56 protein-coding genes and 1 pseudogene (1 of these 57 cut by a window edge) are annotated in these 56,685 nt (G+C 59.9%); 37 read left to right on the forward strand and 20 right to left on the reverse strand.

Going from position 1 to position 56,685, the window contains the following annotated elements; translation table 11 throughout:
- The 9 genes and pseudogenes from virB5 to D0Y60_RS20090 all read left to right on the forward strand — a co-directional run.
- Positions 1-447, forward strand: partial view of a P-type DNA transfer protein VirB5 gene (gene virB5 / locus D0Y60_RS20050; protein ID WP_117371733.1) — the 3' portion only. 252 nt of this gene lie to the left of the window's left edge; only the last 447 of its 699 coding nucleotides appear in the window; the start codon falls outside the window, past its left edge; its stop codon occupies positions 445-447.
- Entirely contained in the window at positions 444-677 is a 234-nt protein-coding gene (locus tag D0Y60_RS20055) for an EexN family lipoprotein (RefSeq protein ID WP_117371734.1), read from the forward strand. The genes virB5 and D0Y60_RS20055 overlap by 4 nt, the downstream gene beginning before the upstream one ends.
- A gap of 6 nt (positions 678-683) precedes the next feature.
- Entirely contained in the window at positions 684-1,619 is a 936-nt protein-coding gene (locus D0Y60_RS20060) for a type IV secretion system protein (protein ID WP_117371735.1), read from the forward strand.
- A 34-nt stretch (positions 1,620-1,653) separates the two neighbouring features.
- On the forward strand, positions 1,654-1,920 hold the full coding sequence (locus D0Y60_RS25120) for a hypothetical protein (RefSeq protein WP_117371736.1): 267 nt from the start codon (positions 1,654-1,656) through the stop codon (positions 1,918-1,920).
- Between the two features lie 4 nt (positions 1,921-1,924).
- Positions 1,925-2,596, forward strand: coding sequence for a virB8 family protein (locus tag D0Y60_RS20070; RefSeq protein ID WP_117371737.1), 672 nt, complete (start codon positions 1,925-1,927; stop codon positions 2,594-2,596).
- Positions 2,596-3,447 carry a P-type conjugative transfer protein VirB9 gene (gene virB9, locus D0Y60_RS20075; RefSeq protein ID WP_117371778.1) on the forward strand — a complete coding sequence of 284 codons (852 nt, stop codon included), beginning with the start codon at positions 2,596-2,598 and terminating at the stop codon, positions 3,445-3,447. The genes D0Y60_RS20070 and virB9 overlap by 1 nt, the downstream gene beginning before the upstream one ends.
- Before the next feature lie 13 nt (positions 3,448-3,460).
- Positions 3,461-4,633 (forward strand): type IV secretion system protein VirB10, encoded by a 1,173-nt coding sequence (gene virB10, locus D0Y60_RS20080; protein WP_117371738.1) that lies wholly within the window; start codon positions 3,461-3,463, stop codon positions 4,631-4,633.
- Between the two features lie 7 nt (positions 4,634-4,640).
- Entirely contained in the window at positions 4,641-5,633 is a 993-nt protein-coding gene (virB11, locus tag D0Y60_RS20085; protein WP_117371739.1) for a P-type DNA transfer ATPase VirB11, read from the forward strand.
- Positions 5,634-5,847: 214 nt separating this feature from the next.
- A pseudogene (locus tag D0Y60_RS20090) lies at positions 5,848-7,221 on the forward strand (ISNCY family transposase).
- Positions 7,222-7,909: 688 nt separating this feature from the next.
- On the opposite strand, the gene D0Y60_RS20095 reads toward D0Y60_RS20090, so the two are convergent.
- Positions 7,910-8,749, reverse strand: a complete 840-nt coding sequence (locus tag D0Y60_RS20095; RefSeq protein ID WP_117371740.1) for a transporter substrate-binding domain-containing protein — start codon at positions 8,747-8,749, stop codon at positions 7,910-7,912.
- Between the two features lie 32 nt (positions 8,750-8,781).
- Positions 8,782-10,260 (reverse strand): alanine racemase, encoded by a 1,479-nt coding sequence (locus tag D0Y60_RS20100; protein WP_245409248.1) that lies wholly within the window; start codon positions 10,258-10,260, stop codon positions 8,782-8,784.
- A 439-nt stretch (positions 10,261-10,699) separates the two neighbouring features.
- Between D0Y60_RS20100 and D0Y60_RS20110 the strand changes: the two genes are divergently transcribed.
- From D0Y60_RS20110 to D0Y60_RS20120, 3 genes are all read left to right on the forward strand, one after another.
- Complete coding sequence (locus tag D0Y60_RS20110; RefSeq protein WP_117371741.1) at positions 10,700-10,996, forward strand: hypothetical protein; 297 nt, start codon at positions 10,700-10,702, stop codon at positions 10,994-10,996.
- 179 nt (positions 10,997-11,175) lie between these two features.
- A complete protein-coding gene (locus D0Y60_RS20115; protein ID WP_117371779.1) occupies positions 11,176-11,415 on the forward strand; it encodes a type II toxin-antitoxin system VapB family antitoxin in 240 nt (79 codons plus the stop codon).
- Complete coding sequence (locus D0Y60_RS20120) at positions 11,415-11,858, forward strand: type II toxin-antitoxin system VapC family toxin (RefSeq protein ID WP_117371742.1); 444 nt, start codon at positions 11,415-11,417, stop codon at positions 11,856-11,858. Before D0Y60_RS20115 ends, D0Y60_RS20120 begins: the two co-directional genes overlap by 1 nt.
- 47 nt (positions 11,859-11,905) lie before the next feature.
- On the opposite strand, the gene D0Y60_RS20125 is transcribed toward D0Y60_RS20120, so the two are convergent.
- The 3 genes from D0Y60_RS20125 to D0Y60_RS20135 are packed head-to-tail and all read right to left on the reverse strand — an operon-like array spanning position 11,906 to position 17,356.
- Positions 11,906-15,169 (reverse strand): error-prone DNA polymerase, encoded by a 3,264-nt coding sequence (locus D0Y60_RS20125; protein ID WP_117371743.1) that lies wholly within the window; start codon positions 15,167-15,169, stop codon positions 11,906-11,908.
- On the reverse strand, positions 15,166-16,680 hold the full coding sequence (locus D0Y60_RS20130) for a DNA polymerase Y family protein (RefSeq protein ID WP_199564238.1): 1,515 nt from the start codon (positions 16,678-16,680) through the stop codon (positions 15,166-15,168). The genes D0Y60_RS20125 and D0Y60_RS20130 overlap by 4 nt, the downstream gene beginning before the upstream one ends.
- Positions 16,598-17,356 (reverse strand): ImuA family protein, encoded by a 759-nt coding sequence (locus D0Y60_RS20135; protein WP_117371745.1) that lies wholly within the window; start codon positions 17,354-17,356, stop codon positions 16,598-16,600. The genes D0Y60_RS20130 and D0Y60_RS20135 overlap by 83 nt, the downstream gene beginning before the upstream one ends.
- A 207-nt stretch (positions 17,357-17,563) precedes the next feature.
- On the opposite strand from D0Y60_RS20135, the gene D0Y60_RS20140 reads away from it, so the two are divergent.
- The 8 genes from D0Y60_RS20140 (at position 17,564) to D0Y60_RS20175 (ending at position 28,883) form a co-directional block, all read left to right on the forward strand.
- Entirely contained in the window at positions 17,564-19,633 is a 2,070-nt protein-coding gene (locus D0Y60_RS20140) for an ATP-dependent helicase (protein ID WP_117371746.1), read from the forward strand.
- A gap of 25 nt (positions 19,634-19,658) precedes the next feature.
- Positions 19,659-20,723 carry a DNA polymerase IV gene (gene dinB, locus D0Y60_RS20145; protein WP_117371747.1) on the forward strand — a complete coding sequence of 355 codons (1,065 nt, stop codon included), beginning with the start codon at positions 19,659-19,661 and terminating at the stop codon, positions 20,721-20,723.
- A 94-nt stretch (positions 20,724-20,817) separates the two neighbouring features.
- A complete protein-coding gene (locus D0Y60_RS20150) occupies positions 20,818-21,408 on the forward strand; it encodes an SOS response-associated peptidase (protein WP_117371748.1) in 591 nt (196 codons plus the stop codon).
- Positions 21,409-21,588: 180 nt separating this feature from the next.
- Positions 21,589-22,377, forward strand: coding sequence for an exodeoxyribonuclease III (gene xth, locus D0Y60_RS20155; RefSeq protein ID WP_117371749.1), 789 nt, complete (start codon positions 21,589-21,591; stop codon positions 22,375-22,377).
- 499 nt (positions 22,378-22,876) lie between these two features.
- Positions 22,877-25,045 carry an EAL domain-containing protein gene (locus tag D0Y60_RS20160; RefSeq protein ID WP_117371750.1) on the forward strand — a complete coding sequence of 723 codons (2,169 nt, stop codon included), beginning with the start codon at positions 22,877-22,879 and terminating at the stop codon, positions 25,043-25,045.
- Between the two features lie 411 nt (positions 25,046-25,456).
- The gene (gene otsA / locus D0Y60_RS20165) at positions 25,457-26,860 is read left to right on the forward strand and encodes an alpha,alpha-trehalose-phosphate synthase (UDP-forming) (RefSeq protein WP_117371780.1); all 1,404 of its coding nucleotides are present in this window, start codon (positions 25,457-25,459) and stop codon (positions 26,858-26,860) included.
- Positions 26,861-26,967: 107 nt separating this feature from the next.
- Positions 26,968-28,449, forward strand: coding sequence for a phospholipase D-like domain-containing protein (locus D0Y60_RS20170; RefSeq protein ID WP_117371751.1), 1,482 nt, complete (start codon positions 26,968-26,970; stop codon positions 28,447-28,449).
- 176 nt (positions 28,450-28,625) lie between these two features.
- Positions 28,626-28,883 carry a hypothetical protein gene (locus D0Y60_RS20175; protein ID WP_147324545.1) on the forward strand — a complete coding sequence of 86 codons (258 nt, stop codon included), beginning with the start codon at positions 28,626-28,628 and terminating at the stop codon, positions 28,881-28,883.
- Positions 28,884-28,947: 64 nt separating this feature from the next.
- Here the strand turns inward: D0Y60_RS20175 and D0Y60_RS25125 are convergent, their stop codons facing one another.
- Positions 28,948-29,109 (reverse strand): GFA family protein, encoded by a 162-nt coding sequence (locus tag D0Y60_RS25125; RefSeq protein ID WP_245409252.1) that lies wholly within the window; start codon positions 29,107-29,109, stop codon positions 28,948-28,950.
- 324 nt (positions 29,110-29,433) lie between these two features.
- Complete coding sequence (locus D0Y60_RS20185) at positions 29,434-29,733, reverse strand: DUF982 domain-containing protein (protein ID WP_348627865.1); 300 nt, start codon at positions 29,731-29,733, stop codon at positions 29,434-29,436.
- A 639-nt stretch (positions 29,734-30,372) separates the two neighbouring features.
- Between D0Y60_RS20185 and treZ the strand changes: the two genes are divergently transcribed.
- Entirely contained in the window at positions 30,373-32,265 is a 1,893-nt protein-coding gene (gene treZ, locus D0Y60_RS20190; RefSeq protein WP_281048166.1) for a malto-oligosyltrehalose trehalohydrolase, read from the forward strand.
- 222 nt (positions 32,266-32,487) lie between these two features.
- Here the strand turns inward: treZ and D0Y60_RS20195 are convergent, their stop codons facing one another.
- The 3 genes from D0Y60_RS20195 to D0Y60_RS20205 form a co-directional block, all read right to left on the reverse strand.
- A complete protein-coding gene (locus tag D0Y60_RS20195) occupies positions 32,488-33,153 on the reverse strand; it encodes a BA14K family protein (protein ID WP_117371782.1) in 666 nt (221 codons plus the stop codon).
- Between the two features lie 199 nt (positions 33,154-33,352).
- The gene (locus D0Y60_RS20200; protein WP_117371753.1) at positions 33,353-34,234 is read right to left on the reverse strand and encodes a hypothetical protein; all 882 of its coding nucleotides are present in this window, start codon (positions 34,232-34,234) and stop codon (positions 33,353-33,355) included.
- Positions 34,235-34,263: 29 nt separating this feature from the next.
- The gene (locus tag D0Y60_RS20205) at positions 34,264-34,446 is read right to left on the reverse strand and encodes a hypothetical protein (RefSeq protein WP_117371754.1); all 183 of its coding nucleotides are present in this window, start codon (positions 34,444-34,446) and stop codon (positions 34,264-34,266) included.
- A 204-nt stretch (positions 34,447-34,650) separates the two neighbouring features.
- Here D0Y60_RS20205 and D0Y60_RS20210 point away from each other — a divergent pair, with 204 nt between their 5' ends.
- The 3 genes from D0Y60_RS20210 to ligD (D0Y60_RS20220) are packed head-to-tail and all read left to right on the forward strand — an operon-like array spanning position 34,651 to position 37,488.
- A complete protein-coding gene (locus D0Y60_RS20210; protein WP_117371755.1) occupies positions 34,651-35,553 on the forward strand; it encodes a Ku protein in 903 nt (300 codons plus the stop codon).
- Between the two features lie 11 nt (positions 35,554-35,564).
- Complete coding sequence (locus tag D0Y60_RS20215; protein WP_117371756.1) at positions 35,565-36,374, forward strand: Ku protein; 810 nt, start codon at positions 35,565-35,567, stop codon at positions 36,372-36,374.
- 55 nt (positions 36,375-36,429) lie between these two features.
- On the forward strand, positions 36,430-37,488 hold the full coding sequence (gene ligD / locus D0Y60_RS20220; protein ID WP_117371757.1) for a non-homologous end-joining DNA ligase: 1,059 nt from the start codon (positions 36,430-36,432) through the stop codon (positions 37,486-37,488).
- Here ligD (D0Y60_RS20220) and D0Y60_RS20225 read toward each other — a convergent pair whose 3' ends face one another.
- Genes D0Y60_RS20225 through D0Y60_RS20235 form a run of 3 tightly spaced genes read right to left on the reverse strand, consistent with a single transcriptional unit; the run spans position 37,489 to position 40,929 of the window.
- Positions 37,489-37,872, reverse strand: coding sequence for a DUF4112 domain-containing protein (locus D0Y60_RS20225; RefSeq protein WP_117371758.1), 384 nt, complete (start codon positions 37,870-37,872; stop codon positions 37,489-37,491).
- A gap of 37 nt (positions 37,873-37,909) precedes the next feature.
- Positions 37,910-40,549 carry a DNA ligase D gene (ligD, locus tag D0Y60_RS20230; protein ID WP_117371759.1) on the reverse strand — a complete coding sequence of 880 codons (2,640 nt, stop codon included), beginning with the start codon at positions 40,547-40,549 and terminating at the stop codon, positions 37,910-37,912.
- 8 nt (positions 40,550-40,557) lie between these two features.
- The gene (locus D0Y60_RS20235) at positions 40,558-40,929 is read right to left on the reverse strand and encodes a hypothetical protein (protein WP_117371760.1); all 372 of its coding nucleotides are present in this window, start codon (positions 40,927-40,929) and stop codon (positions 40,558-40,560) included.
- Positions 40,930-41,086: 157 nt separating this feature from the next.
- On the opposite strand from D0Y60_RS20235, the gene D0Y60_RS20240 reads away from it, so the two are divergent.
- The gene (locus D0Y60_RS20240) at positions 41,087-41,290 is read left to right on the forward strand and encodes a cold-shock protein (protein ID WP_117371761.1); all 204 of its coding nucleotides are present in this window, start codon (positions 41,087-41,089) and stop codon (positions 41,288-41,290) included.
- Between the two features lie 122 nt (positions 41,291-41,412).
- On the opposite strand, the gene D0Y60_RS20245 is transcribed toward D0Y60_RS20240, so the two are convergent.
- Positions 41,413-41,691, reverse strand: coding sequence for an HU family DNA-binding protein (locus D0Y60_RS20245; protein ID WP_117371762.1), 279 nt, complete (start codon positions 41,689-41,691; stop codon positions 41,413-41,415).
- Positions 41,692-41,965: 274 nt separating this feature from the next.
- Between D0Y60_RS20245 and D0Y60_RS20250 the strand changes: the two genes are divergently transcribed.
- Positions 41,966-42,271 carry a hypothetical protein gene (locus D0Y60_RS20250; protein ID WP_117371763.1) on the forward strand — a complete coding sequence of 102 codons (306 nt, stop codon included), beginning with the start codon at positions 41,966-41,968 and terminating at the stop codon, positions 42,269-42,271.
- Positions 42,272-42,370: 99 nt separating this feature from the next.
- Here the strand turns inward: D0Y60_RS20250 and D0Y60_RS20255 are convergent, their stop codons facing one another.
- From D0Y60_RS20255 to D0Y60_RS20270, 4 genes are all read right to left on the reverse strand, one after another.
- On the reverse strand, positions 42,371-42,619 hold the full coding sequence (locus D0Y60_RS20255; protein WP_147324546.1) for a hypothetical protein: 249 nt from the start codon (positions 42,617-42,619) through the stop codon (positions 42,371-42,373).
- Between the two features lie 412 nt (positions 42,620-43,031).
- Positions 43,032-43,262 carry a hypothetical protein gene (locus tag D0Y60_RS24795; protein WP_158565530.1) on the reverse strand — a complete coding sequence of 77 codons (231 nt, stop codon included), beginning with the start codon at positions 43,260-43,262 and terminating at the stop codon, positions 43,032-43,034.
- A 409-nt stretch (positions 43,263-43,671) separates the two neighbouring features.
- Positions 43,672-44,265 carry a general stress protein gene (locus D0Y60_RS20265; protein ID WP_117371783.1) on the reverse strand — a complete coding sequence of 198 codons (594 nt, stop codon included), beginning with the start codon at positions 44,263-44,265 and terminating at the stop codon, positions 43,672-43,674.
- A 20-nt stretch (positions 44,266-44,285) separates the two neighbouring features.
- Positions 44,286-44,603 carry a PepSY domain-containing protein gene (locus D0Y60_RS20270; RefSeq protein WP_117371784.1) on the reverse strand — a complete coding sequence of 106 codons (318 nt, stop codon included), beginning with the start codon at positions 44,601-44,603 and terminating at the stop codon, positions 44,286-44,288.
- Between the two features lie 334 nt (positions 44,604-44,937).
- Here D0Y60_RS20270 and D0Y60_RS25250 point away from each other — a divergent pair, with 334 nt between their 5' ends.
- From D0Y60_RS25250 to D0Y60_RS20320, 11 genes are all read left to right on the forward strand, one after another.
- Positions 44,938-45,333, forward strand: a complete 396-nt coding sequence (locus tag D0Y60_RS25250; RefSeq protein WP_281048164.1) for a pyridoxamine 5'-phosphate oxidase family protein — start codon at positions 44,938-44,940, stop codon at positions 45,331-45,333.
- Complete coding sequence (locus tag D0Y60_RS25255; RefSeq protein ID WP_281048167.1) at positions 45,248-45,448, forward strand: pyridoxamine 5'-phosphate oxidase family protein; 201 nt, start codon at positions 45,248-45,250, stop codon at positions 45,446-45,448. The genes D0Y60_RS25250 and D0Y60_RS25255 overlap by 86 nt, the downstream gene beginning before the upstream one ends.
- A 634-nt stretch (positions 45,449-46,082) precedes the next feature.
- Positions 46,083-47,741: a cytochrome-c oxidase, cbb3-type subunit I gene (gene ccoN / locus D0Y60_RS20280; RefSeq protein WP_117371765.1), complete on the forward strand. Its 1,659-nt coding sequence runs from the start codon at positions 46,083-46,085 to the stop codon at positions 47,739-47,741.
- A 3-nt stretch (positions 47,742-47,744) separates the two neighbouring features.
- A complete protein-coding gene (ccoO, locus tag D0Y60_RS20285) occupies positions 47,745-48,497 on the forward strand; it encodes a cytochrome-c oxidase, cbb3-type subunit II (RefSeq protein WP_117371766.1) in 753 nt (250 codons plus the stop codon).
- A gap of 9 nt (positions 48,498-48,506) precedes the next feature.
- The gene (locus tag D0Y60_RS20290) at positions 48,507-48,677 is read left to right on the forward strand and encodes a CcoQ/FixQ family Cbb3-type cytochrome c oxidase assembly chaperone (RefSeq protein ID WP_117371767.1); all 171 of its coding nucleotides are present in this window, start codon (positions 48,507-48,509) and stop codon (positions 48,675-48,677) included.
- On the forward strand, positions 48,668-49,549 hold the full coding sequence (gene ccoP, locus D0Y60_RS20295) for a cytochrome-c oxidase, cbb3-type subunit III (protein WP_117371768.1): 882 nt from the start codon (positions 48,668-48,670) through the stop codon (positions 49,547-49,549). Before D0Y60_RS20290 ends, ccoP begins: the two co-directional genes overlap by 10 nt.
- Entirely contained in the window at positions 49,550-49,747 is a 198-nt protein-coding gene (locus D0Y60_RS20300; protein ID WP_117371769.1) for a hypothetical protein, read from the forward strand.
- Positions 49,748-49,762: 15 nt separating this feature from the next.
- Positions 49,763-50,569: a DUF2189 domain-containing protein gene (locus D0Y60_RS20305; RefSeq protein WP_117371770.1), complete on the forward strand. Its 807-nt coding sequence runs from the start codon at positions 49,763-49,765 to the stop codon at positions 50,567-50,569.
- A 5-nt stretch (positions 50,570-50,574) separates the two neighbouring features.
- Entirely contained in the window at positions 50,575-52,815 is a 2,241-nt protein-coding gene (locus D0Y60_RS20310; RefSeq protein ID WP_117371771.1) for a heavy metal translocating P-type ATPase, read from the forward strand.
- 35 nt (positions 52,816-52,850) lie between these two features.
- Positions 52,851-52,973 (forward strand): cbb3-type cytochrome oxidase assembly protein CcoS, encoded by a 123-nt coding sequence (gene ccoS, locus D0Y60_RS20315; protein WP_348627866.1) that lies wholly within the window; start codon positions 52,851-52,853, stop codon positions 52,971-52,973.
- Positions 52,942-53,271 (forward strand): hypothetical protein, encoded by a 330-nt coding sequence (locus D0Y60_RS20320; RefSeq protein ID WP_245409250.1) that lies wholly within the window; start codon positions 52,942-52,944, stop codon positions 53,269-53,271. Before ccoS ends, D0Y60_RS20320 begins: the two co-directional genes overlap by 32 nt.
- A gap of 253 nt (positions 53,272-53,524) precedes the next feature.
- On the opposite strand, the gene D0Y60_RS20325 is transcribed toward D0Y60_RS20320, so the two are convergent.
- On the reverse strand, positions 53,525-53,692 hold the full coding sequence (locus D0Y60_RS20325) for a hypothetical protein (RefSeq protein ID WP_245409251.1): 168 nt from the start codon (positions 53,690-53,692) through the stop codon (positions 53,525-53,527).
- Positions 53,693-53,963: 271 nt separating this feature from the next.
- Complete coding sequence (locus D0Y60_RS20330) at positions 53,964-55,721, reverse strand: cache domain-containing protein (RefSeq protein ID WP_117371774.1); 1,758 nt, start codon at positions 55,719-55,721, stop codon at positions 53,964-53,966.
- Positions 55,722-56,685 lie beyond the last annotated feature (964 nt).

Raw genomic sequence — 56,685 nt, forward strand, 5'->3', positions numbered from 1 at the left:
CGCAAAGCGCTTCCATCGGATTTCGCGGCCATCGAAGGGCTCCTGAAGGGCGACGGAACCGGCGTGTTCAAGGATTCCGCCTCGAAGTTCCTGGAGGGCAATTCCACCTATCGCACCGATGCCGACGATTTCTACGCCAAGGAACTCGCGCGCGTGCAGAACAAGAACGCCGGTCAGATAAGCCTCGGGCAGCAGATTTACGACGCTGCCACCAAGCGCATTGACGGGATCGACCAGCTTCGTGAGAAGATTTCGACGGCAAGCGATGCCAAGGAAATCGCCGACCTCCAGGCGCGGTTGCAAGCGGAACAGGCGTTTCTCCAGACCGATGTGCTGCGGATGGAAGGTCTGCGCATGGTTCAGCAGGCGCAGAACCAGGTCGACGAACAGCGCAAGGCCGAGGACTGGCGCCAGCGCATGGATGCGATGAAGGCGGCGCTGCAATGAGGCGATCTCTGCTCGTTTTGGCGCTTCTTCTCCTCGCGGCCTGCTCCGAGAAAACAGACCAGACCTATACCGTCGACCAGCTGACCGCCGACGAGGGATTGCTGTCTCGTATCATGGCCGAGTGCCGGAACAACCCGGGCGAGCTGCGAGAGACGGCCAACTGCCAGAACGCGGAAGCAGCCGACGGCAAGCTCCGCCTCCAGAACATGCGCAAGGCGCTGGGGAAGTAGGGCGCTATGTATAATGTGTTCGAGTTCATCGACGGCCAATTCAAACGACCGCTCGAAATGTTCGTCGCCGATGGGACTTCGAACATCGCCGAATGGGTCACAGGTCCGCTGACGGCAGCCGTGACGCTTTATGTGGTGTTGTATGGCTACCTTGTGCTGCGCGGCTCCGTGCAGGATCCGGTTCTGGAATTTGCTTTTCGGGCGATGAAACTGGCGATCATCGTCATGCTGGTGAAAAACGCCGGCGAGTATCAAACCTACGTCACCAACGTCTTTTTCGATATCCTTCCGCGCGAGATTGCCCAGGCACTGAACACCGGCACGACGCCCAGCGCCAGCACGTTCGACAGTCTGCTCGACAAGGGCCAGGCTTCCGCGACCGACATCTGGTCTCGCGCCTCCTGGCCGGTCGATATCGTCACCGGTATCGGCGGCATGATGGTGATCGGCGTCAGCTTTCTGGTCGCCGGCATCGGCTATGTCGTCTCGCTCTACGCCCGGCTGGCACTCGCGATCGTACTGGCCATCGGCCCGATCTTCATAGCGCTCGCCATGTTCCAATCGACGCGTCGCTTCACCGAGGCATGGATCGGGCAGCTCGCCAACTTCGTCATCCTCCAGGTTCTCGTCGTCGCCGTCGGCGCGCTACTGATCTCGTGCCTCGATTCCACCTTTACGGCGATCGATGCCTATACCGACGTTCTCATGCGCCCGATCGCGCTCTGCGCCATCGGCATCGCTGCTCTCTATGTCTTCTACCAACTGCCGGCGATCGCTTCAGCCCTTGCGTCCGGCGGAGCATCGCTAGCCTACGGCTACACCACGGCGCGGGATGCGCATGAGGGGATGCTCGCGAGGGGTACCCGATACACAGGCCAGATGATCGGTCGCGGCGCACGCTTCGCAGGCAGTGCGTTCGGCTCGAAAAGCGCCGGTGCATGAGCGCATCTCAATAACAAGAAAAGGCCATTCCCATATGATCAAGCCCATCGTTTCTCTCGTCATGCTTGTCGCACTCGGAGGGTGCGCTTCGCTGACCTATCCGCTTCCCAAATGCGACGGCTATTCGCGCCGGCCATTGAATCGGGCGATGTGGGAATGGGAAGGCGACAGCACTTTGAAGCGCCCGCATTCGGATCGGCGGTCCTCCACCTCGGCCACACCTTTTGCCGAGCAGGGCAGGGAACCGGCTGCTTTCGCGCATCTCGATATCGACGGCTCGCATCGCCGTTGCGCGGGGTGAGGACATGGTCTCGACAGACAATCTCAAGGGCTATTTCGAAAAAGCGCGGCGTTTCGATCAAGATCGGATGATGCAGATCGAGCGCTCGAACCGGATCGCCTGGTCGATCGCGGTCGTCGCCAGCGTTATCGCCGGCGTATCCGTCTTCGCAGTCGCAGGCCTGATCCCGCTGAAGACCGTCGAGCCTTTCGTCGTGCGTGTCGACAATTCCACGGGCATCGTCGATGTCGTCTCGGCGCTGACCTCCTCAGCCGGCACCTACGATGAGGCCGTCACCAAGTATTTTGCGGCCAAATATGTCCGCGCTCGAGAAGGGTATGTCTGGAGCGAGGCGCAGGAAAACTTCCGCACGATTGCTTTGCTTTCGACGCAGGCCGAGCAGGCGCGGTTCTCGGCGATTTATCGCGGAAGCAATCCGGAATCGCCGCAGAACACCTACGGCCGCGCCGCGACCGCAAGGATCAACATCGCCTCGATCTCGCTGATCAATCAGAATGTAGTCTCGGTTCGTTACATGCGCACGATCACGCGCGGCGATGAGGTTCGCACGAGCCACTGGGTTGCGACCCTCACCTACTCCTATGCCAACGCCCCGATGTCGTCGACGGACCGGCTGGTCAACCCCCTCGGCTTTGCCGTCAGCGAGTACCGCGCCGATCCGGAGGCAATCAATTGATAAGAAAGATCATCCTCGCTACGGCCCTACTTGCCGGAGCCGCCTCGACGGCTACCGCGCTCGAAATTCCGCGCGGCGCGTCACAGGATAGTCGCGTCCGGTTCGTGAACTACCAGCCCTTCAACATTACCAGGATCGTCGGCACCTTGCGCTCCTCTGTGCAGGTCGAATTCGCGGCCGACGAGGAGATCGCGCATGTCGCGCTCGGCAACAGCGTCGCGTGGGAGGTGGCCCCGGCCGGTAACATCCTGTTCCTGAAGCCGCGCGAGAACCAGCCGGTGACGAACATCTCCGTGGTGACGACCCGGCGGGACGGCTCGACGCGCAGCTACCAGATGGAGCTCACCGTTCGCGACGGCTCCGTCGACGTCGGGCAGAACACCTATTTCTATGTGAAATTCCGCTATCCCGGTGATGAAGCGGAACTTCGCCGCCAGCAGGTCGCCGCTCGCGCGTTGGCCAACCAGGCGAAGGAAGCTGACAATGTGCTCGCGCTTCACGAAGCCTATGGCCCGCGCAACTGGCGCTACTCAGCACAGGGACCGCAGGCGCTGGAGCCTCAGAGCGTCTACGACAACGGCAAGGTTACGACGTTCGCCTTTGTCGGGAATCAGGAAATGCCCGCCATCTACATGGAGAATTCCGACGGCTCCGAGAGCTTGGTTCCAAAATCCGTCGATGGCAACCTGGTGATGGTTCACGCTATCAGCCGCAAGTTCATCCTGCGCCGCGGCAAGGACGTGCTGTGCGTCTTCAACGAGGCCTACGACCGTGTTGGCATAAATCCGGACACCAACACGACCTCACCGTCGGTAGAGCGCATCGTCAAGGGCGATGCCGCGGCGCAATAGGGAAGGGGAGACCATGGCCCAGGAAGACGAAACCCGCATTCCCGGTGAGCGCGCCGAAACCGTCACCGGCCGGCGCATCGACAACAGCCCGGTCCTGAAACGAGGCGCGGTTGCGCTCGCCGTCGTGGCGTTCATCGGATTTGCTCTGTGGTCGACGACTGGGAAAAAGGCGAAAGACGACAACGCGCAGCCGGAACGCATCGTCATTCGCCAGACGACGCCCTTCGAAGCCGCCAGGGAGAGGGTCGAGCCGAAGGAGGTCGCCCCCGAGGCGAAGCTCCCGACCCCAGTTGTGGAACCCGTTCCCGAGGAGAAGGACGAATTGCTGGATTCTGCTCGTCGCGCGCCGGTGATGGCCTTCAGTGGCGGGCAGAAAAATGCGACGCAGCGCCGTGAAGCGGACAATTCCGATACTGCTGCGAACAGCAATTTCCTGCCGCTCGACAGCACCATGATGAGCCAGAACCAGCAGAACAGTGATCAACAGCGTTTCGACGGCCTGTTGCGGCCGACGAAGCTCGAAGGTTCTAGGGCCGGGACACTTGGCAATCGTGACTTCATTGTCGCAATGGGGACGTCGATCCCGTGCGTGCTGGAAACCGCGCTCGCGTCGGACCAGCCCGGATTCAGCAGCTGCGTGATCAATCGAGACGTTCTCTCCGACAACGGCAGGGTCGTCCTCATGGAGAAGGGCACACAGGTCGTTGGTGAATGTCGTGGCGGACTGCAACGGGGGCAGAAGCGCCTGTTCGTCTTGTGGAACCGGGCCAAGACGCCGAAGGGCGTGATCGTCACGCTCGCTTCTCCTGCGACCGATGCGCTTGGCCGCGCCGGTGTTGATGGCTACGTCGATACCCATTGGTGGGAACGGTTCGGCAGTGCGCTGCTCCTTTCCATCGTTGGCGATGCGACCAGCTACGCGAACAGCCGCTTGCAGGATAGCGATGTGGATGCGCAAAACACGACCAGCGCCGGCCAACAGGCGGCCGCGATCGCCGTCGAGCAATCGATAAACATCCCCCCGACGCTGAACAAGCATCAGGGCGAACTTGTCTCGATCTTCGTCGCTCGCGATCTGGATTTCTCCGGAATCTATCGCCTACGCGTGACGGAGCCACGCAACCGCATTCTCGATCGGGCGGCGCTGGGGGATTTCGCGCCCGACTCGAAGCTGGTAACGAAGTAGCGCGGCGATGACAGAAGCGCAGGATGCGGCGGTTGTTCGTGAGTTGCTGAGGCCGTTTTCGGCGTTCTTGCAGGATCCCTCACTCTATGAGGTGATCGTCAATCGGCCCGGGCAGGTGCTGACCGAAGGACCCGGTGGGTGGCGGACCCATGATCTTCCGGAGCTTTCCTTCGACAAACTCATGCGGCTTGCCCGGGCCGTCGCCAGCTTTTCACACCAATCCATCGACGAACGACGACCGATCCTGTCAGCGACCCTTCCGGGGCATGAGCGCGTTCAGATTGTTATCCCCCCTGCAACGCTTAAGGGAACGGTGAGCGTTACGATCCGCAAGCCGTCGTCCGTGGATTTTACGCTCGATGATCTGGCCGAAAGACAGTTCTTTGCAGGCACGCGAACCGCTGATACGGAAGCCCCGAGCGACGACGGCCGAATGCTTAGTCTTTACAGCAACGGTCAGATCAAGGAATTCTTGAAACAGGCGGTCGTCTCCCGGAAGAACATCATAATTTCGGGAGCTACGGGATCGGCGAAGACTACCCTCTCCAAAGCCTTGATCAAACACATTCCGGAGGGTGAGCGGATCATTTCGATCGAGGACACGCCGGAGCTCATCATCCCACAACCCAATCATGTGCGGTTGTTCTATTCGAAAGACCGCCAGGGGCTGTCCCATGCAGGGCCCAAGGAGCTTTTGGAATCCAGTCTTCGGATGCGACCTGATCGCATTCTACTTCAGGAACTTCGGGACGGCACAGCGTTCTACTATGTCCGGAACGTCAACTCCGGCCACCCTGGCTCAATTACCACCGTTCACGCCGATTCCGTCACTCTCGCGTTCGAGCAGCTGACACTCTTGATAAAGGAATCGGACGCAGGTCGAGATATGGAACGTGCCGAAATCTTGAACTTGCTGAGAGCATCGATTGACGTCGTTGTTCAATGCAAGCGTTTCGGCGGGGCTTTCCGAGCCACCGAGGTATATTTCCGCACAACGTAATAAAGGTGAGTGCGAAAGCGAGGCGCCCGTTCAGCAATCGCAAACTGCGTAGAACCACCTATATTGCCGGCTAACGGGAAAATGACCGCGCGAGCAATAGTTCCATAAACTACATTATGCAATCTAGGATTGTAGCCGCAAAGTTAGAATGTCCTGTTTCTGGAAAGTTGAAATGTCACACTCCCCGGTCTGACTGAGGCCTGGGAGATTGCAGATGGGATTGATAGCGATGAGCGAGCGCGATCTGCAGCGGATCGAGATTTTGTCGAAGGTGGCCGCCGGCCGGATGACGATGGTGTCAGCGGCGCATATGCTTGATCTGAGCGAGCGCCAGGTGCGTCGGCTGTTGGAGCGGATACGAACTGGCGGCGCGGCGTCGATCCGGCACAAGGCGATCGGCCGGCCATCTAACAACCGGATCAGCGATGGGGTTCGGGATTATGCGATGATGCTGGTTCGTGAACGTTATGCGGATTTCGGGCCGACATTGGCGGCGGAGAAGCTTGCCGAGCGTGATGGCTTGTGTGTGTCGCGAGAGACGCTGCGCAGCTGGATGGTCGATGCCGGACTTTGGTTGTCGCGCAAGCAGCGACGGACGTTTCATCAGCCGCGGCTGCGACGCGAAGCTTATGGTGAGTTGGTGTAGATCGACGGGTCCGAGCACCGCTGGTTCGAGGATCGTGGGCCGCCGTGTTCGTTACTGGTTTTCGTTGATGATGCGACCGGTAAATTGATGCAGTTGCGCTTCGTGCGCTCGGAAAGCGCCTTCACCTATTTCGAGGCGCTGGCGCTCTATCTTGGGCGTCATGGGGCGCCGATTGCCTTCTACTCCGACAAGCATTTGGTGTTCCGGGTGGCGAAGAAGGATGCCAAGGGTGGCCAGGGCATGACCCAGTTCGGGCGCGCGCTTTGTGAGCTAAACATCGAGATTCTCTGCGCAAATTCGAGCCAGGCCAAGGGTCGTGTCGACCGGATGAACCGGACGCTGCAGGACCGGTTGGTCAAGGAGTTGCGGCTTTCTGGCATCGACAGCATGGAGGCCGGCAACGCGTTTTTGCCGGACTTCATGGAGGACTACAATGCACGATTTGCGGTTACCCCTGCCCATTCGGACGATCTGCATCGGCTGCTAAACCTGGCGCCGGATCGGTTGACGGAGATCCTGTGCAAGCGCGAGCAGCGTTATGTCGGATCATAGCTGACTTTTTCGTTCGAGCGCAAGCGGATCATGCTGGAAGAGACCGAGGTGACGCGTGGTCTGGTTGGCCGCTATGTCGAAACCTATGCCTATGCTGACGGTCGGCTGGATGTGCGTTGGAAACGCTATTCCCTGCCCTATCAGGTGTTCGACAAGGAACAGCGGGTAACGCATGCGGCGATCACCGAGAACAAGCGGCTTGGTGACGTTCTGGCCTACATCAAGGAGCTGCAGGATCAGAAGCCTTCGTCGAAGGTAAAGAGCAATAGCGAGAAGATTGGCTATAAACCGCTTGGCCGCAAGCCGGGGCGGAGCAAGGATTTCACGCTTGATCCGGCTGTGGTTGCGCGGCGGGAGAAAGCGTTGTCGCGGGTCGATGCTGCGGAGTGAACGAGCGGCTGGATTGTCTCGAGGCTAAAGCCGAAGGGGGTGTATCCACCACCCGCGCCCGACCACGCTTGCAACCCCGACCAGCCGCATGCTCGGGCGCTGATCGGCGTGCGGATGATGGGCCTGTGACATTCTAACTTTGCACAACGGCGGACATTCCAACTCTCCCGCCACAAGGATTGTTTTCTGGTGAATAAGCACCAAGGTTGTCGTATCCGGCCGTCATGCAGGCAAGAAAGTACGACGCGGCGGAGAGAATGATGAAGGAGAAAGAACAGCGTCCCCCAATTCAAACACCCACATCATCAGATACGCTAGCGTATTTTCGGAATGTTGGACGAGTAGCGAGACCTAGCCCACAATCACCACGCTTACTTTCTGCACTGTCTAATCAGCATTGCATTTATCAAAGCGGGTGACCTCCTGGTTAGTGAAGCAACTAAATCTCTAGATGACAGCGCCAGTGACGTTGCATCCGAAAGCCGGGATGATTGAGCATAGTGGTGCCGAGAATTGCATTTCCACGAGTTGCTTTGATAGCAGTGGCCGACAGGCCCTAAGCGCGTAGGTTGAAGGGTCACTGGTTCCGCAAGGTGCGCCAGTACTTAGTATCTTATGGGGACGAACCGTTGCCCCAAGCGCGAGACGTGGCTACTCACGCCAACGTCTCGCGAAACTCAAGCCCAGGCTATCGCGTGACCAAGTCCGCGCCGAACCATTTCAGACTGATCGCCTTCAGCGTGCCATCTTCCGAAATGGCCTGAATGGCGCCGTTGAACTTTTCTGTCAGAACCGCGTCATCTTTCCTGAGACCTATCCCGACGCCGGGTCCGAACACTCCGCCCGAGATGCGCGGCCCGTAGAGTTGGGCCGAGTCTCCATCATTGGATTCCAAGAACGCCTTCCAGACGGAAAAGTCCGCCAAACCGCCATCGATCCGACCAGCTACGAGATCAAGATTGAGGCTGTCCTGCTTGTCGTAGCTGCGAACCTCGACAGCGTCGCCAAAGTAATCCCTGACAAATACCTCAGCGTTTGTAGAGCCCTGCACACCGATTGACCGCCCTTTCAGGTTTTCCTTCAGGTCCGCCAAGACGCGCTTGCTGGCGTCCGTTTTTGTTGTGAGATCGAGCTTCGAGGCGCTCTCCATCGTCGGAAGGTCGACCGCTTTTGAAACAACGAAATAGTTGGAGGTCAGTGCATAGGGCTCCGAGAAGGAAATGATCTGTTTGCGCTTCTCGGTTATCGACATTCCGGCCATGATGGCATCGTATTTTCCGACCGTCAGAGCGGGAATGATCCCATCCCAGGCTTGGGTGACAAATTCGCATTTGAGGTTCGCCCGCACACAGAGCGCTACGCCGACATCGATATCGAAGCCAACTGGCTCCCCGGACGCATCGACCGAGTTCCAGGGAGGGAAAGCCCCCTCCGTGGCAATTCTGATCGTCTTGGCATCCTCGGCCTTGGCCATTCCGGCCAAGATACTCAGAACGACAGTAAAGACAGTGATTTTCGGGATGTTCATCTGGTTCCCCTTTCTGGGTTTTCGATGTGGTTTCAGGTGTAGATTCTCGGAATGTGATCGCGCAGGCCCGCATAGATGCCGACGACATCGGTCCCCCAAACCGCCGCAATTTCCTCATGTGTGATGACTTCGTCTCCCTGCCTGCCGAGCAGCACGACCTTGTCACCGAAGCGGGCATCGGGGGCGTTCGAGAGATCAATTCGCACGTGTTCGAGATGAGCCGGCGGCAAGAGACGGGCTCGCGTACCGCCTACGAGCGCTTCAGCACCAGGCGGAACCTGCCGGGGGAGGCCGTCACCCCATCCCATGCCAAGAACACCGAGCTTCATCCCCGACCGAAAGCCTGGGAGGTCGGGGACCGGACCAAGGGAGGCATCGACGTGTTTAACAGCGACGACCGTAGTGCAAATCGTTTTCAATGCCTGTTGCAAGACAACACGGCGGACAGGTGCATGACTTTCCGGTAACCCAACAAATAGCGCACCCGGATCGACAGCGTCCATGTCCATTTCCGGATAGGTGAGAACGCCCTCCGTGCTCGACATCATGGCGATGACGGGTCGGTCTCCACGCACCTCGGCCTCGGCGAGGATCGCCCGCATCCGGTGGAGTTGGATCCCCGCCTCGGATGATTTTGAGGTTGGAAGCTCGCTCATGTGTGCATAGATTCCATCGACCTGCACGTCGGAGTATGCGTTCGCCGCCGCAAGCAGTGGACCTGCATCCTGTGGCGATGCCCCCGCACGAAAGAAGCCCAAGTCGACCTTGATGAAGACGCGGGTCTTTGTCATCGCCGCGCGCCAACGCTCCAGTTCATCGACGCTGGAGACGCTCACGAGGATCGGCCGCCAGGTCCATATCCGTTCGCCCGGCTTATGGTCGATGATCGCGGCGCGGGCGCGCTGGGGGCTTTCCTCGCGTCGGACGCCGGTCACGCTGATGATTGGCAGCCGCGTGAACCGGCGTTTGAGTTTCGCATGAACTTTCGAGGTTTTGAGCTCGGACGTGCAAAACCGCATCGCCGGCGTGCTCCAGCAGGGGACGAGCGTCACCGTGCTGAGGTTTTCGTAGCGCGCGACATTGGACCGCCAACGGCTTTCCCACCGGTGCAACAATCCGCCTTGCTTGCGGCGGACGACGACGAGCTCGGCGCCGAGATGGTCGGATAGCCGCTCACAGGTCGGAAGCGAATCCGCCCATTCGACGGAACCAAGGTCGGCATGGATGAGCAGACGAGGGCCGGTATGGCCGATGCGATCGAGATGTTCAAAGGTCGCCATGGCGGCAGCCTGGCTGTCCTTGCCGCCGGACACGCCAATCGCCACGGCGGCGCCCTGAGCGAGCAGATCCGAAATCTCCGGCGTGATGGAAATGCGGCGGATGGCCGAGATCGACGATACAACGAATGGCAGGGCGATCTGAGGGATGATCGCGCAACTTGCTGAGGGGCGGTGTTGCGGTGGGCAGGCAGGATGATCTGGTTTGCGGTGAGGTTGAAGGTGATCGGGCATGATGCGGCTCCTTGGCGGGCCGGCCGGATGCTCTCTCCAGCCTCCCAGCCCGCCTCCTCCGGCCAGCCCTCCTCTTCCTCCCTTACCGCCGCGCCGTTCCCGTTTCCCGGCCACCTGCACAGACGTCTAGGTTCTGAAAAGTCGCGGGTTGTGGGGGGAGCTGCGAAGAAATTTCAGGACAAATTAAACGAGATGCCATGTCGTTCACCCCGAAGCGGTACGCGCCGCTTCGGGGCGTGGAAACCCCTGTGAACAGTTGATGCTGGCCGATACAGCATCACACTCCTTGACCTTTTGGTCGGGGAGCCTGGCGCTATGTCCGGGTTCTCCGAACTAAAAGCTCAGGGCCGTTACACACGGTTTCCAACACCCCGATCATGGGGTCAATGAGCATTGGAAGGCGGGGGCGCACCGCCGAAACTGCTTCAGGGGGAAACCGTTGGCTGAAGGACTTGCCTATACTTTTTACACCTATTCCGAGGCCGCGCTTCCTCTCGAGGAGCGCTGGAAACCCACTGGGCTGCGGGACATCTTTTTTGTCGATCTCGAAGAGGCAAGACGCACGGTGCTCGCCATGCGCGAGGACTTTGCGGCAGATCCAGACATGGAGTGGACGAGCACGAAAATCGAAAAGGTGGTGACCGTGCCGATCTCGCATTCCAACATCTTGTTATTGCTGAACAGCGGCCCCGGCGCCTTTGTTGCAGACTACGAGATCCTTGAGACAATCGCTTGATCGATTTGCCGCGTCTCACCGATGCGGTTAGCGGGACGCTTTGTCGGCTGGATCGGCAGGAGTTCGAGATGCGTTTGTCCGCGAACCTGCCGTCTGAATAATCGCGTGGCAGTCATTATCCGGACTGGCGAGGATATGAAAACGAGGATATGATAATATCCTCGAAAGGATATGCTGCCATGCCGCTCTATATCAAAGACCCCGAGGTCGACCGGCTCACGGAGGAGCTTATCAGCATCACCAAATCCAGCAAGGTGGATGCGGTCAAAGCTGCGCTGAAGCACGAGATCGCAAAACGCAGAGCCGACCTTCCCGTCCGTGAGCGGCTTGCAAAGTCCCTCGCCATGGCCCGCGAGGCCGGTGCCTTTGCGCGCGGCGATCACAAGCAGGAAACCGACGAGATGTGGGGCGAGGACTGATGCTCTTCATCGACGCCTCGGTTGTCGTTGCCATTCTCGCCGACGAAGAAGACGCCTCCACCCTGATCGATCGGCTCGAGCAGGACGGCGGTCCCTACTACATCTCGGCGGTCGTACGAATGGAAGCGACGCTGTCGCTCACGCGGCGGCTAGCCGAGGCAGCGGGCCGCGACAAGCCTGCAACTCCTCAAATGCTGGATACTGCACGCCGTCTGGTCGATCAGTTCATTTCCGACCTGGACTGCAAGGAAGCGATGATTTCCGGCGACGTAGGCGCCAAGGCCCTCGATGCCGCGCAGCAGTTCGGCAAGATCATGAACCATCCCGCCAGGCTGAACATGGGCGACTGTTTCACCTACGCCTGCGCGCGGGCTTACCGCACCCGCATCGCCTTCAAGGGTGACGACTTCACCTACACCGATCTTGGATGGCATTGCCATTAGAATTCATTCGGGCGGCCCCTTACTAGGGATGATGATCTCCCCGTCGGCTAATGAAAATTCCGGCTTTTCACCTTCAGCCGGTCGATCAACAAATCCGGGATGAAGATATCGCGCGCCGGCGCGGCGGCCTTCGGCCGGTCCCGTGAATCCGGCGCCCCGTTCCCATGCGCGAACTCGTCACCCCGCCCATGCGGGAGCGGAAAGGCCTCTCCTCGCTCCCCCAGTTGGCCAAGATCATCGGAAAGATCGAACAGTCGCTGTGCGACGAGATGCACGACGTCGCCTTCTCGCTGGATCTTACCATTGATCGCCAGCATCGAGGCGGAAAGGACAAGCCGGCGCTGGCGCTCGAATAGCGTCGGCCAGACGACCGCGTTGACGATGCCGGTCTCGTCCTCGATCGTCATGAACATAACACCCTTCGCCGAACCCGGCCGCTGGCGCACAAGCACGAGCCCACCGGTCATCAACCATCGGCCATCCCGGGCAGCCATGGCTTCGGCGCATGTGACCATCCGTTTCTCGCGAAGGTCACTGCGCAAGAAGGCAACCGGATGTTGGCGGAGAGTAAGGCCGGTATGGGAATAGTCCTCAACAACCTCGTGTCCAGCCCTCATCGAGGGCAAAGCAACCGAGGGCTCCTGCACTTCAGCAAACTGGCGCGCCTCGCGCTCGGCGGCCGCGGCCCACAGCTCGAGCGGTTCGTCGCGCAAGGCTTTAATTGCCCATAGAGCGTCACGGCGCTGGAGCTGCAACGACGGCAAAAAGGCATCCGCTTCGGCAAGCGTGACGAGGGCAGCCGTCGGCACACCAGATCGCCGCCACAGATCATCGGCTGAGGCGAATGGCTCGTCGGCACGCGCGGCCACAATCCGCGCGGCATCCGCGGTCGCGAGCCCTTTGACCATTCGCATGCCAAGGCGAACGGCGCAGAGGCGGCTTCCTTCGATCTCCTCGAGCGTGCAGTCCCACCGGGAGGCGTTGACGCAGACCGGTCTGATTTCAACGCCATGCGCCCGCGCATCCGAAACGATCTGGGCCGGCGCATAAAATCCCATTGGCTGCGAGTTCAAAAGCGCCGCGCAGAAGGCGTCCGGGTGATGGCATTTCACCCAGCTCGACGCATAGGCAATCAAGGCGAAGCTGGCCGCATGGCTTTCTGGAAAGCCATAGGACCCGAACCCCTCCAGCTGCGAGAATGTCTGCTCTGCAAATTCGGCCGTGTAGCCGTTCTTCACCATGCCAGCGACGAGCTTGTCCTTGAACCGGCTGACTCCGCCGGAGAACTTGAAGGTCGCCATGGACTTCCGCAACTGGTCCGCCTCGCCGCCGGTGAAGCCAGCACAAACCATCGCCACCTTCATCGCCGACTCTTGAAACAACGGAATGCCAAGGGTCTTCGAAAGCACCGCCTCCAGTTCCGGCGTTGGATAGTCGACCGGCTCCTTGCCCTCCCGCCGGCGCAGATAAGGATGCACCATGTCGCCCTGGATCGGACCCGGCCGGACGATCGCCACCTGGATAACGAGGTCATAGAAGGTTTGCGGCTTCAGCCGCGGCAGCATCGACATTTGTGCGCGGCTTTCAATCTGAAAGGTGCCGAGCGTGTCGGCACGACGGATCATGGCATAGGTCCGTGAACATTCGGACGGGATCGAAGCGAGGTCGCGAACGTCGCCCTTGTGCTCGGCCATCAGGGCAAAGGCCTTGGACATGCAAGTCAGCATGCCGAGCGCGAGCACGTCGACCTTCATGAACTTCAGCGCCTCGATGTCGTCCTTGTCCCATTCGATGACCTGGCGATCGTCCATACGCGCTGGCTCGATCGGCACGAGATCGTCGAGACGGTCATGGGTCAGGACAAAACCACCGGGATGCTGACCGAGATGGCGCGGTGCGCCCATCAGCTGCTGCGCCAATTCCAGCGTTAACATCAGCCGGTAATCGGCAGCGTTTAGATTGTTCTCTCGAATCTGGCGCTCGGATACTCCCTCCGACCAGCCCCAAACTCCGGACGATAGTTGCCCGATCATGTCTTCCGGCAGGCCCAGTGCCTTGCCAACGTCACGCAAGGCGCCCTTTGCCCGATAGCGGGTGACGGTCGAACAGAGGGCGGCTCGGCTCCGACCGTAGGTCTCGAAGATCCATTGGATGACCTCTTCGCGTCTCTCGTGTTCAAAGTCGACGTCGATGTCCGGCGGTTCATCTCGCTCTTGGCTGATAAAGCGCTCAAAGAGGAGGTCGTTCATATCAGGATCGATAGAGGTCACGCCGAGGCAATAACAGACAGCGGAATTGGCGGCAGAGCCTCTACCCTGGCAAAGAATACCCTTCGATCGGGCAAACCGAACGATCGAGAAAACCGTGAGGAAATATGGCGCGTAGTTCATGATCCTGATCAACTCGAGTTCGTCGAGCAGAGATTTACGAACCTTGTCCGGTACGCCTTCGGGGTAGCGACTGGCCGCCCCCTCCCACGTGAACTTGACCAACGACTGCTGCGGATCGAGGCCAGGCACAATGGCCTCCTCCGGGTACTGGTATTGCAGTTCCTTGAGATCGAACTTGCAACGCTCCACAATCTCGCGGCCGCGGGCTAGCGCTTCCGGATATTCGTTAAAGAGCCGATGCATCTCCTCCGGCGCCTTCAGAAAACGATCGGCATGACGTTCACGGTCAAAGCCTACGTCGTCGATGGTCGAGCGGGTGCGGATGCAAGTTACGACATCCTGCAACTGCCGACGGCCAGGTTCGTGGAACAAGACATCGTTGGTGACGACGGTTCTGACCCTTTGGCGTGCCGCCATCGTAGCGATGCCATGCAAGCGCAGCTTGTCGTTCGGCCGGCGACGCAGGCAGACGCTCACATAAGCGCGATCACCGAACAGTTCGGCCATCTTGCGAAGCTGCACGCCGCAGGTCTCGTCGGCTTCGTCCGGCACGAGCACGCCGATCATGCCGGCGGCATGGTCGGCGACATCTGCGAAATCAATCAGGCAATTGCCTTTGCCGCCGCGGCTCTTGCCGAGGGACAGCAACCGGGTCAGCCGGGAATAGGCTGGCCGGTCCATGGGATAGACGAGGAGCGACATGCCGTCGGTGAGGTCCAGGCGGCAACCGACGACCAGTCGGACGCCGGTGGTCTTGGCAGCCTCCCAGGCGCGCACAATGCCGGCGAGGCTGTTGCGGTCGACGACGCCGAGCGCGTCGATGCCAAGCGCGGCGGCCGTAGCGAATAGCTCGTCAGCGCTGGATGCCCCGCGCAGAAACGAGAAATGCGTCGTGACTTGCAGTTCGGCATAGCGCGTCATCCGAACACCCCATGCACAAACCAAAAGTGGGAGCCGGTTTCCGCATCGATGCCGTCGCCAGCACGATAAACCCAGTAGCGCTCACCAAGCTCATCCTCGACCACGAAATAGTCCCTCACCGCCTGGAACTCGCGTGGTCTCCGCCACCACTCACCAAAAATCCGCTCCGGCCCGTCGGCGCGCACGACCTTCCGCCGCTTGCCCCGCCAAGTGAAGACCGCCGGTGGCTGGTCCGGCAGAAGTGCGATGACCTCGATGCGTTCGGGGTTTGCGAAAAGCCGTGTCGGGCGCGGCCATTTCACCGCCCATGCCTCACCGATGTCAGGCGCGGTCGCGGCGATGCGGCGAACCGAACGCTCCGGCACATCCGACGCGACAGGTGCAACGCGGAACAGGCGATGGCCACGATTGCCGAGAATGTCGACCAGCGGTGAAATGTCCGCGACCTCCTCCTCGATGAGCGATGAGGCGACCTGCCGCTCCTCCAGCGGCTCGGCGAAGACCGCTACAAGCAACAGCTTCTCGATGCCAAAGCCGGGATCGATCGTCTCGATGCGGTCGCAGAGCAGCTTCGACAGGCGCGCCGGATCGCGGACAGGTTTGGCAAGACCAGCACGCAGATGCTGCCTGGTGTTGTCGACGCGATGGATGAAGAGGTCGCAGCGCCGCGCGCCGAGGCCGTCTTCCGCAAGACGGGAGGAGAGTTGGCCGACCAGCCGACGGACATATTTGGCGATCGTTTCCGGCGCGCCGATAGGTTCGGCGAAATTCTTCGCAACCTCGACCAGCTCCGGCGTGCGGATCGGCTCAATCGGTTCGGCGACCCGCCCGAAAATCTGGTCCAATCGGCGCGCAGGCTCTGGCCCGAACCGCAAGGTTACCGGCGCGCGCGGCATGGCCGAAAGCTGACCAACCGTATCGATGCCAAGAACACGCAGGCCCTGGATTGTCTCTGCCGGCAGCCGTAGAGCGACAATCGGCAGATCGATGACCGCCTTTGGCACATCGCCCGTCGGCACGACGGTTGTTTCGGCCGAAAGCAGCCGCGCGAGCGCATGCGCGGCACCCCAGGTGTCGGCAACGGCGGCGCGTGTGGTCAGCCCCCGCCCCCTCAGCACGTTGACGAGGCCGGAAACCAGAAGCGCCTCTCCGCCACGCAGATGATCGGCCCCTTCGGTGTCTATGACGAGACCGTCGGCGCCATCGACGGCGACGACCGGGCTATATTGTCGGAGCGCCCAGAGCGCGAGCCGTTCGAGTGCGGCGGCATCCTCACCTGGCGCTGCGTCGACCATCAGAAGATCCGCCACCATGGCCTGTGCCTTGCTGGCCGGCATTCCCACGCGAAGACCGAGCTTCAATGCGGCGGTGTCGGCGGCAGAAATCCAGCGCTTTGAGCCGCTGCGGGCAACGACGACCAGCGGCTTGTCAGCCGGCAAGGCTTCGCCCGCGTGTCGTCTGATCCGCTCGGTCGGGAGCTGTGGGAAGTAGACAGATACGACCCTTGGCATCGGGGGCTCCAATTTCAAATTCGGCGCATTCGCCCGCCTTCACCCGCATCAATTCCGCCAACCAGCGGGCCCTCCCCACGCCCGCGACCGGCAATCTTTCCGATGGCAGCGTGCTGATGCGCCACCGCGTCGTCGAGGCCGTCGGCTGCCCATAATCCAAGGCCTCATTCTGTCGTCGCCAGCGTCGGAGCACGATGCCCATGGCGCCCGTCTTCTCGGCGGCGAGTTGCAGGCGTCGCGACGCGTTCATCGGCAGCCTGACCAGTTCGCCGACGACTGCTGCAAGTCCGCCAAAGGATAGTCCCTCCTCCATCGCTGACAGCGCTTCTTCCTCCCGGTCGCTTTCGCAGAAGACGACACGGTCCGGATGGAGCCCGGCCTGAGCAACCGCTGGAAAAAACAAGTCCGGACGCGTCATGCACCAGAGCACCTTGCCCCGCGCTCTGGCGGCAACGCCCGCAACAAAGAGCGCAGCCGCGGCCCCGTCGACCGTTCCCCCTCCGCCGCCGGCGACCTCATGGAGAGAACCGAAGGCAAGCCCTCCTCCGGGCAAGGCCCGATCGACCTCCGCAACGCCGAAAGGCAGAACCTGCTTTGCGCGTTGCGGACCGCCTTCGAGCTGGCCGATGCGCTCGCGTAGCTCCGCCAGGACAGGGTTTAGCGCAGGGTTGGCCACGGCGGATTTGTTGCTCCTTGAGGGTTTGCAGCGGTTCTCTAAGCTGATATGTTCATTATTTGTTCCGATTGCTCAACTGAGTCAATCGGGCCTCCGGTCCTGAAATTGTTTCTCGGCTAAGTTCTTGAAACGAATCCCTTAGCTGCATCAAGGAGATATCCAGCGATCGGAGGGGTAGGAAATTTTTCTTAGGCATGCTGGGGACAAATGACGGCTGCGCATCTCGAAAAGCTCAACGACCGGCAACGCGAAGCCGTCGAGCATGGCATTGGCCTGCCGGATGGAAAAATCGGCGGCCCGCTGCTGATCATTGCCGGCGCGGGCAGCGGCAAAACCAACACGCTTGCACACCGCGTCGCGCACCTGATCGTCAACGGCGCCGATCCACGCCGAATCCTGCTGATGACGTTTTCGCGGCGGGCAGCATCCGAGATGGCGCGCCGGGTGCAGCGCATCTGCCGCCAAGTGCTGGGCGAAAACGCCGCCATCATGACAGATGCGCTTGCCTGGGCTGGAACGTTTCATGGAATCGGTGCGCGGCTCCTGCGCATGTATGCCGAGCAGATTGGCCTCAACGTCGATTTCACGATCCACGACCGCGAGGACAGCGCGGACCTGATGAACCTCGTGCGGCACGAGCTCGGCTTTTCCGCAAAACAGACGAGGTTTCCGACGAAGGGCACCTGCATCGCGATTTATTCGCGCGTGGTCAATTCTCAGGTCTCGATCAAGGAGCTTCTGAAATCCTCCTATCCCTGGGTACTCGAATGGGAGGAAGAGTTGAAGCAGCTCTTCGCCGCCTATGTTGAGGCCAAACAGACACAGAACGTCCTGGATTACGACGACCTGCTGCTCTACTGGGCGCAAATGGTTTCCGAACCCGAGCTGGCCGAGGACGTCGGCAACCGCTTCGATCACATTCTCGTCGACGAATATCAGGACACCAATCGCCTACAGGCGTCGATCCTGATGTCGCTGGCGCCGGGCGGCCGCGGCCTGACCGTCGTCGGTGACGATGCGCAATCGATCTATTCCTTTCGCGCGGCGACCATCCGCAACATCCTAGATTTCCCGCAGGAATTCTCGCCGAAGCCGGCCGACGTCATCACGCTCGACCGCAACTATCGTTCGACTCAGCCGATCCTGGCCGCCGCCAACGCGGTCATCGAACTGGCGCGGGAGCGCTACACGAAAAACCTCTGGACCGACCGTGCATCTGAGCAGCGGCCGGTGCTTGCCACGGTCAAGGATGAGATCGACCAGGCCGCCTATATCGTGGAGCAGGTGTTAACGAACAGAGAGGTAGGCGTCACGCTGAAGCAGCAGGCCGTGCTGTTTCGAACGTCAAGCCATAGCAGCGCGCTTGAGATCGAACTCACCCGGAGAAACATCCCCTTCGTCAAATTCGGTGGCCTGAAATTTCTCGACGCGGCCCATGTGAAGGATTTGCTGGCCGTCATGCGGTTTGCGCAAAATCCGCGCGACCGCGTTGCCGGTTTTCGGGTCCTGAAACTGCTACCCGGCATCGGGCCACAGACGGCAGGCAGGATCCTTGACACGATAGCAGCCGATCCGGAGCCGTTGCAGTCGTTGGCCGAAATTCCGCCGCCAGCAAAAACCGGCGACGACTGGCCCGCCTTCATCACGCTGGTCACCGCGCTCCGCAAAGGCGCGGCTGGCTGGCCGGCGGAGATCGGGACGGTGCGGATGTGGTACGAGCCTCATCTCGACCGCATTCATGAGGATGCCGACACCCGCAAAGACGATCTTATCCAACTCGAGCAGATCGCCAGCGGCTATGCCAGCCGCGAGCGCTTTCTCACAGAGCTGACCCTTGATCCACCGGACGCGACCAGTGACCAGGCCGGCGTGCCTCTGCTGGATGAGGATTATCTGATCCTCTCGACGATCCATTCGGCCAAGGGACAGGAGTGGCGTGCGGTGTTCATGCTCAACGTCGTCGACGGCTGCATTCCGTCCGACCTCGGCACCGGCACCACTCCCGAGCTCGAAGAGGAGCGCCGCCTGCTTTATGTCGGTATGACGCGAGCGCGGGACAATCTCACCCTGGTTACGCCGCAGCGCTTCTTCACGCACGGTCAAAATGCCCAGGGCGATCGGCATGTTTATGCGTCGCGCACCCGCTTCATTCCGGCCACGCTGCTGCAGTATTTCGAGACCACGAGCTGGCCGAAGGTCTCGGCCGCAGCCGGCGAGCGCAGTGCAAAACAGATCCGCATCGACGTCGGCGCCCGAATGCGCTCCATGTGGAAATGAGATGAGCGAGGCCCTAGCATCACAAATGAGAAAGATCATCCATGTCGACATGGATGCCTTCTATGCGTCGGTTGAGCAGCGCGACAATCCGGAACTTCGGGGCAAACCGGTCGCTGTCGGCGGCTCTGCGGCGCGCGGTGTCGTTGCCGCGGCGAGCTATGAAGCGCGCGCCTACGGCGTGCGATCCGCCCTACCCTCAGTGACCGCCAAACGGCGGTGCCCAGACCTTATCTTCGTACCGCCGCGTTTCGACACCTATCGCGCGGTCTCCGCTCAGATCCGAGAGATCTTTGCCGAACACACAGACCTGATCGAACCGCTGTCCTTGGACGAAGCCTATCTCGACGTGACCGAAAACAAGCAGGGCATTCCAGTCGCCACCGAGGTTGCGACGATCATCCGGGCGCGTATCAAGGAGGTCACCGGCCTCAACGCATCCGCCGGCATCTCCTATTGTAAATTCCTGGCCAAGATGGCGTCGGATCTCAACAAACCCAATGGCCAAGCAGTAATTTCGCCCAAGAACGGACCGGCCTTTGTCGAAGCGCTCGCGGTCAAGAAATTTCATGGTGTAGGCCCGGCGACGGCCGCCAAGATGGAACGGCTTGGCATCCTGACTGGTGCGGATCTCAGGTCGAAACCGCTTGCCTGGCTCCAAGAGCGTTTCGGCAAGTCTGGCACATGGTATTACAATATCTCCCGCGGCATCGATAACCGCGCCGTCCAACCGGATCGGCCACGCAAGTCTGTTGGCGCCGAGGATACCTTCATAGTCGATATCGTCGATCTGGCCGCCGCCCGTGCCGAAATCACACCGCTTGCCGCCAAGGTCTGGCGCCATTCCGAGGCAAAGGGTCTCCATGGGCGGACGGTGACCCTGAAAGTCAAATATGCCGACTTCCAGATCATCACCCGTAGCAGGACGACATCAACACCCATCATGAGGTTGGACGATCTCGAGGCCGTCGCGCAATCGCTCCTTGAGCCCTTGTTCCGAGTGCCCAAGGGCATTCGTCTCCTCGGCGTCACGCTATCTTCTTTCATTGACGAAGAGGAAACCGAAACGGACCAGTTGGAGTTAGAGATCTAGCCGCGCCTACAGTCTGCAAATCCAGACGAGGTGCCTTACATTGCCAATTCGACGCGCCGCAACGCTGTGTCGATGCCGGTCCTTCGGAGGAACCATGTGCAACGATTACCGCCTGATGGTCGAACTTGCCTCGGTGATCGAGGGGTTCGAACACCTGAAGATCAAGATCCGATTTCCCGAGGGCCGTCCCAATATCGAGGCACGCGAGGATATCAAGATAACCGACACCGCGCCGATTGTCCGTACAGTCGACGGCGAGCGCGGCGCCGGCGAACTCGTCCAGCGACGATGGAGTTGGCCGAGCCCGACCAGAAAGCCGGTCTACAACTTTCGCTCCGAAGGCCGCGAGTTCACCTCGAACCGATGCCTGATTGTCGCCGATGGATTCTACGAGTTCACCACGCCAGTCGACCCGAAAAAGAAGCGAAAGGATAAATGGCTATTCCGCAAGATCGGTGAACCGATCTTTGCCATTGCCGGCATATGGCGCGAGACGCAGGACGTCGGCGAGGCGTTCACGATGCTTACGATGGAACCCGCGCCGGACATCGCTCCCTATCACGACCGTCAGATCGTCATCCTCGAACGCGACACCTGGGCTGATTGGCTCGATCCTTCTGTTTCCGCGAAATCGCTGATCAAGCCGCTCCCGGAAGGTTCTTTCTCCGTTGAGCAGGTGGGGTGATACCTTACTCCTCTCCTAAGAGTCATGCCTATTAAGGGCGCTCGCCTTTGCGAGCGACCTGCCTAAGTAACTGCGATCTTTGTTGTTCACGCCTTAGCTGTCGGCCGCCAGTCGCTCCTAAAGGAACTTTTGTACTCACTCCCTGTTTCCTGGACGAGTGCCGAGCGGCAAGGAGATCGCGTGAAGATCGCCACTTACAACGTCAACGGGGTGAACGGCCGGCTACCGGTGCTGCTCCGATGGTTGAAGGAAGACTTACCCGACATCGTCTGCCTGCAGGAACTGAAATCACCAGACGATCGTTTCCCGCGCGGGGAACTGGAACGGGCCGGCTATGGAGCGGTCTGGCACGGCCAAAAGAGTTGGAACGGTGTCGCGATTCTGGCCAAAGGTGTGGTCCCTCTTCTGACGCGCCGCGGACTGCCGGGCGATCCGGACGATACGCACAGCCGCTACATCGAAGCCGCCATCAATGGGATCCTCGTCGGCTGCCTCTATCTCCCAAATGGCAATCCCGCGCCCGGCCCGAAGTTCGACTATAAGCTACGATGGTTCCGGCGCCTTCATGCCTATGCAGCGGAACTGATTGATCTCGGCATTCCCGCTGTAATTGCTGGAGACTACAATGTCATGCCAACGGATATCGATGTTTATGCGCCGGAGCGTTGGCGCGACGACGCGCTGTTTCGCCCTGAGGTTCGCAGGGCCTATGCCGATCTCGTCGCGCAAGGGTGGACCGATGCGATCCGCCATCTTCATCCCGATGAGCGCATCTACACCTTCTGGAAATATTGGCGGAACTCCTTCGAGCGCGATGCAGGTCTGCGTATAGACCACTTCCTGCTCAGTCCGAATATTGCGCCATGGCTGAGATCGGCTAGCGTTCGGCGGACTCCGCGAAGCTGGGAGCACACCAGCGATCACGCCCCTGTTATAATTGAGATCGACCCGCCAAACGACGCCGACTAATTTCTGCCTGTCTAGAGATCGGCGCTCGCAGTCCTATCGCCCGCTTTGGCTCTCATGTGACGGCAATCTGGTCGATGTCTGCAGTCTGCGATACCTAGCGGGCACTCCTGTGAGCCGGTGCGGCCTAACCCTCAGTCGCTACCGCTATCCGTTTAAGGGACCGTCATCGTTCACATCCTTATAATCAGAAACTTCAGATCGCACTCGCCGTGACGGAAGGCGTGTTCTGCCCGCAGCCGAAGTCGAAACCCGGCCGGAACCTCGCGCACTATCTTGTGTGGACAATAGCGAGGAATAGGCACTTGGCCGGGGCGGAGCTACAGGTTTTCCGCTAGCGCCCGTCGTGGTCTTCCGGTGTGTACCGTACGCTAGCGTACATACGGTTTTAACGTTGCCTTCAGCAAGCCAACCTACTCTCCGGGCTCCAGCGCTTGTCGCGAGGCATGATGCCGTCTGGCTGCCCGATGACCGAGGCCACTCTCGCTCTACGGAATTGTCTATGGCTAGCAGCCCACGGCCTCAGTTGCGTCCTCTTACCGTCATCGTTACCAGTCTTGCCATCTTGCTCACGCTCGGTGGACTTGGATATGTTGTGTCCGGCTCAATCCAGTTCATGGCGACGTCGGCGGACCGGATGGACGACGCCCGTGCCCTGTCAGCAGCGAAGGCAGCTTTGGCCGCTTTGAAGAAGCAGCTTAGTGCTACCGTAAGGGACAACGCGTATTGGGACGACGCCTATGAATCGCTGGAGAATGGGGGGGCCAAAAACTGGGCGTCTGAAAACTGGGGCGCCACGACGGCAGACTATCCGCTCTATGATACAGCGCTCGTGGTCGAGCCTGATGGCAGGTCACTTGTCGCGTTTCATAAGGGCGTGGAATTTAACGACGCTGACGTGAACAGCTTTTTCCTCGGGAATCTCGTCGATGTCATCGCAGCCGCGCGACGCGCCGGCTATGCGGCTGAAACACTTCCTGTCGCCTTCGTGGACACTCGGGACGGCATAGCCTTGATCGGCGCAGCGGCGGTACAGCCATCAAAACATCCGGCTTTTGATATGAATGCCGCGAAGGTTCTGGTGTTCGCCAAGCTGCTAAGTCAGAGTGTCGTAGCCGAGATTGCCGAGACATACGATATCGCGGGTCTGACGTTAAGTGACGACGTCGGAAGCGAATCCATGCTCCATGCTGATGTTTTGGACATTCATAATCGGGACATCGCCAGGGTTACTTGGCCGCCGGCGCACCCAGGCTCAGCGAGCTATCAGCAGGTGCGGCGTACTGTAGTGGCATCGGGGATCATTCTTACGGCTTTGCTGGCAGCCGTCGCCATTTGTGGAGCTGTCTTTTTGAGAGCAATTCTCAACAGCGAACGCGCGGCGCAGTACGAGGCTAAGCATGATGCACTTACAGGTCTTTGGAACAGGGCCGGATGTCTCGAACGGCTTGATGCGGCGTTGGCTTCCAACGGTGGAAATCACACAACCCTACACGTTCTCGATCTCGATGGCTTCAAACCCGTGAACGACGCATGGGGCCATCTCGTTGGCGACCAACTCATAAAGGCAGTGGCGACGCGACTCTTGAGCAACCTCCCAACGACCGTAACGGTGGCGCGCCTCGGCGGAGATGAGTTCGCGGTCGTTGATAACACGTCTGCACTCGAACTCGGATCAAGTGCACTATCGCAGTCGATCATCGACACGATGGCAACGCCATTTTTGATCGACGGCAGGATTATCGAGATTGGCGGCAGTGTTGGATGGGCGTGCTTGGATACTAAGCGGCAGGAAGGCAGCGAGCTGCTCAGGCGCGCCGACCTAGCACTATACCGAGCCAAGAGCCTTGGGCGCGGTATCGCGGTCAACTACGACCCGTCTTTAGACGAAGAAGCTGGACGCCATTCGGAACTTGAGCAGGAATTGAGACGTGGTCTCAAGGCAAACGAAATTAGCGTCGTTTTCCAACCACTAGTCGAAGCGTCTACGCGTAGGCTCAGCGGCGTAGAAGCGTTAGCCCGCTGGAGCAGTCCTATTCGCGGCTCCGTTCCACCGGACGTCTTCATTCCAGTGGCGGAGAAGGCTGGTTTAATCGATCAACTTGGCCTCCAGGTCCTGAGAACAGCGCTTCGCGAAGGCATGCGGTGGCATAGTATCGGGATCGCGGTCAATGTCTCACCGCTACAGCTGAGGAACCCTTATTTTTGCCGCCAGGTAAGAGACGCTCTTGCAGAATCCGGCTTCGATCCCGCACGGTTGACAATTGAGGTCACGGAGGGGGTATTCATATCCAATCCCGGCCAAGCAAAGCGTGCATTCGACGGGCTGCGCGCTCTCGGCGTCAAGATCGCTCTCGACGATTTTGGATGCGGGTATGCAAGCATTGGCACACTGCGGGAATTTGGTTTCGACAGCATGAAAATTGATCGTTCGCTTGTTACTGGGTTGAGCGGCGACAACAATGCAGGGGCCGTATTTCAAGCCACCGTGGCTCTTGCAAACGCTCTATCGCTGCCCGTCACAGCTGAAGGGATCGAAACAGAGGAGCAAGCGACGGCAGTTCGGCTTTCAGGTTGTGAGAAGCTGCAGGGATATCTCTTTAGCAAACCCGTACCTGCCAGTGAAATAACATCGCGGTACTTCGTTTCGTCGTCCGCACAGGCGAGCTGACGATAGGAATCGGCGGAAATTAGCCATCTTTGCGGCTTCGACCAACGCCCATAACCGAAACTCCGCTCCACATCATGCCCGCGGTAGTGACAGCTCTAGCAATAGTTCTCCTCGACAGGAATGATCAAGCTCGTCCGTTCGCTTGTCGCATTCCGTATCGTCTGTTTCTCTATCCGGCTCCTCATCGGCCCCTCTCTTCGCTCATACTCGAAGCGATCTTCCGCGCTTGAAGCGTTGATAACGCAGACTTTTGCCGTATCAACCACACCGCACCCATGGAACTTTTTAATCTCCCGATGGGTTTTGTTGCGTCGCCGTTAAACCGCGATGGCAAATTCGCCTTTGCGATATGTCCTCGCTCTCGCTCCCTTCCCCACGAAGGTCATCAATCCCAATCTGGTACCATGCATCATGAGTCGTCTAATCGTTGTTTCCAACCGCGTTCCCGTTCCGGACAAGAAGGGAACCGCACCGGCTGGCGGCCTTGCGGTCGCACTTCAATCCGCGCTCGAAGCGCGTGGCGGCTTGTGGCTCGGCTGGTCGGGGCAATCTTGCCCACAGGACGGCGTCGGACCGCTGAGGATGCTTCGAGATAGCAATATTGACTACGCGCTGACCGATCTCACCGATCGCGATGTTGAGGAATATTACCAGGGTTTTGCCAACCGCGTTCTCTGGCCGATCTGCCACTATCGTCTGGACCTCGCCGAATATGGCCGACGTGAAATGGCTGGCTATTTCCGCGTCAACCACTTTTTCGCCAGCCGCCTGCTGCCCTTGATCGGAGAGGACGACCTCATCTGGATTCATGATTACCACCTGATCCCACTCGCAGCGGAACTGCGCCGACAGGGCGTAAAGAACCGGATTGGCTTTTTCCTGCACATTCCCTGGCCCGCCCCGGACGTTTTTCTCGCGATGCCTGTCAACGACGAAATCCTGACCAGCCTGACCGCCTATGACGTGCTTGGCTTCCAGACCGAAAACGACCGTGAGAATTTCGCCGATTGCCTCCTTCGGCAAGGGCTCGGCAGCCGATCGGACAATACCCATTTCACGGTCGGCGCTCGATCATTCACGGCACGACACTATCCGATAGGCATCGAGACGGAGGAATTCGCGAAACTGGCGCAGCGGGCGGCGGAAACCAGCCTGCACAAGCGAATGCTCCAAAGCCTCGACGGCAAAGGCTTGATAATCGGAGTCGATCGGCTCGACTACTCGAAGGGCATCACACAGCGTATCGATGCCTTTGAAAACTTCCTCACACGTAATCCCGACAGTCAACGCAAGGTGACGCTTTTGCAGATTACGCCGAAATCGCGCTCGGAAGTGCCAGAATATGAGGCGATGCAGCGAGCGGTGGCCGAGCAAGCGGGCCGTGTTAACGGTGCGCTCGGCACTGTGGATTGGGTGCCGATCCGCTACGTCAATCGCTCATTACGGCGTCCGGCATTGGCGGGACTATACCGCATGGCTAAGCTCGCCCTCGTCACGCCGCTGCGCGACGGCATGAACCTCGTGGCGAAAGAATTCGTCGCCGCACAGAGCGAGGCGGACCCAGGCGTTCTCCTCCTATCGCGCTTCGCGGGCGCAGCGCAAGAATTGAAGGATGCTGTGCTTGTCAACCCTTACGACGTGGAGGGAACCGCTGAGGCGGTCGCGCGCAGCCTCGCCATGCCTTTGGAAGAACGCCGCGACCGGTGGAAAGGCATGATGAAGGCTTTGCGCGGCAACGATGTCTTCAGCTGGTGTGATACGTTCCTTGGCGATCTCTCGACCGGCGAGCAGGGGGCGTTCGAAAACATCGTCTGAGGCAACTTGGCGGGCGGGTAGAAATTTTGCGCTTACCCCGCCGGCCAGGATTGATCGAAAATACCACGCCGGTCTAAGCTTAGCTCAGCGCTCTAAGGGAGGTCTGGATGTCTGAAGGGTCTTTGTTTCGGCCCGGACACAATTGCTGGCGAACGTCAAAAGCAGACGATTTTTCAATTATCGTGGATGCCGACGATTATTTCACCGCGATCCGAGACGCGATGCGATCCGCGCGACGATCCATATTTCTCGTGGGCTGGGACTTCGATGCAGGTACAACGCTTGGCCGGCCCGATATCGATGACGGCGCGCCCCAGAAGGTGGGGGAGTTCATTATCTGGCTGGCGCGGAAGAACCCTGATCTAGAGATCAGGATTCTTCTTTGGAGCCCTGCGCTTCTGGCAAGCTGGATGCGTCCATCCAATCTTCCCTATCTCCTAAGATGGAAATGGCACCCTCGGATCTCCGTAAAATTGGACGGAAAACATCCCGTTGGAAGTTCGCACCATCAGAAGATGCTTGTGGTGGATGACGATACAGCATTTTGCGGCGGCATCGACGTCACACTCGATCGCTGGGATACGCGGGACCATCTCGACGAAAACCCGCGGCGGCGGCGACCCAATGGCTCGCCTTACGGCCCGTGGCACGATGCCTCCAGTAGGTTCACCGGCGAGGCCGCACGTGCTCTAGGAGAACTTTGTCACATGCGGTGGCGACGTGCGGGCGGAGCCGAGGTGTCCGAACCGTCTCCAAGGGCTCCAGTCAAACACGCAGCACGATCCGGTTTTTCCTTCGGCTCAGTAAATCTGGCCATCACCCGCACGGAACCGGCGCATCTCGACGAAAGCCGCGTAATCGAAATCGAGAAACTCTACGTCGATATGATTGCCGCCGCGCGCAAGCTTGTCTACGCGGAAAGCCAGTATTTCGCGTCAAGGAAAGTGGCCCAAGCGATCGCTCAGCGGCTGGCGGAGCCTGACGGACCGGAGATCGTGCTGGTCAACCCTTTCGCCTCGGACAATTGGCTAGGTGCGCTGGCGATGGATACTGCACGAGCACGATTACGTGAGTCACTAAGACGGCATGATCTCAACGGTCGCTTCCGGATGTATCACCCAGTGACTGCCCTGAAGCAGCCTATTTATGTTCATTCTAAGCTTATGATCGTGGATAATGAGATTATCCGCGTGGGCTCTTCCAACATGAACAATCGGTCCATGCGCTTTGATCGGGAATGCGATGTCGCGCTTGAGGCGGGGAATTCTGAAGAATTTCGCCGGCGCATTGGAGAATTCAGAACTGACTTGCTGGCAGAACATCTCGGTGTATCTCCTGGCACGGTGGAGCACGCGGTGGCACAGTCAGGCTCTTTGATTGCGGCAATTGAAACTCTCCGTAAGTCCCAGTCAGGACGCACTCTCGTCCCCTATAAGACGGCTGAGGTGTCCGATCTCGAAAAATGGCTCGCAGATAACGAGATCCTCGACCCTGAAGGGCCGGAAGAGGTCTTCGAACCTATCGAACGCCGGGGCCTATTCCGAGGGCGGCTGCATTTGCCACATCGAAGGCGCAAGCATCTAGGCTAGCCAGAAGACCGACTGCATTGGCGTTGTGGGAACCCGCCGCCGCAACTTCAAACGTGTGTCGTTGCATCAACGCGGCCGCTTCATATTATTTGCGGGGAGAAAGCGCGTCGAATCTAAGCAAAGCTGGAACACTGAGTTGAAATCGTCGTTTGCAAGTCCACCAACTGGAGGCAACAATGGCGCTATCAATTTCTTCTCCCCGTCAAATGGCTAGCGATGTGGATATGCAGATCGATTGTGAAGTTGCGATCGATATGGCGACTCGCGATCTGGTCGATGCCGTCATTCAGGCGGGCTGGCCACCGAAAATCGCCTATTCCGCACTCAAAAATGTCGCCAGAAACCGGGCGCTAGCCTATCAGGACGATCCCGATCCGGCTGACGATCCTGAGCCGGAACAAATCACTGTCGGAAGCATTTTGCCGTCGCTCTAGGTTCAGCACTTGCCCCGCTCCGGCGGGGCTACTTTTTTCCGAGCGGGCGACGCCTTTCTCGCCATCACCGGCAGCGGATCGACAAACGCATGCGCCAATACCCGTGTGCTTCCGGCGGAAACCGTTCTGGCGCATCCATGAACCCGGTGCAGATATAGACCTCACCGGAAAGGCCGGCATCGACGTAGCCGATCGATGTACCACAGTTCGCGCAGAACGATCGCATCACACCGCGGGTCTTCGTGAATGTCTTGGGATGCCCCGATCAAATAGCACCTGATCGGGGCGGTAGCCGATCCAAATCGTCAGAGGTCCACCAATCGCTCTGCGGCAGTCGTCATCGTGATTATAGCAAACCCAAAAGGGTTCGCCCGTAAACGTGGCGGCAATGGCGCCGCAGAAGCAATGTCCATGGTCGATCCTCATGAGGAGCCCTCCTATCAGCTCCCCTATAACGTCCTCGACGTAGCAACGGTTCGGGTATTCTTGCTCGCCCTTGTTGCGGCAAACCTCGATGACGTTCTGGCGGCATCAAGGCGAGGCAGGATCACTATCGACGCAGTATGTCAGCTTCGGTCGCTGCCGCCTTAAAGGCCTCGGCCGCGACCGATACATCCACTCGGCCTTCGATAGCTTCTATGCACGCTTTTCGGGCCGCCGCGAAAAATTTACCGCCACGGCTCGGCCAGCAGGTCATGAGGCACGCAAGCGCGTCTCGGCTGTTAGTCACACTCTTGAAATGATCGCCACCGTCGATGACTATTTCAACTGCAGGGTCCCATAACTCGCTCAGCATCGTAAACCTGCCACCTGTTATTTTCACAGCATCGAAAACGCTGACGATCACCATGCGTTCCCGGATCAGACTTTGGTACCAGTGTAGTGCGAGAAAAGTCCTAGCCCGGCCGCAGGGTCTCAACACCCAACGGCAGTGACCACGCAGGTTGCCACAGGCTACGTCGGTACAAACTGCAAAACCGCGTAGTACAGACATTGCTGACATGGCGAGGGAACTTGCGTTCTCCCGAAGCGTCACCGGGAGGCCCACGATACCTTGCAGCTCACCCTGCATCCGGTCATCGTCTATGGGCGGTATCAGTTCTATCTCGGTCGGGATGCCGACGTCTTCAGCTATATCGGCTCGCTGAGGTCTCGTCGTTGTTGCGAACTTTTCTGCAAGGCCAACTTCCTTCGACCTGCCGTGCGAGCTGGACCTGTCCAGGCGTTGCCTGATCAGCAATTACGGTCCTATTGGGAGACTGGATAACAACGGTCGATCTGAAGCCCTACGAAGCATTCGCTGTTTTAGCCGTGGCGGAATGACGAAGGAACAACTCGTTCGAATAAATGTTTCTGCTCGACCCGTGCACAAGCGCCAGATGCTCGCGGCCCTCTGATCTTAGGATGTCCCATGAGCACGACACACGACGGGTCTATCGCCTCCGTTTCGGATAGACAGAGGAGGCGCTATCCGGTTGGTGCCTAAATCCTGGCAAACAGCGTATCGTTTCGCGTCTGGGCACCTGCGCAATCCTGTGTGTCGCTTTTGCTGGACGATGGCCGCGAGTGGAGGATGAATCCCGAAGACGCAGGCTATTTTCGGCTGGATCTGGAAGGCATCTGTTCCGGCGCCCTTTATCGGTTTAGGCTCGGAACCAGTCCGGAACCAGCCGCCGATCCGGCTTCCCGCTTCCAGCCGGACGGCCCTTCCGGTTTTTCGATGGTTGTCGATCCAGCACGTTTCCAGTGGCACGACAAGGACTGGCCCGGTATTACGTCGTCCGGTCAGGTTTTGTACGAGATGCACATCGGCACGTTCACCCCACAGGGAACCTACGCCGCCGCAATCGGAATACTGGAATTCCTGAGGGAAATAGGCATTACCTGTCTCGAGATCATGCCGGTCAACGAGTTCTGCGGCACGTTCGGATGGGGCTACGACGGCGTCCTACCCTATGCCCCGACGAGGCTCTACGGCGAACCGGACGATCTGCGATCGTTTGTCGATACCGCACATCAGCTGGGAATCGGCGTCATCCTCGACGTCGTCTACAACCATTTTGGCGTTGGCGACCGTTTCGCGGATTTCACGCCGGACTACTTCACCGAAACCTACTGGAACGAGTGGGGAAGCTCCATCAACTTCGATGGCAACAACAGCGCCGGCGTTCGGACATTCTTCGCGAAGAACGCCGCCTACTGGATCGATGAATACCATCTCGACGGATTGCGTCTTGATGCAACACAAGCACTCAACGACAACAGCAACGAACACATCATGGCGACGATCGCCCGGGAGGCTCGCGCCGCAGCTGGCCCGAAATCAATCTATCTCGTGGCAGAAAACGAGCCGCAGGACACCCGGCTCGTCCGCGGTTTCAAGCAACGCGGCTACGGCCTCGACGCACTCTGGAACGATGATTTCCACCACTCCGCCATGGTCGCGCTGACGGGGCGAAACGAGGCTTACTACCATGACCACCTCGGGCACGCCCAGGAGTTCGTGTCATCGGCAAAGTACGGTTATCTCTTCCAGGGGCAACGATATGACTGGCAGGACGCGCCTCGCGGCAGGCCGGGTCTGGATCTCTTTCCGACCAACTTCATTCATTTTCTGCAAAACCACGATCAAGTCGCAAATTCTGGGACGGGCGCGCGGATGGGAATGCTTGGCTCGCCAGCGAGGGTTCGCGCGCTGACGGCGTTGCTGCTGCTCGGACCACAAACTCCGATGCTTTTCCAGGTGCAAGAGTTCGGCGCATCGAGCCCCTTCTACTATTTCGCTGACAATTCGTGCGAACTCGCCGAAATCGTCCGTAAAGGCCGTATCGATTTTCTAAAGCAGTTTCCAAGTCTCAATGATGAGGCCTTCACGCTCCGGATGCCCGTTCCATCCGAACGCTCGACCTTCGAGCGCTCGAAGCTCGATTGGTCAGAGCGGGATGCGAACGCCCATATTACGGCATTGCATCGAGACCTGCTGGCACTCCGTCGGCACATCGAGTCGATCGAGGCTGGCGGTCGGACACTACGTCCTTCGCTGGATGGCAGCGTATTGGACCGTTCGGCGTTGATGCTGCGTTTTTTCGCTACCGAGCCGCGCGAAGAACGGTTGCTCTTGGTCAACCTCGGCAAAGACCTGCCGGTGACGAGCCTTGCGGACCCGCTCTTGGCACCGCCGGTCGATTCTCAGTGGTCGGTCATCTGGTCGAGCGAAGACCTCGCCTATGGCGGCGGCGGCAAACGCGCGATCGATTTCCAGAAACGATGGACACTCGGCGCCGACACAGCTTTGCTCCTTGCTCCCACCGAGGCCGAACGCTGCACGATCCCTGATCGGGAACGCCTGTTCACGTGGCAGGCAGAGATTTCGAACATATGATCTAGCTAGGCTCAAAGCGGCTTTGTCTGCTTGGCGGTAACTTACCGACGAAGATTCTTTGCCTCTGTCACGCCAGTTGCATGCAAGCACGCTCAATCGCACGAAGCTGATCCTGTGAACGGTTCCCAATCGCGGCATAGAATGATGCTTAGAACGTTGGGAGAGCAGGAGGCGACCCACAAATCGCCGCGACGTTTGTTGGGCAATATCGATATCAATGATTTACCGGCATTGACGTCGGGGGCCACCGCTCAGCGGCTGATAGGTGTTGTCTTCGAGCCGGTACGAGCGATAACGCGTGCTGCATCTCTGCGCATGCACCTCATCTCCCAGATAGGCCGTTTGCACTGTAAGTGTATCGCCAACCTCGTCCTCGAGCCGGTGTGAAGCCACAACATCTTGTGCAGAGGCGGCAAAAGCAGAGATCTCATTATCGGCCACGGTTTGGTAGGGCGAGTTGCAACGCCGACGTTTGCCCTGATACGGCTGATAGGTATCGTCTTGCGCTCGATACGAGTTGTACCGTGACGCGCACCATTCTACATGCTGGGGATTGTGGGGGGCGTGGTCCGTAAGCGCCACCTGTTCAATATCGGGTGTAGAGCCCGTCTCGACCATGTCGACGTCGGGTGTTTCACCGCCGTCAGGGGTATAAGGCTGTACTGCCTGGTCGTCCTTCTGGGGAGACCGTGCAGATACGCGGATAAGGCGCGGGTTGTCCGTGGCGACGAGCACGGGCTTCGATGTCCAGAGGTCGGAAACGTCGGAACTCTTCTGCGCGTTCGGCGCCTGCATGCCGGCGAAATAGACCACAGTGCCAACCACGCCCGCGACAAATGTCGCCAACGACAGCAATACGCCTGCTGCCAACGCGGCAATCGCTCTCATGCCAGCCTCCTATTATCAAACATTGTTGCCGCTCTGAAGGTAGCGAAAGTTGCTTGGAATCATTGGCTTAACGGAAAACCGGTCGATGTGGTTCCTGCAATCGGGCTTTGGTCCGATGCAGTGGGACTTTAGGCGGAAAGACATCTGGCTTCTCTACGGAAGCCTCGGCATGGCAAGCGGTAATCCAAGGCCGCCAGGACTATGGTGACGGCGGCGTCATCATTCGCCTTTCGCGCGACCGTGCCGTTCGCCGCGCCTCGCGCATCTCCTCAAGACTTGGGAGCCACCACCCCCGTTGACGTTCATATTCCCCCGGCTCGACCCTCGATGGCCACGTATGAACAAGCTCTTCGAGCGAGGGAACGCGCCACGCTGCCCAGACGTGGTCATCGTGAAAGTCCGGATAGAGATCGCTGATCTCGCCTGGATCGACGAGTTCACCGGTGACGTCGTCCACGACGATAAGACCATAGCGCGCCGTTGCGACTGGTCGGCCCAGCGGTGGCGGATCCTCGGCCGGTAGCGGGATGCGCCTTCTCTTGCGCTCGGCTGCGCGGCGGCGGGCTATTTTTTCTTCATCGGAGCCCTTGCGCGCCTCGGCGCGCTTGCGCCTTTCCTCTGGTTCGCAGCGCTGCGCCTCCGCTTCAATGACCTGCCAGTGATGAACAAGATCGTCATAGGAAGAAAAGGGCACGCGCCAGGCCTTTTCGGCGCCGTCCCAGCGGGCGAAGCGAACCTGCCGGATTTCCTCGACGAGTTTGCGCGAATAGGGCGTCCTGACGCGAAACCCGTCCCTGTCGACGCTGAGATAAGGGCTGAGGATGGGTTCGAAGGCATAGGCGTCCCTCCCCTTCGCTTCGGCATAGGGGTCGAGGCGGGATTGCTCTTTCGCCATCCAGCGATCGATGCGTCGGCGGGCCGTCTTGCCAGGGACGATCCACGCCTTGCGTCTATCGCTCCAGCGAGCGCGCGGGAACGTCTCGCGAAACCGCTGCACCGTCATCCGGTCGAACAGAAACGCCACGGCGGCATGCTCGCCGTCCTCTTCGGCCTCATGGCCGATCTCGCGTTCCTCCTCCATGGCGTCACCGTGCTCAGGATAGCAGGCACTCAGTGCTTTGTATGCCGATCGCCCCGGTCGCCTTCACCGGGCTTGGCCTCGGTTTTCGCCTTCTGGCGGCGATCGGCGGAGAGGGAGCGGCCGACATCGACGCTTTCCTTGAACTGACCCTTCTCGTCACGGCGGACATAGCGCTTGTCGGTTCCGGTATCGATGGTCTCACGCTTCGTCATCACAATATTCCTTCCCGGTTGTGGTCCGGGAAGAACGCAGGGAACGGCAAGAAAGATGCTGTGAATCAAGGACATATTGCAGACTCGCAATGAGGGAAGCGAGCGGCCGCTAAGTTGTTGATTTCCGATTCATTTTTGAATCGGAACAAATTCGCAAGTGATTCGCTTGACTCGCTTTGGTTGCGTCGAGTCAGGAGTTTCGAGATGGCCCAGCGTGCTCAGTGGAAAGGCTTCATCAAATTCGGAGAGGTGAGCTGCGGCGTCGGGCTTTATACCGCCGCCAGCACCTCCGAGCGCATCTCGTTCCATACGATCAACAAAAAGACCGGCAATCGCGTCAACCGTATCTTCGTCGACAGCGACACTGGCAAGGAGGTCGAGCGCGAGAAACAGACAAAGGGTTTCGAGATCGAGAATGGCCAATACATCATGATCGACCCGGAAGAAGTGGCCGCAACGATCCCCGAAAGCAACAAGACGCTGACGGTCGAAGCCTTCATCCCCTGCGCCGACGTCGATGACGTCTATTTTGACAAGCCCTACTATCTCGTGCCGACCGACCGCGTCTCCTCCGATGCCTTCACCGCGTTGCGTGACGCCATGGAGAAATCCAAAGTCGCTGCGGTCGCGCACACCGTCCTGTTTCGCCGGATGCGCACTGTCTTGATCCGCACGCACGGCAAGGGCTTGATCGCCACGACCATGCAATACGACTATGAGGTTCGCTCCTCGGACAAGGCGTTCGAGGAGATGCCGAAGCTGAAGATCAAGGGCGAGATGCTGGATCTTGCCAAGCACATCATCGCCACGAAGAAAGGAACCTTCGATCCGGCTGAATTCGATGATCGCTACGAAGAAGCCGTCGCAGAACTCGTCAAGGCGAAGATCGAAGGCAAGTCGCTGCCAAAGCGCAAGGCGGTCAAGGTCTCGAAGCCCGACGATCTGCTGGTCGCACTGCGGGAGAGCGCGAAGATGCTGAAGGCAGGCGGCGACAAGCCGAAGCGCGCGGCCGCCAATGCCAACAAGGGCACCGCTCGCAAACCGGCGGCGCGAGCCGCGGCGCCGAAAGCGGGCAGCCCCTCGGCTGCACAGCGTAAAGCCGGCTGAGGAGAGAGCCCATGGCACCGCGCCCCTATTGGAAAGGCTATCTGAAGCTTTCCCTCGTCACCTGCCCCGTCTCAATGTCGCCGGCAACCTCAGAGTCTGAAAAGGTCCGGTTTCACACCTTGAACCGCGAGACCGGGAACCGCGTCGTCTCGCAATATGTCGACGCCGTCACGCGCAAGCCCGTCAAGGATGAGGACGAGGTGAAGGGCTATGCACGGGGCGAGAACGACTATGTCCTGCTTACCGACGACGAGCTGGATGCGGTGGCGCTCGACACGGTGAAGACGATCGACATCGACAAGTTCGTGCCGCGCGACAGCATCGAATGGATCTATCTGGAAAAGCCGCATTATCTCGTGCCCGATGATCCGGTCGGTCATGAGGCCTTCGCGGTTATCCGCGACGCCATGGCGTCGGATAAGGTGTTTGGCGTCTCACGCCTGGTCATCGGCCGGCGCGAGCGGGCCGTCGTGATCGAGCCGCGCGGCGAAGGCATCGTGCTGTGGTCATTGCGCTTCGGCGACGAAGTGCGGCCGGAGGAATCCTATTTCGAGGATATCGACGGAAAGTCCGATCCCGACCTCGTTCCTCTCGTCCAGAAGTTCATCAAGCAGCACACGAAAACCTGGTCGCCGGACATGGTCTCAGATCCCGTTCAGGACGCGCTGCTCGACATCATCGCCAAAAAGAAGAAGGCGCTAAAGCCGTCGAGGAAAGGCAAGGCCAAAGGTGAAGACCGGCCATCAGGCGGCAACGTCATCGATATCATGGACGCGCTGCGTAAGAGCCTCGCCGGCGAAAAAGGCAAGCGCGCCTCCTGAAATCGTCACATGGGTCGCCTATGTTTGTTTCCTCTCGCACGCGTGATGGATCTCCATGAAAGTGAAGCGCCGAACGGCCATCCCCCTGCTCGACGACTCCGGCACGGCGCTGCAGTCGCGCCCGGTGCGAAAACGCAATCCTGAGCAACCGAGTCTGCCGTTCGATCCGATGCCTGATCGCGTCGAGCCATGCCTTGCGTTGCTCCGGCCGGCGCCGCCCGAGGGACCGGAGTGGCTGTTCGAGAATAAATGGGATGGTTATCGCCTGGCGATCCACATCGAGCCGAAAGGGGTGCGGATCATCACCCGCGGCGGCCATGACTGGACCCGCCGGTTTCCAACCATCGCTGAAGCGGCAAAGAAGCTCGGCGTCGGGACCGCCATTCTCGATGGAGAGGCCGTGGTCCTCAACAAGCAAGGGCACGCCGATTTCGGGGCGTTGCAGCGTTCGCTTGGCGGCCGCGGGGGCAAGCGCGCGTCGACGGAAGCGGTCTTTTTCGCCTTCGACCTTCTTTATTTCGACGGCCACGATCTTACCAAGACGGAGCTCGACGTCCGGCGGCATCTCCTCTCGGATTTCCTCGACGGAGCCACCGGCGCGGTGCAGCTGTCGGAGGAAGCCCATGGCGACGGCGCAGAACTGTTGGCGAAGGCCTGCTCGATGGGCCTCGAAGGCATCATCGCTAAGCATCGCGACCGGCCCTACCGCTCCGGCCGCACCGGCGACTGGATCAAGATCAAGTGCGTCCAGAGCGAAAGCTTTATGATCGTCGGCTACGAGCAATCCGCCGCGGCGCGCGGCGGGATCGGCAGCTTGCTGCTCGCGGCTCGGCGCGGCGACACCTGGGTGTCGGTCGGCTCGGTCGGAACGGGCTTCAAGACGAAGGACGCCGAATATCTGCGCAAGACGCTGGACAAGCTGAAGACGAAGAAACCGGCTATGCCGCTGAAGGGCAAGAACTACGTGTTCGCGCGACCGACGCTCATCGCAGAGATCGAATTCCGCGGCTGGACCGACGACGGCAATCTGCGCCACGCCTCCTACAAGGGCCTGCGCGAAGTCCAGGACAATGCCGCGGTCTTCGATATGGAAACATTGGCCGGCGGCGAGTGACTATCTTTGCCGGTCGAGGTCGGCATGGTCGAGGCCGAAGTGATCCAACACCACCTGTAGATTGCGGCGGTTTGACTTGAAATAAACGTCGAAGACGTCGCCCAGCACCGGCACGCTGCCCGCGACCGTATCGAAGCCGACATTGACCAGCATCTTGACGAGCTTGTCGTTCGGCATACCGAGACGGCGGGCCTCGTTGACGATAACGAGGCTGACAGCCGCCGCCGCGAAATCGCCGATGCCCGGGATCAGGCCGAGAACAGAGTCCGCACCGAGCGAAATCCGCGTGCCGGGAACCCGTAGCGCAGTATCCATCAGTCGCGCCAGCCCGCGAATTCGCCGGAGGCGCGCCAGGTGCTCAATGGGAAGGTCGTGTTTCTTCATTCTTTCTATGTGGTTTCGACGCTCACCCGTTCAAAGGTCATGCGGCCGTCTTGTGTTTGCCGAGACGCTTGATCGCCTGTTCCAGCGGGCGCTGGCCGTCGGAGTAATCCTCCCAGGCACTCGTCTTCCCCAGCAGCGCCGGCACGGTGCGGATCGTGAACCGCTTCGGATCGAGATCGGATTTGACCTGCGTCCAGGTGAGCGGCATCGAGACGGTGGCGCCGGGCCGCGCCCTGGGTGACAGCGGCGCCACCGCAGTCGCCATGCGGTCATTCCGCAGATAGTCGAGGAAAATGCGACCTTCTCGCAGACTCTTGGTCATCTTGATGAGGTAAAGGTCCGGGTTGTCACGCGCCATCTCCTGGCAGACGTCGTGAGCAAAGCCCTTGGCCTCGGCCCACGAGAGCGGCTTGCGTGCGTTGACCGCGAGCGGCGTCACGACATGCAGCCCCTTCCCGCCGGTCGTCTTGCAGAAACAGATAAGGCCGAGGTCGTCGAGCCGGTCACGCATTTCGCGCGCGGCCGCGACCACGGCCGAGAACGGCACGTCCGGGCCGGGGTCGAGGTCGAACACAAGGCGGCCGGGTACTTCGGGTTTCCCTAGTTGGCAATTCCACGGATGCAACTCTATGCCGCCGATCTGGGCGATGGCGACGAGGCCCTCGACCCGGTCGACCTGTAGGTACGGCTTCTTGTCGCCGAAGACTTTGACCAGTTCCAGCAGGTTCGAGGTGCCCGGCATGGCGTGGCGCTGGAAGAACTGTTCGCCACCGATGCCATCCGGCGCGCGGATGATCGAACACGGCCGCCCCTTCACATGCTCGATGAGCCAGGCGCCGACCGCTTCGTGATAGTGGGCCAGCTCTTCCTTGGTGACGGGCTTGCCGTCGCCGGCGTCCGGCCACAAAGGCTTGTCGGGATTGGAGATGAGCACGCCCATGACCTCCGCCTTCGCCCCTTTACGGCGCGCGGGCTTCGCCTCCACGGCCGCGGCTGGCTCCGGGATTTCCGTCTTTGCCGGCGAGGCAGGCTTCTCGGCTTCGACCTCCGCGGCGGGCTTGTCTTCCCGCAGGCCCTTGAAGGCCGCTTGGCGGACCAGACCGTCGGCCGTCCAACCGGCAAACTCGATCTCCGCGACCAGTTCGGGTTTCAGCCAGACGACTTCCTTCTCCTTCTTCGGCGCGCCTATCCCCGTGAACGGGGATTTGTCTGCCTGGGCGGCTTTGAGCCTGGACAGCAGCGTCTCGACCTTCTTGGCGCCATAGCCGGTGCCGACGCGGCCGACATAGACGAAATGCTCGCCCCTGTTAACGCCGACCAGCAGGGAGCGAAATTTGCCGTTCGTCTTGGCATAGCCGCCGATAACGACTTCGTGCCCCGCGCGGCATTTCGATTTCGCCCACGTGTCAGTACGCCCCGAACGATACGGTGCATCCGCCTGTTTCGAGACGATGCCTTCGAGCGAGAGCTTGCAGGCGGAGCGAAGAACCGCGTCGCCGCCGGTCTCGAAATGCTCGACAAAGCGCAGATGCGGATCCTCGGTCGCGTCCGCAACCAGTTCCTGCAGTCGCGCTTTCCGCTCTACCAGAGACTTCTCGCGCAGGTTTTCCCCTCCATCGAACAGGAGGTCGAATGCGAAATAGACCAGGTTGCCGGTGTTGCGCTCCGACAGCGCTGCCTGCAATGCGGCAAAGTCCGGGGCGCCGTTGTCGTCGAGCGCGCAAATCTCGCCGTCGATGATGCAATCCGGAAGCACCGCGGCAGCCTTCGCGATCTCGGGGTATTTGGCGGTCCAATCGAGCCCCTTCCGCGTTTTCAACGTGACATCACCATTTGCAACCCGCATCTGAATTCGATAGCCGTCGAATTTGATCTCGTGCAGCCACTTGTCGCCGGCCGGCGGGCGTTCGAGCGTTTCGCAGAGCTGCGGAGGAACGAAGTCCGGCATGTCTGCGGCCGTCGATGTCGCGACGTGCTTGCGGGCCTTCTTCTTGCGCTCGTCAGCCGCAAGGCCGTGTTTGCTGTCCCAGACAGCATCGGCCTCGACGGCGCCGCTGGCTGTCATAAACGCTGTCGGCTTCCGCCCCTTGCCGGCGGCAATCTGTTCCATCTTCCGGCCGGATGCGACCGAGGTCAGGTTCTCCTCTAGGATGGCCGCGCCGTTCTCATCGACGGAATGCTCGTCGTGGTGCTTGATCAGCAGCCAGTTGGTCCGCTTGCCGCCATCGCGATCATTGCGCATGCGCACCAGAACGAAGCTGCCATGCAAGCGCTTGCCATGGAGCACGAATTTGAAATCCCCCTTCTTCAGAGCCTCTTCCGGAGACTTGTTGCCTTCAGGCTCCCAGTAGCCGCGATCCCACAGCATGACCGTGCCGCCGCCGTATTGGCCTTTTGGAATGGTCCCCTCGAAGTCGCCGTAGTCTAGCGGATGATCCTCGACTTCGACGGCCAGCCGCTTGTCATGCGGATCAAGCGATGGCCCCTTGGTCACAGCCCAGGATTTGAACACGCCGTCGAGTTCGAGGCGGAGATCGTAATGCAGGCGCGTGGCATCATGCTTCTGAATGATAAAGCGCAGCCGGTTCGAGGATTTGACGGCCGCCGAGCCACTCGGCTCCTGCGTCTGATTGAAGTCCCGCTTCTTCTTGTAGGTCGAGAGCTTGTCAGCTGCCATGACCGACCTCACCAGATCCTGCGGTCGATCTGCGAGGCGATCATCGGCACGGCGGCCGCGCCGGGCGCGCCGAGACGGAGACGCTGCACGAGCCGACCGAGGAGATAGGTCGTGGCGGCCGTGGCGAGGACCCTGAGCCATGGATGTATGTCGCCTCGAGAAGGCCGCGCATCCATCCCCTCGGTCTGTGTTCGGATTGCGGTCAGCCGAGCGCGGAGATCGGCGACGTCCTGCCGAAGCGCCGCGATCTGCTGCTCGGGCGAGAGTGGCTTTTCTTTCTCGATTGCCGGGTCTTCAGCAGGGCATTCTTCCTCAAGTTCGGCGAGGTGCTCACGCAACTGAGCCGGACTGTCGAAACCCTTCACTCTTATGTCGGTCATAGGCGGTGTCTCCTTGGCGCGACGTAAACGCGATGCCGTGGAAAACCCGCCCGCACGACGGTTGTTCCGTGCGCGCACAATCCGCCCGGTTGCGAGGCTCATGGGAGACGGATAGGGTCGATTGCGGCACCCCCGCCGCTCAGTTCACGAGGGTCACATGGCAACCGGCTCCGTCAAGCTTTTCAACCAGGACAAGGGCTTCGGCTTCATCACGCCGGAGAATGGTGGGACCGATGTCTTCGTCCACGTCTCCGCCGTGCAATCGGGCGGCCCGCTCCGCGACGGGACGAAGGTCAGCTACGATGTCGGACAGGATCACAAGTCCGGCAAGTCCAAGGCGGAAAACGTCCGCGCGATCTGAGCCGGAAGGGATCGGGCATGGTCGATGCGCCGCGACTTCGTCAGCCGCGGCGCATTTCATTCGAGAGGGCAGGATTTGGGATCCGGGCGCCGCTGCCCGAGGACACAAAATCCCAGCCTTCGCTATTTGTTGAGAGCGACCTTCAACGACTTTGCCGGTGTGAACGTCACCTTTTTCCCCGCAGCCACCTTGATCATGGCCCCGGTCGCGGGATTGCGGGCTTCGCGCGCTGGGGTGTCCTTTACTTTGAACTTTCCGAAGCCGGGAAGCGACGTTTCTGCGCCTGCGACAGCGGCAGCAGTAATCTCGGCAAGCACGGCTTCGACAATTGTCTTGCTCTGAGCCTTGGTCAATCCATGGTCGGCCGCAATCTTGTCGGCAATCTCGTTGGTGGTCGTCATAGTATCCTCCTCGTTTGGGCGCTAAATCCTCCGCTGACTCTTTCCCGCTGTCATCCCGCAGGGCGCGACGCGGCGCGGGGTTTCGCGCTTGTCCACAGCATAGATCGAGCAAGCAAGCCGCATCGGACCGGCAAACCTGCATTGGCAATTGACTTCCTGCTCCAGCGCACCAGATCACCGCCGTTCATCCGACTCAAGCGGATGGGGCGGGAAGATCCGGGACAGCCTCCGCTGCTCCGGATCTCCGCAGATCGATAAGCAAGCAGGAAACGAAATGCCCCTGATACGGAAAACCGGTACCGCTGTCCCGAAGGAACTCGGCCTATTCTTTCCGATGTTGACGCCGGAAGACACAACAATCGATGTTTTCGTCTATGCCAGCGCACTACAAAGCCTCGACTCCGATCCGGTTGGCCCGGTCGGACTGCTCAAGCGCCACCGCACGCTTCTGGAAGCCATCGCCAGCGAAAAATACGATCGAACAGGTGCTGGCGGCGACGGTATCCTCCAAATCACCATAGACGATCTTCTGGCAGGGCAGGCTGGGAACGAGGTAATCGGCCGCCACGGAGACACCTGACAGTCTTGGCCCAAGATCGGGATCATCGGCCTTACGAACCAGATCCCGGACTGGAGTGTTCATTGCCCTGCGCTTCGATGGCCGCTTGTATCTCCCGGATCATCTTCGCGGCTTCCAGCGAAGCGCCTTGATCTCGTCGTCGTGCAGATGCATGGGCAGTTCGCCGGCGTTAACGAGATCCATGGCGGCCGTTTCCCGCAGGCGCGCCGACTCCCCGAGGACCTGCCAACCCTCCCTTATCGTGACATACGCACGGCCGAGCGGCCGGAGCTTTTCCCCCTCCGGCAGAGAATGCATGTGGTGCGCTGCTTTCGTCAGCTCTAAAACAAGGTCTGAGATCGTATTCACCTGCCACCTCAAGAACAATGCGCACACGCTTTAGATGGTTCGGTTTGAGGTTACCGCTCGGAATGAGCATAACAAGTGCCGACAGACTGGGATCAGCGCCCCGATCGACGACAACAGGCTCCGATAACACCAGGCAACGGCACGGCCCCCAAAGGACGAGGTTTGGTTGGGCGCGTCTCCCCACCTGCCCCCCCAATGACAAACCGACCGGTGGAACGTCTTCTTTACGGTCAATCGATATCGTTCGACGGTTGCATCCTGAAAGTGGTTTCGTTCGGAGCAGGAATGCTTGCCGCAGAGTTAAAAGCATCTCTTGAAGCCTGCCCGACTGCGGCATTGATCCTCAATGCCGCTGGCATGATTGTATTCGCGAATGCCGGGGCCAATCGGCTGTTTTCTCCCCACGGTGACATTATCGGTTCAGCTGCAAGGCGCTTTCTCCATGACTGGCCTTTGCCGTCGCATCAGCAGCGACTGCAATGCGCGGACGGTCTAGCGCCAGTATGCTGCCGACGGCAGCGAGCGCCATGTTCCGATCTATGTCCGGCTTCTTCACGATGGGGGCAGACGCCAGCTTCTCCTGACCATCGCCGATGTCAGCGACCGAATTGCTGCGGAAGGCGAAGTCAACCGACTTGCTCACCACGACATTCTCACGGGCCTGCCTAACCGGATGCAATTCTACAAGGCTCTGAGCGCGTCCTCAAATCCAATGATGGGAAAGGCGTTTTGCTCGAACACCAGACGGCGCGTGACAGCACGACGGGACCACCAGAGGCAATGGGCCGCAGAGGAGCCTACATGGCCGACACGATCGGCGCCGACGCATGAGATTGCCATGATCGTGGATGTGACACGGCAAGTTTTGTCTAAAACGAACTGGCGGGAGCCTGGCACCGCCGGACGAACCAGCACATTCATTGCCTGTAGAGTAGGTCCGCCCCGGCGGAAGGCTCCCCCGGGCGAAGGGCTCATTGGGCGAGCGAGCCTGTTCCCCCCGGCAAGCGGCTGGCCGGCGGCCGAGGAGTTCCCGGCCGCCGCCCCTCGAACCCTTATCGGCGGTAGCGAAGCCTCTCCTGGTCGATCTCGGCCGGGCCGTAGGGATCGAGCGTATCGTCGAAACGGGTCCAGCCCTGCTCGACATAGGCTGCACGGCGAACGTCGGGGTCGACCCAGTTCGATTGGCGCAGGATCGCTTCCGCATCGGCATAGAGACTGTCCTCGACGCGCGCCGTGACCAGCGTGCCGCCGCGGCGAACACCCTCGGCATAGACATGAGCATGTTCTTCAGAGACGCCGGATTCGGTCATTGCACCGATCAGGCCGCCTGCCGCACCGCCCGCGACAGCGCCGGCCGCAGCGCCCGCCGCGGTGGCAGCAAGCCAGCCGGCTGCGACAACGGGGCCTAGGCCGGGGATCGCCATGATGCCAAGGCCCGTTAGAAGGCCGCCGACACCACCGACGGCGGCGCCGATGCCAGCGCCAGTACCAGCGCCTTCCGCGGCATTGCTGTCCTTGGTGTAGCGGTCGTCAGCATTGTTCGAGACGATACTGATGTCGTCGGACGGCACGCCGCGCGCTTCAAGAGCGTTCACCGCTGCGCTCGCATCCGAATAGTCGTCGAAAAGTCCGGTTACGGTCTTCATGGTCATTTCCTCCGATTGCATCAGTTGGCGACGATGTTGCCCTGGTAGTCGAGCGCGACGTTGACGGACTTGCCGTCCTTCATTGCTGTACCGCGCCAGACGCCCTTGTCGTCTAGTTTCAGGCTGGCGACGTCCATGTAGCCCGCCTCGATGAGGCGCTCTTTCGCCTGGTCTTCGGTGAAGCTGTTAGCGCCTTCGACGGGCGCCGTCGCGTTCTTGGTATCGGACGTGGCGACAGCCGGGGTATCGCCGTCGGTGGCCGGCGTGGTGGAGGTCTGGGCATAAGCGCCAAAGGTCGATGCGCCGACGAGCGCGGCGGCAAACAGAAGCTTTTTCATGATGTTATCCTCGTTTTCAGCTAAATAGGCTCCGCCGAAAAACTCAATCGGCAGCACTAAGTTCCACGCGTGTTCACGTAATTTGCGAAAGCCTTTGGAGGACGAATGATGTCATGACGACCTTCAACCACGCGGACATTTCTCGCTTGGTCGTCGTGCCGTCAGGAAGGTGCCTATCGCGCCACAGTTCACTGCGCGACGTGCAGTCGCCCGGACACAGATTGCGACGAATTACGTTCCCGCATTCATGCCCGCGCGAGCGCATTTCTCTGAGATACGGAACGTCACCCGACCGGTGAGACTTCAGGTCCGCAAACCCAAACGAGGATTTATCATGCCGCAGCACAAGGAACAGAAATCCGACCTCTCGCGGGAGGAAGCCATCGACCGCATCTGGCAGCTTGCCGAGGACATAGACATGTGCATGTTCGTAACCTGGGACGGGGAATATACGCGCGCCCGACCTCTCTCAGCCCGCGTCCATCGCAACGAGAATGCGATCTTCTTTCTGGTCAATGCCGAAAGCGCCAAGAACGGCCAGCTTGAGCGCTTCCCGAAGGTGACGATGGCATGGAGCAACAACAGTAAGCTACAAGTACGTGACCATATCTGGCCATGCGAAGGTCACCAACGACCGCTCCAAGATCGAGCAACTTTGGGAGAAAACCGACGAGGCCTGGTGGGACAGCGCCCAGGATCCCGAAATCCGTCTGATAACGGTTGCTCCTGACGAAGCCGAGCTATGGGACAGTCCCGGCAAAATGGTTGCGGTGGCAAAAATGGTGATGTCCGCAATCACCGGCGCCAAACCCGACGTCGGCGATAACGCAAAGGTAGAACTCTAGGCTTTTTGTCGTCGCAGAGCGCAGTCGCCGGCCGTCGCGATCGGCCTCTCGCGAGCGCGGCGGCAATGTGAATGAAGAGTCACACTTGCCCACTGTCCCACCGAAGATAGCTTTTCGATCGAATTGCCGTCCCGTATTCCATCGAGCACATCCTAATATTCTCAGGATGGGTGAAATTGGCAAATGGCATGCTCGTCACCTCGACAGGCGGACGCCCGATCAATTCGCACATGCGGCATTTCCTCGGATAGTACGACGAACGACATCGCCTATAGCACTCCCAATCGGTGTATGGTCGAACGCAAAGTCGAACAACACATCCCTTGTTTCCGAACTCTCGAATCCCATCGCCAACTCGTGGTTCCTTGTCCCCGTTCACGGTGGAATTAACGTTCGACTGAAGTGATCTACAAATCAAGATATGGAAACTGTCCGAACCCTGACAAACGCACTCGCTCTGAAGGGCGTGAAAAGTTCCGGCTCCACGTCCTCGAATTTGCTATTTATCAAGCCTGTCGATTCTTTTGCGCCTAATCGAAATTTTTTACTGCTTTCACCCTTGAATTTGGCGCGTCGCGTGCAAGTTCCTAGACAAGAGGCTGGGCGAGACGCTGCTGGAGGGGAGAAACCGACAATGGGGCAACTCACGACGGGCGAGCGGGATTTCGGTGCGATCATCCTGATCGTCCTTGCGATCATCGGCATCGCGATGGCGGCTGCAGGGCGCGCCGATGTCCTCGGCATTCACGGCGCGATGGTCCTCCTCTACAGTCTGGCACTGCTTTTTGTTCTTTTCTCCGGAGCCTTCGGAACTTCGCCAAGCCCCGCCCGCCTCACCCGCTACTATGACGATCCGATCAAGGTCGGCGTGGGGCTGACGTTGTTCTGGGCGATCTTCGGCATGTTCATCGGCGTGTGGGCTGCCGCGCAGCTCGCGTGGCCAAGCCTCAACTTCGATACGTCCTGGGCGAGCTTCGGCCGAATCCGCCCGGCGCACACGTCAGGCGTCATTTTCGGGTTCGGCGGCAATGCGCTGATCACCACCTCGTTCCATGTCGTGCAGCGCACCTCTCGCGCCCGCCTTGCCGACCAGCTTTCGCCCTGGATCGTGCTGTTCGGCTTCAACCTTTTCTGTCTCATCGCGATTTCCGGCTATTTCCTCGGCGTCACCCAGTCCAAGGAATATGCCGAGGCCGAATGGTATGCCGATATCTGGCTGGTCATCGTCTGGGTGACCTATTTCGTGCTCTACGTGCGCACGCTTGCCCGGCGCAAAGAGCCGCACATCTATGTGGCCAATTGGTACTACTTGGCCTTCATCCTCGTCGTGGCCATCCTGCACATCGTCAACAACCTCGCAGTTCCCCTCTCCTTCGCCCACGCCAAAAGTTACACCGTCTGGGCGGGCGTGCAGGATTCAATGGTGCAATGGTGGTACGGGCATAACGCCGTCGCCTTCTTCCTCACCGCCGGCTTCCTGGCCATGCTCTACTACTACCTGCCCAAGCGTGCGGAGCGGCCGATCTTCTCCTACCGGCTGTCGATCCTTAGCTTCTGGGGCATTACCTTCTTCTATATGTGGGCAGGCTCTCACCACCTGCACTACACCGCCCTGCCCCACTGGGTGCAGAATCTCGGCATGACCTTTTCCGTGATGTTGCTCGTGCCCTCCTGGGCATCTGCCGGCAACGCGCTGCTGACCCTCAACGGGGCCTGGCACAAAGTGCGCGACGACGCGACATTGCGCTTCATCATGATGGCGGCGTTCTTCTATGGGCTGTCGACCTTCGAAGGCTCGTTCCTCGCGATCCGCCCGGTCAACGCGCTCTCTCATTATACGGATTGGACTGTGGGCCACGTCCATGCCGGCGCGCTCGGTTGGGTCGCGATGATCACCTTCGGCTCGCTCTATACGCTGGTGCCGGCAATCTGGAAGCGCGAGCGGATGTATTCGGCGGTTTTGGTCGAGGTGCACTTCTGGCTCGCACTTGCCGGAACGCTCATCTACGTCTTCGCAATGTGGAATTCTGGCATCATCCAGGGCCTCATGTGGCGGACCTACTCCCCTGACAACACGCTCGTCTATTCCTTCGTGGATACGCTGCTGGCAATGTATCCCTACTATATCGCGCGCGCCTTCGGCGGCCTTCTCTTCCTCATCGGAGCGATCGTCGCGGCCTATAACATCTGGATGACCGTGCGTAGCTCCGCCACCGCGACGCTTCCGCTCGATGAGGATCTGCCTGTCGACGAGAAGCCGATCGGTGGCGCAACACCCACGCCTGCGGAGTAGCCGATGCCGGAACTGATGCACAGGAAACTGGAACGCTCCGCTACGGGCTTCATGCTGGCCATCATCGCTGCCGCCAGCGTCGGCGGCATCGTCGAGATCGCTCCGCTCTTCACCATCCACGATACGGTCGAGATCGTTTCCGACATGCGGCTCTATACGCCGCTGGAACTGGCCGGGCGTGACATCTACGTGCGCGAGGGCTGTTACGCCTGCCATTCTCAGATGATTCGCACCCTGCGCGACGAGGTGGAGCGGTACGGCCCCTATTCGCTGGCCGTCGAATCCCAATACGACCATCCGATGCTGTGGGGATCGAAGCGCACTGGCCCTGACCTTGCCCGCATCGGCGGCAAATATTCGGATTTCTGGCACGTCGCCCATCTGAACAATCCCCGCGACGTGGTGCCGGAATCCAATATGCCCTCCTATCGCTGGCTGGGGACGACCCCGCTAAAGCTTGCCGATTTGCCGCTCGCTCTTCGCGCACAGCGGTCCGTCGGCGTGCCTTATACCGACGAGATGATCGAGAACGCCGCGCGCGACGCCTATGGCCAGGCTATACCTGACAGCGAACAGGCCTCGGGCGTGACCGAACGATACGGCGAGGCTACGCAGGTCTCGGCCTTCGACGGCGTGACGACCAACGTGACGGAGATGGACGCGCTCGTCGCCTATCTCCAGGTGCTCGGCCAGCTCACCCGCGCGGCCTACGAGAACACCGCCGCACCTGAACAGATGCCGGACCCGGACAATTGAGGTGACGAGATGGCGTTGACCCATGAGACACTGCTCGAAGGCTCGAAGATGTGGGGGCTCTTCTACCTGATCGGTTTTTCGATCTGCGTGCTGATCTACACCTTCCTGCCCTCCAACCGGGAGCGCTTCGAGCGGGCGGAGCGGGAGATTTTCGACGAGGACGATGGCCCATGGAAGTGAAAGAGGTCGATCCCGTCAGCGGCCGCAAGACGACGGGCCATATCTGGAACGGTATCCGGGAACTCGATACGCCCATTCCGCGCGGCGTGCTGCTCTTCCTGATCGTCACGCACATCTTCGCCGTGCTTTGGTGGGTACTGATGCCGACCTGGCCTCTGGGCACGACCTACACCAAGGGCGTGCTCGGCGAGAACCAGAAAACCACTGTGGAAGCCTCGATCAAGGAGGGTGCAGGCGCGCGGACGCCATGGACATCCCGCATCGAAAACCTGTCCTTTGACGAAATCCGCGCCGACGAGCGGCTGATGGAGACGGTGCGCACCAACGGCCACCAGCTCTTCGGCGACAATTGCGCCGCCTGCCACGGCCGCGACGGCAAGGGCCGCGAGAACTATCCCGACCTCACCGACGACGACTGGATCTGGGGCGGCGGGCCGGAAGCCATCGCCCAGACCCTAACGGTGGGCGTCAATTCCCGCCATGCGGAGAGTCGCGTCGGCCAGATGCCCGCCTTCGGGCGCGACGAGATGCTCGACGCCAAGCAAGTCGTGGACGTTGCCACCTATGTCAGTTCGCTGAGCGACCCCGCCGTTTCCACCGCCGAGAACGTCGACCAGATCGACCGTGGGCGCGATGTCTTCCAGACGACCTGCATCGCCTGTCATGGCGAGAATGCCAAGGGCAATCCAGAACTCGGCGCGCCCAACCTCACGGACAACAGGTGGATCTATGGCGGCAGCCTGCAGCGCATCATCGCGACCATCCATGGCGGTCGGCAGGGCCATATGCCGACCTGGGACGAGCGGCTGACGCCGGTAGAGATCAAGGTTCTGGCGCTCTATGTCGACGATCTCGGGAAGAGGACACCATAGATGACGAATGCTGCGCCCGCCCCCGCAAGACGGCTTCATCTCCTCTGGATTTTGACAGCGGCGGCGATGATCGTATTCGTGGGCGCCAATGCCCATCTCGTCTACGTCGCCGTCTCCAGCGAGACGGGATGCGTAGCGCATCTGAAAGACAAGAGCGGAACGCCGGGCGGATATCGCGCGGCTAAGTCCGCATGCTGACGGAGAGACGGTGAGATGGTCGCGAGGCAACAGACACCCGAACTCATATCCGAGGTATCGGATATCGAGGAGACCCGCAACGAGCGCTGGAAGCGCCACCTTTCCGCGCGGGCGCCCTTGCAGTGGCTCGCCAGGGGTTGGCGCGACCTGTGGACAAGCCCCGTGCCGAGCCTCCTCTACGGTCTCGCGGTCTTCGTCGCCTCAATCGTCTTCATCGTTTACATGTTCGATACGGGACGAGACTATTTCCTGTTCCCGGCACTGGCAGGCTTTCTGATCGTGGGCCCGCTCGTCGCCGCCGGCCTCTATCTCAAGAGCCGCGACCTCGAGGCCGGGGCACGGCCGACGCTGCGCTCCATGCTCGCCGTACAGCCGATGGCGGGTGCGCAGGTGTTTTTTACCGGCATGTTGCTCACCATGCTGATGCTCCTGTGGATGCGCGCAGCCGTTCTGGTTTATGCGCTGTTCTTCGGCGTCCGTCCCTTCCCTGGGCTCGACCACATCGCCGACATGCTCTTCACCACGCCGACAGGTTGGGCGATGCTGGTCGTCGGCAGCCTGATCGGTGCGCTCTTTGCCGGGTTCGCATTCGCCGTCAGCGTCTTCTCCATTCCCATGCTGCTCGACCGTCGCGTCGATGCATTGACCGCCATGGGCGTCAGCACGGCATTGGTATGGAACAATCTCTCCCCAATGCTGGCCTGGGGCGCCATCGTGCTCGGTCTGTTCCTCCTCTCCGTCGCGACCGGGCTTCTCGGCCTGATCGTGGTCTTCCCCTGGCTAGGGCACGCCACTTGGCATGCCTATAGAGAGATGCGGTAGCCACCATGTCCTGCTGCTCCGCCGAGATCGGACTGGATATCTCGCTGTCGCGCGCCGGATGCTCTGCCGACGAACTTGCGATTGCCAGCAGGGATCTGGGCAACGGCCTGCGGCAGAGTGTGCTCTCAATCCCCACCATGCATTGCGCTGCCTGCATTGGCGCGGTGGAGAGCATCCTCGCCGAGGTGCCAGGAGTGGAGCGGGCACGTGCCAATCTCTCGCTACGCCGCGTCACGATCGACTGGCGGCGACACCGAGAAATCCCGCCGGACCTTCTCGGAGCACTTGCGTCCATCGGATACCAGGCCGATCTTCCGACAGCCGAGATCGATGGCGAGGATAAGGTTTTTGCAGGACTGGTGCGTGCGCTCGCCGTGGCCGGCTTCTGCTCCATGAACATCATGCTGCTGTCCGTTTCCGTCTGGTCGGGGGCGGACACGGAGACCCGACAAGCATTCCATGCGATCTCTGCACTGCTTGCGCTGCCGGCGGTTTTCTATTCCGGCGCTGGTTTTTATCGCTCCGCCTGGCAGGCGCTTTCCCATCGCCGAACCAATATGGACGTACCAATATCGGTCGGCATCCTCCTTACTTTCGCGCTCAGTCTCTACGACACCATCACTGACGCTCCCCATGCATATTTCGAGGCCGCCACGTCGCTGATCTTCGTCCTCCTGATCGGCCGAGTGCTCGACCGTGCGATGCGCCAGAAGGCGCGCTCTGCCGTCGCCGCCCTGACGCGGCTTATACCGCGCGGCGCGAGCGTAGTGCAGCCTGATGGTCGACTGGACTACGTGGAGCTGGCAGAAATTAAGGCCGGAATGCGCCTCGCCATTGCGACCGGGGAGCGTGTACCGACCGACGGTGTGGTTAAGGACGGCAGCGCCGAGCTCGACGCCGCCCTCATCACCGGCGAGAGCCTTTGGCGCAGCGTCCGCGCCGGAGGAAGCGTGCGCGCGGGCGAACTGAACCTCGGCAACCCCTTCGTGCTTCGCGCCACCGCGGCGCCGGCGGATTCCACGGTCGCTGAGATGACGCGAATGATCGAAGCGGCCGAGAACGGCCGCTCGCGCTTTCGCCGGCTCGCCGACCGCGCGGCGAGCCTCTACGCTCCCGTCGTCCATAGCCTCGCCGCACTCGCCTTCGTCGCCTGGTTCCTTGCGACCGGCAATTTGCACGCTGCCCTGACAGTCGCGGTCGCTGTTCTCATTATCACCTGCCCCTGCGCACTCGGCCTCGCCGTCCCCATGGTCCAGGTCATGCTCGCCCGCCGCCTTTTCGAGCGCGGTGTAATGGCGACCGACGGCTCCGCTTTCGAACGCCTGCGCGAGATCGACACCGTCGTCTTTGACAAGACGGGAACGCTGACGACCGGGATGCCGCGGTTGGCCAACCTCGCCGCGATCGCTCCGGAAGCGCTCGGCCTCGCCGCCGGCCTGGCGCACAGCTCCAGCCATCCGGTGGCCCACGCGATTGCCGCCGCGGCTAACTCCAGGGGCGCTCGGCCCGCCTTCGCCGATATCCGGGAAGAGGCGGGGGTGGGGCTGGAAGGCCGCCTTGGAGACGATCTTTACCGGCTTGGCCGAGCGGAATGGGCGCTGTCGGAACAGGATATGTCGGCAACGACGGTGCTTTCGAAGAACGGAGAGGCTGTTGCGCATTTCCACTTCAGCGAAGATATCCGCTGCGGCGCAAGAGACCTTGTCCGCACGCTCAAGGACCGGCGCCTCGACGTGATCCTCCTTTCCGGCGATAGTCGACACGCTGTCGAGACGGTTGCTGGCGCACTGGGCATCGCCGACCGGCGCGCTCGGCTCCTGCCGGCAGAAAAGGTTCAAGCCGTAAAGGATTTGCAGGCGGCTGGGCGGAGGGTTTTAATGATCGGCGACGGAATCAATGACGCACCGGCATTACGAGCCGCGGACGCATCCATGGCGCCGACGTCCGCGAGTGACGTCGGCCGCAGCGCCGCGGACTTCGTTTTTCTCGGCAATGATCTTCGCGTGGTGACGGATTTGTTCGACAGCGTGGAAAGGGCGGCGCGACTCATTCGGCAGAATTTCGCGCTCGCATTCGGTTACAACGCCGTCGCCTTGCCCATCGCCATTGCAGGATATGTAACGCCGTTAATTGCAGCACTCGCAATGTCCAGCTCGTCGGTGCTCGTCGTTGTGAACGCCCTGCGACTAAGAATGAAAACGCGTCCAGAAAATGTTGAATTTAGCGTCGCGGACAGTGCCATATGACAGCTCTACTCCTCCTGGTCCCATTATCTTTGATCATGGGGGCTGCTGGTGTCGGCGCGTTCCTCTGGTCCCTGCAGACAAGACAGTATGAGGATCTAGATGGAGCGTCTGCCAGGATCTTGCTTGATGATGAAGACGAAAGCCGCATTGGTCATTGATAAAGAAGAAGTTCGACGATGGAGGATGAAGATGAGCCACGAAAACCCGCGTCCGATCACGCGTCCCGACGTTAAGAGGGTCATCGATCCCTCAGATGCTGTCACCGGACTTGGTTTCGTGCTAGGCGTCGTTGGCGCGATACTCGGGGTCATTGCATCTGTCATTGTGGCTCCGAGTTTCGACGCTGCAATCGTATTTTACTGCCTGATTGGCGCTCTCGCCGGTGGATCAGCGGGCGTGGTAACCGGTGGTGCGATCGGAGCGGCGCTTTCGGTTGCGCGCGGCAAGCGACGGTGAGGGTCGATATATCTAGCACCGCCGACTTAGGGCCGAAGTTCTTGGTCTTAGTATGTTAGCCTGCATTTCATGCCAAATATCCACTGCTCTTTGAGGAGGAGCCACGTGTCTTCATTTACGAAACTTTTGCTGGCCCGCGTGGCGAACGAACATAGCAATGGGAAGACGCCTCTTGAGACGCTCCTGGTATTAAGGGAAATGATTGAAAATCAAGCTCGCGCAGACGAGCGACGCGGCGGCTCTGACGCCGTTTCTAATTTTTCCAACGGCGTAACCGGGCACGGTTAGCATCCGCCTCGGCTTTGGTGGCCATGAAAGCATCGAGCTCGTCGCGATCGGGGCCGAAGCGGCGGTGGTAATCGGCCGCTTCGTCGAGGGGCAGTGAGTAGCGATCGGCAAACTCGTCGACGGAATAGATCAACCTTGCATGTCCCATAGTGGAACCGGCCCTTTGTCTCATAAATGGTGGAACGTGCGGCGTGTCAGCCTTGTCCGCCATATGTGGACCGTATGAGCCTTGTTCAAGAGTGGAATCAACCCGGAAAGCGCGATACGGCTTCACCTCAGCATATAAAGCGCTGCACTACAAATGACGGCGGCGAGTGCCACGGTAAATGCTCTGAGTTTGAGGTGCTGGCCTGCTCGTTTTCCCGTCCAGTCGTATTCCATGAAGAACTCCTTGAGAAAGCTCTTCATAGAGGCTTTGGCTTGTCCTGAGCTTTAGAACACAATCGCGGACTAACCGCCTTAGACGCAAAAACCAGAATGAAGCGCAATCCTTCGGTAAGATAGTCGATCCTCATCTTCGTCGTGCTTTCCGTGGGCAAGGCATTGCGGATGAGCTTCGAGCCGAAACCTTCTTCCGCCGGCGGGACGACGGGCGGGCCGCCGCGCTCGTGCCAGGTAAACACCGCGTTGTCCCGCGTCACCTGCCACCCGATGTCGATATGACCGGTTTCATTCGAAAGGGCCCCGTACTTGATGGCGTTCGTCATTAGCTCATGAATGACAAGGGAAAGACCGAGCGCCATTTCCGGCGAGATCTCTAGAGGCGGTCCGTCGGCGTGGCATCGTTCATCGGCGAGGTCGGCGTACGGTTGGAGAGCCTTGGTGACGAGGGTTTTGAGATCCGTGCTATGGCCCGCACCCGAAAGCATCAGGTCATAGGCGCCACTCAGCGCCTTCACGCGCTCATAGAACGTCTCAGCGGCCGCGCGTTGTTCGCGAAACGTCTGGCGGGCTAGCGCCGAGATGATCGTCAGGGTGTTTTTGACGCGGTGGGCCAGTTCGCGGGCAAGCAAAGCGCGTTTCTGGTCGGTTTCCTCGAGTGCAAGGCTCTGCTGGTTGATCTGATCGAGAAGTGTGTCCAAGGAGCGCCCGAGGACGTCCAGTTCGAAGGTGCCCGACATGCCCGTCCGTGCCGCGAGATCGCCCGTGCGCCGGCGCTCGAGTGCGCCCATGATACGGTCAATCGGGAGCAGAATGAAGTATTTGCCCACCCAGTGCGCGGCAAAAATTGCAATCAGCGTGCTCATGAGTAGGGTCAAAGCCCCTACCCAAGTCGCGCGATTAATCTCAGCGAAGGCCTCCTTTGTGGAAAGTCCCGCGCTCACGTAAAGCGGCCTCGAGGGTGTGATAGGTTCGTAGCCGAGGATCCGTTCCGTGCCGTCCTGGCTGACAACTTCGATCGTCCCAGCAGACTTGGCCGTCAGCAATGCACGAAACTGCTCCGGAATGCGCGTTCCAACGAACCGCTCCGGGAAGGGAACGCGTGCCAAGATGGTGCCATTCTGGTCTGCAATCGTGACGGCGCCCCCCTTTTGCACACCACGGTCGTTAATACGCTGCTGCAACCAGGGAAGGCGTATCCCCGTGCCGAGGAGAGCAACGACCTTGTCATCGCGCCGGATTGGCATGGCGATGGGCAGGACTGCCGCGCCCGTCAGTTTGCTGATTGTATAGTCGCCGACAACCAGATCGTCCGCTTGAAGAGCTTTCTGGAAATAGGATCTGTCGGAAAAATCCGTTCCGGCCGCGTGTCCCTGGCTGTCACAGACGAGTTTACCCTGGCTATCGATCAGCAGGATGGCGCCGGTTTGGTCAATCCGGCTCGCGACGCTGTTCAGCGTATCGGTACACCCGTTACCGCTCAGATTATTGACCGAAGGGATCGCCGCGACCGCGATGAGAAGGCTACGGGCGCCTTCGAGGATACGTTCGATCTCGGAGGAGGCCAGGCGCGCGGAAGCCGCCGCCTGAATGCTCAGCTCCTCGTAGCGTTTGTACCGCGTCGCGACTTCGTTATAGATCAACAACCCTAACGTCGGCACGAGGGCAGCCGCCGCTACTGCGAATAATCGCTTCTTCATGCCCGTCTGACCCCAAAGCGATTTGAGTAAGCCAAAGCAATAACTTAGGGAGCGCTCAACTGCAATATGCAGGGATTGCATGAGGTTTCGGGATTGCTTGATGAGTGCGGCAATAGGAAGCCGGGGCGCGCTACGACACAATGCCCCGGCTGTGTCGCGACGTGAGAAGGTTGGGGAACCGACCGCGACAGTTTTGAAATAGTGGCGCCTGATAGGGCTTCAAGAGCCAGAAATGGAAAAGCCGGGGCGCTCACACAAACGTCCCGGCTCTCGTGACGGCTGGCTGGTTGGGAAAAGAAAGCCGCAACATATGAGAGATAGATCGCTATGAAACCGCGACAAGACGGGGCAACGACAAAGGTGCGCGATCGCACAAACAATCTTGCGCCTTCCCCGGATAGCCACAAGACTGTCCAAATGCGAACATAAGAACCCGTTCCGCCCCGTCAAGCCATTCCCAAGGAGAGGCCAAGAACGAACGCACAGGCCGCCGGTTTCAAGAAAAACAAAAAGGAACCCGGCTTTGCCTAAAGCCGGGTTGGAAGTCTGACTGCGGTTCCATGTACATAAAAAGCATAACCCGCGTCACCGCTTGCGTTCAAGCTTCTTCTGAAAAAGAGTTCGCGCAACTTCCTCGACAATCTGGCGGTGGCGTCGGGGATTGTACGACCCGTCCGGAAACGTCTCGACGAGATATCGAGAAAACGGGTAGCGCGCCTCAGGGTCGAACCACGACTGCGACGCGATTTCTTCAAAAACGCATTCGATCGAACTGAGGTCGTCGCCTTCGGAACTGTCGTTTGTCAAACTCGATAAGCCCCCGCATTTTGTTACTAAAAATGTAGCGTGATCGCAAGTCCGCTGACTACATCCGCGAACAGAACACAATAAGAATGTAGAGCGCGGTCGAAACCTGACTGGTTAGCTATGAATGCGGCAGCGATGTGCTCATGTCGGGCATTCTTCTGCCCAAACTTTGGCCTGGTGTCTTATGCTAATCATGCAGCCACACCGTTCCGGTTGACCGCAGACAGTTTACTACCGA

The sequence above is a fragment of the Shinella sp. WSJ-2 genome (genome assembly GCF_003432075.1).
In the GTDB taxonomy this organism is placed as follows: Bacteria; Pseudomonadota; Alphaproteobacteria; order Rhizobiales; family Rhizobiaceae; genus Shinella.

Coding starts and splice junctions, on each gene's coding strand:
- D0Y60_RS20055 (WP_117371734.1), top strand. CDS start 444: ATGAGGCGATCTCTGCTCGTTTTGGCGCTTCTTCTCCTCGCGGCCTGC.
- D0Y60_RS20060 (WP_117371735.1), top strand. CDS start 684: ATGTATAATGTGTTCGAGTTCATCGACGGCCAATTCAAACGACCGCTC.
- D0Y60_RS25120 (WP_117371736.1), top strand. CDS start 1,654: ATGATCAAGCCCATCGTTTCTCTCGTCATGCTTGTCGCACTCGGAGGG.
- D0Y60_RS20070 (WP_117371737.1), top strand. CDS start 1,925: ATGGTCTCGACAGACAATCTCAAGGGCTATTTCGAAAAAGCGCGGCGT.
- virB10 (WP_117371738.1), top strand. CDS start 3,461: ATGGCCCAGGAAGACGAAACCCGCATTCCCGGTGAGCGCGCCGAAACC.
- virB11 (WP_117371739.1), top strand. CDS start 4,641: ATGACAGAAGCGCAGGATGCGGCGGTTGTTCGTGAGTTGCTGAGGCCG.
- D0Y60_RS20095 (WP_117371740.1), bottom strand. CDS start 8,749: ATGAACATCCCGAAAATCACTGTCTTTACTGTCGTTCTGAGTATCTTG.
- D0Y60_RS20100 (WP_245409248.1), bottom strand. CDS start 10,260: ATGCCCGATCACCTTCAACCTCACCGCAAACCAGATCATCCTGCCTGC.
- D0Y60_RS20115 (WP_117371779.1), top strand. CDS start 11,176: ATGCCGCTCTATATCAAAGACCCCGAGGTCGACCGGCTCACGGAGGAG.
- D0Y60_RS20120 (WP_117371742.1), top strand. CDS start 11,415: ATGCTCTTCATCGACGCCTCGGTTGTCGTTGCCATTCTCGCCGACGAA.
- D0Y60_RS20125 (WP_117371743.1), bottom strand. CDS start 15,169: ATGACGCGCTATGCCGAACTGCAAGTCACGACGCATTTCTCGTTTCTG.
- D0Y60_RS20130 (WP_199564238.1), bottom strand. CDS start 16,680: ATGCCAAGGGTCGTATCTGTCTACTTCCCACAGCTCCCGACCGAGCGG.
- D0Y60_RS20140 (WP_117371746.1), top strand. CDS start 17,564: ATGACGGCTGCGCATCTCGAAAAGCTCAACGACCGGCAACGCGAAGCC.
- dinB (WP_117371747.1), top strand. CDS start 19,659: ATGAGAAAGATCATCCATGTCGACATGGATGCCTTCTATGCGTCGGTT.
- D0Y60_RS20150 (WP_117371748.1), top strand. CDS start 20,818: ATGTGCAACGATTACCGCCTGATGGTCGAACTTGCCTCGGTGATCGAG.
- D0Y60_RS20160 (WP_117371750.1), top strand. CDS start 22,877: ATGGCTAGCAGCCCACGGCCTCAGTTGCGTCCTCTTACCGTCATCGTT.
- otsA (WP_117371780.1), top strand. CDS start 25,457: ATGAGTCGTCTAATCGTTGTTTCCAACCGCGTTCCCGTTCCGGACAAG.
- D0Y60_RS20170 (WP_117371751.1), top strand. CDS start 26,968: ATGTCTGAAGGGTCTTTGTTTCGGCCCGGACACAATTGCTGGCGAACG.
- D0Y60_RS20175 (WP_147324545.1), top strand. CDS start 28,626: ATGGCGCTATCAATTTCTTCTCCCCGTCAAATGGCTAGCGATGTGGAT.
- D0Y60_RS25125 (WP_245409252.1), bottom strand. CDS start 29,109: ATGCGATCGTTCTGCGCGAACTGTGGTACATCGATCGGCTACGTCGAT.
- D0Y60_RS20185 (WP_348627865.1), bottom strand. CDS start 29,733: ATGGTGATCGTCAGCGTTTTCGATGCTGTGAAAATAACAGGTGGCAGG.
- D0Y60_RS20195 (WP_117371782.1), bottom strand. CDS start 33,153: ATGAGAGCGATTGCCGCGTTGGCAGCAGGCGTATTGCTGTCGTTGGCG.
- D0Y60_RS20200 (WP_117371753.1), bottom strand. CDS start 34,234: ATGGAGGAGGAACGCGAGATCGGCCATGAGGCCGAAGAGGACGGCGAG.
- D0Y60_RS20205 (WP_117371754.1), bottom strand. CDS start 34,446: ATGACGAAGCGTGAGACCATCGATACCGGAACCGACAAGCGCTATGTC.
- D0Y60_RS20210 (WP_117371755.1), top strand. CDS start 34,651: ATGGCCCAGCGTGCTCAGTGGAAAGGCTTCATCAAATTCGGAGAGGTG.
- D0Y60_RS20215 (WP_117371756.1), top strand. CDS start 35,565: ATGGCACCGCGCCCCTATTGGAAAGGCTATCTGAAGCTTTCCCTCGTC.
- ligD (WP_117371757.1), top strand. CDS start 36,430: ATGAAAGTGAAGCGCCGAACGGCCATCCCCCTGCTCGACGACTCCGGC.
- D0Y60_RS20225 (WP_117371758.1), bottom strand. CDS start 37,872: ATGAAGAAACACGACCTTCCCATTGAGCACCTGGCGCGCCTCCGGCGA.
- ligD (WP_117371759.1), bottom strand. CDS start 40,549: ATGGCAGCTGACAAGCTCTCGACCTACAAGAAGAAGCGGGACTTCAAT.
- D0Y60_RS20235 (WP_117371760.1), bottom strand. CDS start 40,929: ATGACCGACATAAGAGTGAAGGGTTTCGACAGTCCGGCTCAGTTGCGT.
- D0Y60_RS20240 (WP_117371761.1), top strand. CDS start 41,087: ATGGCAACCGGCTCCGTCAAGCTTTTCAACCAGGACAAGGGCTTCGGC.
- D0Y60_RS20245 (WP_117371762.1), bottom strand. CDS start 41,691: ATGACGACCACCAACGAGATTGCCGACAAGATTGCGGCCGACCATGGA.
- D0Y60_RS20250 (WP_117371763.1), top strand. CDS start 41,966: ATGCCCCTGATACGGAAAACCGGTACCGCTGTCCCGAAGGAACTCGGC.
- D0Y60_RS20265 (WP_117371783.1), bottom strand. CDS start 44,265: ATGAAGACCGTAACCGGACTTTTCGACGACTATTCGGATGCGAGCGCA.
- D0Y60_RS20270 (WP_117371784.1), bottom strand. CDS start 44,603: ATGAAAAAGCTTCTGTTTGCCGCCGCGCTCGTCGGCGCATCGACCTTT.
- D0Y60_RS25250 (WP_281048164.1), top strand. CDS start 44,938: ATGCCGCAGCACAAGGAACAGAAATCCGACCTCTCGCGGGAGGAAGCC.
- ccoN (WP_117371765.1), top strand. CDS start 46,083: ATGGGGCAACTCACGACGGGCGAGCGGGATTTCGGTGCGATCATCCTG.
- ccoO (WP_117371766.1), top strand. CDS start 47,745: ATGCCGGAACTGATGCACAGGAAACTGGAACGCTCCGCTACGGGCTTC.
- D0Y60_RS20290 (WP_117371767.1), top strand. CDS start 48,507: ATGGCGTTGACCCATGAGACACTGCTCGAAGGCTCGAAGATGTGGGGG.
- ccoP (WP_117371768.1), top strand. CDS start 48,668: ATGGAAGTGAAAGAGGTCGATCCCGTCAGCGGCCGCAAGACGACGGGC.
- D0Y60_RS20300 (WP_117371769.1), top strand. CDS start 49,550: ATGACGAATGCTGCGCCCGCCCCCGCAAGACGGCTTCATCTCCTCTGG.
- D0Y60_RS20305 (WP_117371770.1), top strand. CDS start 49,763: ATGGTCGCGAGGCAACAGACACCCGAACTCATATCCGAGGTATCGGAT.
- D0Y60_RS20310 (WP_117371771.1), top strand. CDS start 50,575: ATGTCCTGCTGCTCCGCCGAGATCGGACTGGATATCTCGCTGTCGCGC.
- ccoS (WP_348627866.1), top strand. CDS start 52,851: ATGGGGGCTGCTGGTGTCGGCGCGTTCCTCTGGTCCCTGCAGACAAGA.
- D0Y60_RS20320 (WP_245409250.1), top strand. CDS start 52,942: ATGATGAAGACGAAAGCCGCATTGGTCATTGATAAAGAAGAAGTTCGA.
- D0Y60_RS20330 (WP_117371774.1), bottom strand. CDS start 55,721: ATGCAATCCCTGCATATTGCAGTTGAGCGCTCCCTAAGTTATTGCTTT.